This window comes from Moraxella caviae (assembly GCF_002014985.1).
GTDB classification, from domain to species: domain Bacteria; phylum Pseudomonadota; class Gammaproteobacteria; order Pseudomonadales; family Moraxellaceae; genus Moraxella; species Moraxella caviae.
Window position 1 is genome coordinate 1 of sequence record NZ_MUXU01000049.1, and the last position, 57,671, is coordinate 57,671.

The 57,671-nt window shown below is 48.2% G+C and carries 42 protein-coding genes and 2 tRNA genes (1 of these 44 running past the window's edge); 7 read left to right on the forward strand and 37 right to left on the reverse strand.

Annotated elements, in window-relative coordinates; all coding sequences use genetic code 11:
• Positions 1-129: 129 nt before the first annotated feature.
• The 3 genes from B0181_RS07975 to B0181_RS07985 all read left to right on the forward strand — a co-directional run bounded on the left by B0181_RS07975 (position 130) and on the right by B0181_RS07985 (position 3,639).
• Positions 130-1,008, forward strand: coding sequence for an ATP-binding protein (locus tag B0181_RS07975; protein WP_078276985.1), 879 nt, complete (start codon positions 130-132; stop codon positions 1,006-1,008).
• A gap of 267 nt (positions 1,009-1,275) precedes the next feature.
• Positions 1,276-1,926 (forward strand): glycosyltransferase family 2 protein, encoded by a 651-nt coding sequence (locus B0181_RS12375; protein ID WP_242620109.1) that lies wholly within the window; start codon positions 1,276-1,278, stop codon positions 1,924-1,926.
• 162 nt (positions 1,927-2,088) lie between these two features.
• Complete coding sequence (locus tag B0181_RS07985) at positions 2,089-3,639, forward strand: FGGY family carbohydrate kinase (protein WP_078276986.1); 1,551 nt, start codon at positions 2,089-2,091, stop codon at positions 3,637-3,639.
• Positions 3,640-3,886: 247 nt separating this feature from the next.
• On the opposite strand, the gene B0181_RS07990 is transcribed toward B0181_RS07985, so the two are convergent.
• The 3 genes from B0181_RS07990 to B0181_RS08000 form a co-directional block, all read right to left on the reverse strand.
• Positions 3,887-4,624, reverse strand: a complete 738-nt coding sequence (locus B0181_RS07990) for a sulfite exporter TauE/SafE family protein (RefSeq protein WP_078276987.1) — start codon at positions 4,622-4,624, stop codon at positions 3,887-3,889.
• Positions 4,625-4,791: 167 nt separating this feature from the next.
• Entirely contained in the window at positions 4,792-6,081 is a 1,290-nt protein-coding gene (locus B0181_RS07995; protein WP_078276988.1) for an adenylosuccinate synthase, read from the reverse strand.
• 81 nt (positions 6,082-6,162) lie between these two features.
• A complete protein-coding gene (locus B0181_RS08000; RefSeq protein WP_242620119.1) occupies positions 6,163-7,386 on the reverse strand; it encodes an ATP phosphoribosyltransferase regulatory subunit in 1,224 nt (407 codons plus the stop codon).
• A gap of 952 nt (positions 7,387-8,338) precedes the next feature.
• Here B0181_RS08000 and B0181_RS08005 point away from each other — a divergent pair.
• Complete coding sequence (locus B0181_RS08005; RefSeq protein WP_115338241.1) at positions 8,339-9,388, forward strand: magnesium and cobalt transport protein CorA; 1,050 nt, start codon at positions 8,339-8,341, stop codon at positions 9,386-9,388.
• Between the two features lie 255 nt (positions 9,389-9,643).
• On the opposite strand, the gene B0181_RS08010 is transcribed toward B0181_RS08005, so the two are convergent.
• Entirely contained in the window at positions 9,644-10,681 is a 1,038-nt protein-coding gene (locus B0181_RS08010; RefSeq protein ID WP_078276989.1) for a zinc-dependent alcohol dehydrogenase family protein, read from the reverse strand.
• A gap of 276 nt (positions 10,682-10,957) precedes the next feature.
• On the opposite strand from B0181_RS08010, the gene B0181_RS08015 reads away from it, so the two are divergent.
• Both B0181_RS08015 and B0181_RS08020 read left to right on the forward strand, forming a co-directional pair.
• A tRNA-Gly gene (locus tag B0181_RS08015) sits at positions 10,958-11,033 on the forward strand.
• 130 nt (positions 11,034-11,163) lie between these two features.
• A complete protein-coding gene (locus B0181_RS08020; RefSeq protein ID WP_078276990.1) occupies positions 11,164-11,937 on the forward strand; it encodes a glycosyltransferase family 32 protein in 774 nt (257 codons plus the stop codon).
• Positions 11,938-12,123: 186 nt separating this feature from the next.
• Here B0181_RS08020 and B0181_RS08025 read toward each other — a convergent pair whose 3' ends face one another.
• Positions 12,124-13,755: a BCCT family transporter gene (locus B0181_RS08025; RefSeq protein ID WP_078277029.1), complete on the reverse strand. Its 1,632-nt coding sequence runs from the start codon at positions 13,753-13,755 to the stop codon at positions 12,124-12,126.
• Between the two features lie 1,039 nt (positions 13,756-14,794).
• On the opposite strand from B0181_RS08025, the gene ilvD reads away from it, so the two are divergent.
• Complete coding sequence (gene ilvD, locus B0181_RS08030; RefSeq protein ID WP_078276991.1) at positions 14,795-16,696, forward strand: dihydroxy-acid dehydratase; 1,902 nt, start codon at positions 14,795-14,797, stop codon at positions 16,694-16,696.
• A gap of 100 nt (positions 16,697-16,796) precedes the next feature.
• On the opposite strand, the gene B0181_RS08035 is transcribed toward ilvD, so the two are convergent.
• The 32 genes from B0181_RS08035 to glmM form a co-directional block, all read right to left on the reverse strand.
• Positions 16,797-17,711 carry a bestrophin family protein gene (locus B0181_RS08035; RefSeq protein ID WP_078276992.1) on the reverse strand — a complete coding sequence of 305 codons (915 nt, stop codon included), beginning with the start codon at positions 17,709-17,711 and terminating at the stop codon, positions 16,797-16,799.
• A 297-nt stretch (positions 17,712-18,008) separates the two neighbouring features.
• Positions 18,009-18,917, reverse strand: a complete 909-nt coding sequence (locus B0181_RS08040; RefSeq protein WP_078276993.1) for a M23 family metallopeptidase — start codon at positions 18,915-18,917, stop codon at positions 18,009-18,011.
• A gap of 310 nt (positions 18,918-19,227) precedes the next feature.
• Entirely contained in the window at positions 19,228-20,949 is a 1,722-nt protein-coding gene (locus B0181_RS08045; protein ID WP_242620120.1) for a fructose-specific PTS transporter subunit EIIC, read from the reverse strand.
• A 108-nt stretch (positions 20,950-21,057) separates the two neighbouring features.
• Positions 21,058-22,044, reverse strand: a complete 987-nt coding sequence (locus B0181_RS08050; protein ID WP_078276994.1) for a hexose kinase — start codon at positions 22,042-22,044, stop codon at positions 21,058-21,060.
• A 9-nt stretch (positions 22,045-22,053) separates the two neighbouring features.
• Positions 22,054-24,909 carry a phosphoenolpyruvate--protein phosphotransferase gene (ptsP, locus tag B0181_RS08055; RefSeq protein WP_078276995.1) on the reverse strand — a complete coding sequence of 952 codons (2,856 nt, stop codon included), beginning with the start codon at positions 24,907-24,909 and terminating at the stop codon, positions 22,054-22,056.
• A 384-nt stretch (positions 24,910-25,293) separates the two neighbouring features.
• Positions 25,294-25,650 (reverse strand): SirB2 family protein, encoded by a 357-nt coding sequence (locus B0181_RS08060; RefSeq protein ID WP_078276996.1) that lies wholly within the window; start codon positions 25,648-25,650, stop codon positions 25,294-25,296.
• A 70-nt stretch (positions 25,651-25,720) separates the two neighbouring features.
• On the reverse strand, positions 25,721-26,197 hold the full coding sequence (greA, locus tag B0181_RS08065) for a transcription elongation factor GreA (protein WP_078276997.1): 477 nt from the start codon (positions 26,195-26,197) through the stop codon (positions 25,721-25,723).
• Positions 26,198-26,599: 402 nt separating this feature from the next.
• Positions 26,600-29,836: a carbamoyl-phosphate synthase large subunit gene (gene carB / locus B0181_RS08070; protein ID WP_078276998.1), complete on the reverse strand. Its 3,237-nt coding sequence runs from the start codon at positions 29,834-29,836 to the stop codon at positions 26,600-26,602.
• Between the two features lie 105 nt (positions 29,837-29,941).
• Positions 29,942-30,616, reverse strand: a complete 675-nt coding sequence (locus B0181_RS08075) for a Fic family protein (protein WP_207384365.1) — start codon at positions 30,614-30,616, stop codon at positions 29,942-29,944.
• On the reverse strand, positions 30,595-30,924 hold the full coding sequence (locus tag B0181_RS08080) for a hypothetical protein (protein WP_078277000.1): 330 nt from the start codon (positions 30,922-30,924) through the stop codon (positions 30,595-30,597). Before B0181_RS08080 ends, B0181_RS08075 begins: the two co-directional genes overlap by 22 nt.
• A gap of 221 nt (positions 30,925-31,145) precedes the next feature.
• Positions 31,146-32,354, reverse strand: a complete 1,209-nt coding sequence (gene carA / locus B0181_RS08085; RefSeq protein WP_078277001.1) for a glutamine-hydrolyzing carbamoyl-phosphate synthase small subunit — start codon at positions 32,352-32,354, stop codon at positions 31,146-31,148.
• A 381-nt stretch (positions 32,355-32,735) separates the two neighbouring features.
• Complete coding sequence (locus B0181_RS08095; RefSeq protein WP_078277003.1) at positions 32,736-33,812, reverse strand: DUF475 domain-containing protein; 1,077 nt, start codon at positions 33,810-33,812, stop codon at positions 32,736-32,738.
• An 87-nt stretch (positions 33,813-33,899) separates the two neighbouring features.
• Positions 33,900-33,984 (reverse strand) — tRNA-Leu (locus B0181_RS08100).
• 302 nt (positions 33,985-34,286) lie between these two features.
• Complete coding sequence (locus tag B0181_RS08110; RefSeq protein ID WP_207384364.1) at positions 34,287-36,116, reverse strand: Na/Pi cotransporter family protein; 1,830 nt, start codon at positions 36,114-36,116, stop codon at positions 34,287-34,289.
• Between the two features lie 225 nt (positions 36,117-36,341).
• Positions 36,342-37,142, reverse strand: coding sequence for a ferredoxin--NADP reductase (locus tag B0181_RS08115; RefSeq protein ID WP_078277005.1), 801 nt, complete (start codon positions 37,140-37,142; stop codon positions 36,342-36,344).
• A gap of 323 nt (positions 37,143-37,465) precedes the next feature.
• A complete protein-coding gene (locus B0181_RS08120) occupies positions 37,466-38,935 on the reverse strand; it encodes an NADH-quinone oxidoreductase subunit N (protein ID WP_078277006.1) in 1,470 nt (489 codons plus the stop codon).
• On the reverse strand, positions 38,936-40,546 hold the full coding sequence (gene nuoM / locus B0181_RS08125; RefSeq protein WP_078277007.1) for an NADH-quinone oxidoreductase subunit M: 1,611 nt from the start codon (positions 40,544-40,546) through the stop codon (positions 38,936-38,938).
• Between the two features lies 1 nt (position 40,547).
• Entirely contained in the window at positions 40,548-42,419 is a 1,872-nt protein-coding gene (gene nuoL, locus B0181_RS08130; protein WP_078277008.1) for an NADH-quinone oxidoreductase subunit L, read from the reverse strand.
• A gap of 3 nt (positions 42,420-42,422) precedes the next feature.
• Positions 42,423-42,749 carry an NADH-quinone oxidoreductase subunit NuoK gene (gene nuoK / locus B0181_RS08135; protein WP_172462146.1) on the reverse strand — a complete coding sequence of 109 codons (327 nt, stop codon included), beginning with the start codon at positions 42,747-42,749 and terminating at the stop codon, positions 42,423-42,425.
• 65 nt (positions 42,750-42,814) lie between these two features.
• A complete protein-coding gene (gene nuoJ / locus B0181_RS08140; protein ID WP_078277009.1) occupies positions 42,815-43,435 on the reverse strand; it encodes an NADH-quinone oxidoreductase subunit J in 621 nt (206 codons plus the stop codon).
• Positions 43,432-43,980 carry an NADH-quinone oxidoreductase subunit NuoI gene (nuoI, locus tag B0181_RS08145; protein ID WP_078277010.1) on the reverse strand — a complete coding sequence of 183 codons (549 nt, stop codon included), beginning with the start codon at positions 43,978-43,980 and terminating at the stop codon, positions 43,432-43,434. Before nuoI ends, nuoJ begins: the two co-directional genes overlap by 4 nt.
• A 3-nt stretch (positions 43,981-43,983) precedes the next feature.
• Positions 43,984-45,015, reverse strand: coding sequence for an NADH-quinone oxidoreductase subunit NuoH (gene nuoH / locus B0181_RS08150; RefSeq protein ID WP_078277011.1), 1,032 nt, complete (start codon positions 45,013-45,015; stop codon positions 43,984-43,986).
• Positions 45,015-47,966, reverse strand: coding sequence for an NADH-quinone oxidoreductase subunit NuoG (gene nuoG, locus B0181_RS08155; RefSeq protein WP_078277012.1), 2,952 nt, complete (start codon positions 47,964-47,966; stop codon positions 45,015-45,017). Before nuoG ends, nuoH begins: the two co-directional genes overlap by 1 nt.
• Positions 47,966-49,372, reverse strand: a complete 1,407-nt coding sequence (nuoF, locus tag B0181_RS08160) for an NADH-quinone oxidoreductase subunit NuoF (RefSeq protein ID WP_371829204.1) — start codon at positions 49,370-49,372, stop codon at positions 47,966-47,968. The genes nuoG and nuoF overlap by 1 nt, the downstream gene beginning before the upstream one ends.
• Before the next feature lie 5 nt (positions 49,373-49,377).
• Positions 49,378-49,887, reverse strand: coding sequence for an NADH-quinone oxidoreductase subunit NuoE (gene nuoE, locus B0181_RS08165; RefSeq protein WP_078277014.1), 510 nt, complete (start codon positions 49,885-49,887; stop codon positions 49,378-49,380).
• A 202-nt stretch (positions 49,888-50,089) separates the two neighbouring features.
• Positions 50,090-50,734 (reverse strand): LysE family translocator, encoded by a 645-nt coding sequence (locus B0181_RS08170; RefSeq protein WP_078277015.1) that lies wholly within the window; start codon positions 50,732-50,734, stop codon positions 50,090-50,092.
• A 180-nt stretch (positions 50,735-50,914) separates the two neighbouring features.
• The gene (nuoC, locus tag B0181_RS08175; RefSeq protein ID WP_078277016.1) at positions 50,915-52,663 is read right to left on the reverse strand and encodes an NADH-quinone oxidoreductase subunit C/D; all 1,749 of its coding nucleotides are present in this window, start codon (positions 52,661-52,663) and stop codon (positions 50,915-50,917) included.
• A 170-nt stretch (positions 52,664-52,833) separates the two neighbouring features.
• On the reverse strand, positions 52,834-53,229 hold the full coding sequence (locus B0181_RS08180) for a GFA family protein (protein ID WP_078277017.1): 396 nt from the start codon (positions 53,227-53,229) through the stop codon (positions 52,834-52,836).
• Between the two features lie 54 nt (positions 53,230-53,283).
• Positions 53,284-53,952 carry an NADH-quinone oxidoreductase subunit B gene (locus tag B0181_RS08185; protein ID WP_078277018.1) on the reverse strand — a complete coding sequence of 223 codons (669 nt, stop codon included), beginning with the start codon at positions 53,950-53,952 and terminating at the stop codon, positions 53,284-53,286.
• Positions 53,953-54,192: 240 nt separating this feature from the next.
• Positions 54,193-54,828 (reverse strand): NADH-quinone oxidoreductase subunit A, encoded by a 636-nt coding sequence (gene ndhC, locus B0181_RS08190; RefSeq protein WP_078277019.1) that lies wholly within the window; start codon positions 54,826-54,828, stop codon positions 54,193-54,195.
• 391 nt (positions 54,829-55,219) lie between these two features.
• The gene (gene lolA, locus B0181_RS08195; RefSeq protein WP_078277020.1) at positions 55,220-55,894 is read right to left on the reverse strand and encodes an outer membrane lipoprotein periplasmic chaperone LolA; all 675 of its coding nucleotides are present in this window, start codon (positions 55,892-55,894) and stop codon (positions 55,220-55,222) included.
• A gap of 570 nt (positions 55,895-56,464) precedes the next feature.
• A protein-coding gene (gene glmM, locus B0181_RS08205) for a phosphoglucosamine mutase (RefSeq protein ID WP_078277022.1) crosses the window boundary here: on the reverse strand, positions 56,465-57,671 show its 3' portion. 155 nt of this gene lie beyond the right edge of the window; only the last 1,207 of its 1,362 coding nucleotides appear in the window; the start codon falls outside the window, past its right edge; it ends in the stop codon at positions 56,465-56,467.

Genomic DNA, 57,671 nt, shown 5'->3' on the forward strand with positions numbered 1-57,671 from the left:
TAATCTACGTCAGCCCCAAATGTTAAACTTAGCAAACGCACCTTGCCAAAGCGTTGCAATCATCACAAAGCAGCCTTTGCCAAGATAAAATTTAGGACAAATAACCGCACAAATCACGGAAAAAACGCCATGCACACGCTCACTTTACCTGCCGAATTAAGCGCCCTACTCACCGAATTTTTGCGCACGCATACGCCGCGCCCCATCAGCATTGACCCTGATGTGCTGGCGTATCGCTGGGTGGGCGGCGGCGCAGGCGAGCTTGTGCCGATTGACGTCAGTTTTCATGGCACGCTTGATGATTTGCTGGGCATTGACACCCAAAAAGCCAAACTCATCGCCAACACCGAGCAGTTTTTAGCAGGCTTGCCCGCCAATCATGTGCTGATGACAGGCACACGCGGCGCAGGCAAATCATCGCTGATTCGTGCGCTACTACACGCTTATCATGACAAGGGTTTGTGTGTGATTGAAGTGGCGCGCGATGATTTGTTACACCTTGATAAAATCCGCCACGCCCTAAAACAAAGCCACGCACTTGGCAATACGCACCGCTACATCGTGTATTGTGATGATTTGGCGTTTAACGCCCAAGATGAGAATTATCGCACCCTAAAAAGCGTGCTGGACGGCGCATTAGACAGCGAACAAGAACGCCTGCTCGTCTACGCCACAAGCAACCGCCGCCATCTGCTGCCACAGCTGATGAAGGACAATCAAAACATCTACAACGGACAAACGGACGAAGTCAATCCTTATGAAACCATTGACGAAACTGTGTCATTATCAGACCGTTTTGGCTTGTGGCTGTCGTTTTATCCGATGGATCAGCAAACTTTTCTTGACATCGTGCAGCATTATTTGGCGCGCGCCAATGAAAACTTTGACGACACCGCCAAAGCCGAAGCACTCAAGTGGGCAAGCACGCGCGGCGGACGCTCTGGGCGCATTGCTTACCAATTTTCACGGCATTATGTAGGGCAATTAACCTTAGCACGCTTGAAATAATACACAATTTTACATAAATTTTTTTAAAAATCGCTATAATTAGGCTCGGCAAAAATTAAGCTCGGTAAAATCCGTTTAGCGAGCGAATTTTTAAAAGACCCATTTAGCGAACGCAACCATGAACCACGCCAACTCATTTCCTTTAATTGACGTTATCATTCCTGTGCATAACACCGCCGTTACCATCAAACGTGCGGTGGATAGCGTCTTGTCGCAATCTGCGTTGGGCGTGCTGCATTTGATGGCTCAACGGACGACAGCGCAGCGATTTGTGAGCAATACGCCAACACGCATGACAACGTACGCTACCACAGACTGCCACAAAATTCTGGCGTGGCATTTGCACGCAATTTTGGCGCATTGCACGCCACCAGTGAGTTCATCGCCTTTTTGGACGCAGACGACGCTTTTGAGCCAGACGCCTTGGCTGGCGTGAGTGCGTGCTTTTATTTTCGCCCAAGTTTGCACGTCGTTCGCCTGCGCTTGACACCCGTCAATCTAAGCAATCGCTACGCTGCGCACCCAGAATTTGAGCGTGCGTGGAAACACATGGCGATGACTTGCGGTGGTAACATCGCCTTTCGCCGCAGCTTTTTTATGGCGTGTGGCGGCTTTCCGACTGACGAGCTGTTCCGTGAATTTGGCGGTGAAGATGGCGCGCTGGGCATTGCCACCACAAGACTGACACAAATCGGCACGCTATTTGACCACGCTGGCGTGTTGCATTATTGCCGAGACGGTATGCACGCTGAGCGTTTGCTTGATGCGGTATTGTTTGACAAAAAACCCGCCAACATCACCGATGAACATCTTGCCAAAGCCGAGCAAATCACCGAGCGCATTGTCGCCAGAGTGCAAGCCATACAGCTTGCCGAAACGCAAACTGGCGTGCTGTCGCTGAATTTAATTTCTGAATAAATGGTTTTATAAACGTTTTTTCGTGATAATTTAAACCGCTAATCAGCTAAAAATCGTTGGCAATTTGCCAAAAATTTATCAAAAAACCGCCAAAAAATTTCTGACATCTTTTTAGAAAATCTTAAAAATAAACCCAATAAAAGCCACCAAAGGATTTAGCGCATGGCTTATATTCTCACTCTTGATCAAGGCACGACCAGCAGCCGCGCCATCATTTATGACGACAAATTGCACACCGTCAGCATGGCACAAAAACCCATCGCACTTAGCACACCAAAGCCTGATTTCGTTGAGCAAAACGCCAATGAAATTTGGTTTACCACGCTGTTTTGTATACAAGAAGCGCTCAATCGTGCCAATTTAAACGCGCATGACATCAGTGCCATCGCCATCACCAACCAAAGAGAAACCTGCGTATTTTGGGACGCTTTGACAGGTGAGCCGCTTGCGCCTGCCATCGTCTGGCAAGACCGCCGCACCCAAAAATTCTGCCAACAACTTACCAAGACAAATCCAAAACTTGCTGACGCCATACCACGCCTGACAGGGCTTAGGCTTGACCCATATTTTAGCGCCACCAAAATTCACTGGGCGCTTACGCACTTACCCAAAGTCGCACACGCCCATGCACAAGGGCGGCTGCGCTTTGGCACGGTGGACAGCTGGCTGAATTTTAAGCTGACGGGCAATCATACCACCGACATCAGCAACGCATCACGCACCGCTTTGTTTGACATTCACCGCTGTGATTGGTCGGACGAGCTTTTGGCAGGTTTTGGCATTGATAGGCGAATTTTACCGCAAGTTTTGCCGTGCGATGGCGAATTTGGACATACCAAGCGTGCGCTATTTTCCAGTGCAATTCCTGTGGTTGCCATGATGGGCGATCAGCAAGCGGCGCTGTACGGACAAGGCTGCCACGACATCGGACAAGCCAAAAACACTTACGGCACGGGCTGTTTTTTGCTGATGAATGTGGGACAAGCGGACAACGTAGAACAGACAAACACAGGCGCACACTTGCACCACAATGATGAGCAGTCTGTGATTCGCACGATTGCATGGCAACAAAGTACACTTACCAAAGACAATCAATCCCGAGAAAAACCAGCTGCGCACGCCACGCATTACGCCTTAGAAGGCAGCGTATTTATGGCTGGAGCGATTGTCAGTTGGCTAAAGGATAATTTAGGAATACTTCAAAATAGCAGCGACATTGAAGCCTTGGCAAACAGCGTGCCAGACACCGATGGTGTGGTGCTGATTCCTGCCTTCACAGGGCTTGGCGCACCGCATTGGCGCGGTGATTTGAGCGCAAGTCTGACGGGCTTGACACGCAGCCACACCAAAGCGCACATCGCCAAAGCCGCCTTGCACGCCATCGCCCATCAAAGCTATGACGTGCTACACGCCATGCAAGCCCAAAGCCAAAAGCCGCTCACCGAACTGCGTGTGGACGGCGGCGCTGCCAAAAATGATTATCTTATGCAGTTTCAAGCGGACATCTTAGGCGTGCCAGTGCTGCGCGCCAAGGACATTGAAAGCACCGCCAAAGGCGCAGCGATGATGGTAGCACGCAAACTTGGCTGGGCGCAAAACTTTTATTGGCAATGCGAGCGCACCTTTGAGCCAAGCATGAGCAGCGATCAGCGAGAAAGTCTGCTAAATTTATGGCAAACACGTTTGGCGTGGGCGTTGTCTATGCCGTGTTGATGGGTTTTGATGATTTGGTTGTAAATTGAATTGGCGTCAGTGCAGCCCAGTCTATTTTTAAGACAACATCTTGAATTTATTGGGTTTTTAGATTTATAAGCTGGATTAGCGAAGCGCAACCCAGCACTCTAAAACGAATTTTAAATCCACGTCAGGTTTTGTAGCAAGTTTTAAATTTATTAGAATTTGCTTCATTTCACCCACAAATCAATCATCGCACCCTGCCAATTTTCATCACCAAATCACCCTACCATGCAAGCCAGCCCAATTTTAGTAAATTACTGACAATCACCTTAATGGCGATGGCACTCAAAAGCCAAGGTAAAATCCGCTTTAGCACGCCTGCAGAAATGTAGCCACGAATGCGCACGCCTGCCCACGAGCCTGCCACCGCCGCAATCACCATCGCCAGCACCACTTGCCAATATTCCCAAAACACAAAGCCCATCGCCACATACACCGCCACTTTAGCAGCGTGCAGCACTGACATTTGCGCAGCACTCGTGGCGATGACGGTGTCGTTATCATCATGAGTTTGCATAAGCAGCGGCATATTAAGCGGGCCGGGTGAGCCTACAAAAATCCCCAAGCCTGTTTGCAAAAAGCCGATCAAATAAAAATTTTGCATACTTTTTAGCACACGATTGACCGTCTTTGACCATTGAATCAGCAAAATGTACACGCCAATAAACAGCGGAATCATTTCCAATTTGACAAAACGCACCGCCACGCCAAACACCGCCACGCCCACCAGCGAACCTACCAAAAACGGATAGAAATTTCGCCAATCAATCTGCTTACGCCCAAGCCAAGCACGGCTGGCATTACTGGCAAGCTGCGTTGCGCCATGCACAGGAATGATCGCCATGGCAGGCAAAAACAGCGGCATCAAGCCAATCAAAATCATGCCACCGCCCAGCCCAGACACCGCTGTCAGAAGCGATGTCAGAAAATTTAACACCGTCAGCATCACACCATCAAACACAGCTTACTCCCTTTTTACTCTCTTGGTTTTCGTTTTAACTTTTAATTCATTCACTTTTAATTAAATAATAAAACAAAAAAGCCAACATCGCTGCTGGCTTTTTTGGTTGTGCTATATTCTCATCGGCTGATTTTCTGTCAGCCGATTTTTTATCAAATAATAGCACATTACGCTTCGTATGGGTCGCGCAAAACGATGGTTTCGCTGCGGTCAGGGCCTGTTGAGATGATGTCCACAGGGCAGCCCACGATTTCTTCAATGCGCTTGATGTAAATCTTGGCGTTTTCTGGCAAGTCTTCGTATTTGGTGATACCGATGGTGGACTCGCTCCAGCCTTTGAGCGTTTCAAATACTGGCGTTACTTTTTCGTAGTATTCTGCATCATACGCACCGGCACACTCTTCACTTGGCGTTTGGTATTCGGTGCAGATTTTAATCTCTTCAAGACCGTCTAGCACGTCAAGTTTGGTTAGGCAAATGCCGCTCATAGAGTTTAGCACCACCGCACGGCGCAAACTCACCGCATCAAACCAGCCACAGCGGCGCGCACGTCCTGTGGTTGCACCAAATTCATGACCCACTTTTGCCAAGTGCGCACCCACATCGTCAAACAGCTCGGTTGGGAAAGGCCCTGAACCCACGCGCGTGGTATAAGCCTTAGTAATGCCTAGCACATAGTCAAAGTACAAAGGCCCTAAGCCTGTACCAGTCGCCACGCCGCCAGCGGTGGTGTTTGAACTGGTAACGAACGGATAAGTGCCGTGATCGATGTCCAAAAGCGTGCCTTGCGCACCTTCAAACATCAAATTCTCGCCTGCTTGACGGCGACTTTCTAGTGCTTCGGTAACGTCCACCACCAAATCTTTAAGCTCTTTTGCCCAAGTTTGGCACAAGGCAAGCGTCTCATCATAATCCACAGGCGCAACTTTATAATACTGAGTCAGCGCAAAGTTATGATATTCAAGCAAATTTGCCAATTTTTCTGGCAAATCACTACGGAACAAATCTGCCACTTTCAGCGCACGGCGTGCCACTTTATCTTCATAAGCAGGGCCAATGCCACGGCCAGTCGTGCCAATCTTGCCGCTGCCACGCTTGGCTTCGCGCGCCTGATCCAGTGCCACATGATACGGCATAATCAAAGGACACGCGGGCGACACACGCAAACGCTCACGCACAGGCACGCCTTTGTCAATCAAGCCGTTCATCTCTTTTAGTAATGCGTCTGGCGCAAGCACCACGCCATTACCGATAAAGCAAGTTACGCCTTCACGCAAAATGCCAGACGGAATCAAGTGCAGCACGGTTTTTTCACCGCCCACCACCAGCGTATGACCAGCATTATGGCCGCCTTGATAGCGTGCAACTGCGGTGGCTTTTTCGGTCAGCAAATCAACGATTTTACCCTTGCCTTCATCGCCCCATTGACTGCCAAGAACAACGACATTTTTTCCCATAAGAAACTCACCTTAAAACTTAAGCAAAAAATTAAACATAAAACAAAAAAACTATCAATTTAAAATCAAATCTTTAAAAAATCACTCATCACCAACCAGCTGCACCGCCCATTCGCCCACTTCGGCATCAAAATGCAGCACGCCATCAATGTGAACAGGACGATCATCGGCGCACAAAGGCTTAATGACGATACAGCCTTCGTCTTGCAAGGTTTTGATTTGTGCGTGCAAATCGGCAAGTTTGTTGTCATTTGCGTCCATCATATCGGCGAAATCCACGACAATGACGGTGTCTTCTTCTAGCTCCACAAATTCAAGCAAACGATTTAAATCCAAGCTAAATCCAGTCGCTTGACGATTTGCGCCCGCACTAAAGCGTCCACCACGCACCAAAGGCTGCGTTTGGGTGCTTGAGCGTGTCAAATACGCATGAAACACCACGCCTGTGTGATAATGATAACCAGAAAGCTCGGTATAATCCACACTTACGCCCATGCCAGCGTTTTGGATATGGCGTGTCAGCGTGGCGATTTCGTGCGCCGCCTTAAAAATACCAGCGTCCGCCTGCGCCACTGGCGACAGTTTGCGCAAAAGATTATTGGCATCAGGCACGCTGTCTGTGGCAAGCGTGTGCTTGGCAAGTGCCGCAAAATCCGCACCGCCTGCGATACGCTGACACAGCTCGGCAAGCTCTGGCAAGGCTTTTTTGGTATATAAAGCCATCAGTCTTTCAACGTCTGCCGCCGCCAAATCATGCAGCGCACACAGTCTTTCAAACACCGCCACATGACCCACGTCAATGTGCAAATCACTGCGTGCCATGCCAATTTCATCAATCAGCGCACCCAGTAAATCAATAAGCGACAGCTCAGCATTGATGTCATTGACACCAAAAATCTCCGCGCCCAGCTGCAGCGGCGTACGCAAACCAAAAAGCCCAGTCGGCAAAGTACGCAGCACCTGCCCAACATAGCAATAACGGCTCACACCCTGCCCATGCTGTGCGTCAATGCGGGTGATTTGTGGCGTAATGTCGGCACGCACGCCCATGGAGCGGCCGTTTAGCTGATCCACGATTTTAAAAGTTTGGCGCTTTAAATCTTCATCCGCTTCGCCAAGCAAGGTATCAGTGTATTCAATGAGTGGCGGCGAAACCAAGCGATAACCATGTCCTGTCAGCACAAAGAGCAGCGCATCACGCAGACTTTCTTGTTTTTGTGCGTCCTTAAATAAAATATCCGCCACGCCATCAGGCAAAAGCCAGTTGCGCGCCGCTGGCTTAGAATCAAAACTGTGCGACATCATCTTTTCTCTTTGCTTGTGCGATTTGCTTTTTAGATTTAACTTTTGTGAGTTTAACTTTATATAAATTTAACTTGTGCGATTTTGCAATGGGTTTGCCGTTTTTGTTTTGTTGTTTTTAATTATCTGATGATTTTATCAAGTTTTCAGATTTATCAATTTTGCTTTGTTAATTACAGCCTTTAAATTGTTCAGCTTTTAATTTCGCAGCTTTTAAACTGTGCAACTTTCGCTTTTTTGCTTACTATCCATGCCGCCAATTTTATCCATGACAACTTAGCGAAAGTTTGCTTGCGTTATTCATAAATTTGCCATTCATAAATTTGTGTTTTGACTATTCACTTTGACTAATAAGACTTTAACCACCGCCCAGCAAATACCAAACGGCAAACCGCTCCATCAAAACACCGCCCATAGTGTACCACTAATTACCCTATCCGACTAGTGTTCGGCTGGGCTAATTTGTAAAATTTTAGCACTTTTGCCATTTTTGTCAAAATACACCCTTTTATCTGCACAAAGCACGCAAAGACAGATGAAAAATCGCCCAAAACTTGCTATAATGGGGCGATTTTCTTTTTCATTCACTTATCTAATCGGAGATGGTATGCCAAAGCATGACTCGCAGCACGATTCACTCAGCCATCGCCACAGCACGCCTGCCGATGCCAGTGATGTTAATCTGAATGCCGATTTGGATAGTAAGCCAAACACCGTTCAAGATTATTTGGATGCGACCACCAGCGAGCATGACATTCACAGCGGCGCACGCCAAGACGCACTTGCGCAAAACTCGCACGAAGGCAGGGAAGACTTAGAAAAACAAGAGCGTGAAAAGGAAGAACGCGAAAAAGAAGAAAAAGACGAGCGAGACGAAGAGCTTAGTCCGCCAGACACTCAAGACAGCTATATTTACGGTGATGCGGACGCCACGGACGAGGACACCATCGAGACGATGACCGTCTACGACCCAGACGCAGACCGCTTTGAAGACATTGAAGAAAATTCTGGCGATAATGAGACGGTCGTCTGCTATTCATATTCTCGCAAAACTGGCGAACCCGTTGAGCAGCTTGCCTTGGACGAAGTCAGCCGTGCTTTGACAAATACCAGCCAATTCATCTGGCTTGGGCTTTATGACCCCAGCATTGAAACCGTCCAAGAAGTCCAAGACGCTTTTGACTTGCACGAACTTGCACTAGAAGACGCCTTTGCCGACCATCAGCGCCCAAAAGTAGAAAGCTACGGCAACGACACCATTTTCGTGGTGGTGCGTACCGCTAAATTAGAAGACAACCAAATCCGCTACGGCACGACCGCCCTTTTTATGGGCAAAAATTACATCATCAGCATTCGCCGTGGCGCGTCCAACTCTTATGCGCCTGTGCGTGAGCATTATCACCGCCGCCCAGAGCGTTTGCGACTTGGGCCAATTTTTGTGCTGCACGCGATTTTGGACTTTATCGTGGATAACTACTTGCCGATTACCGACCGCTTGGGTAATTATCTGCGCGAACAAGAACGTAACATTTTTTCTTATGAATTTAGTAAATCCACCTTGCGCAGTCTGTACGAATTAAAATCGCAGCTGGTGCATATGCGTGCGGTGATTTTACCTGTACAAGATGTGTGTAATTTTTTCATCAATCATAAGAAAAACGAGCTGCTGCTTGCCTTTCCAGCTGCTGCCAAGCCCTATTTTCGTGACGTGAACGACCATCTGTTACGCTCATTGGATGCGGTAAACGGTCTTAACGAAATGCTGTCTGTGGCGATGGATACCTACATGGCGATGGTTACTATGGGGCAAAACGACGTGGTACGTAAACTTGCCGCTTGGGCGGGTATCGCTGCTTTCCCTACTGCAGTGGCTGGCATTTACGGCATGAACTTTGATTTCATGCCAGAGCTGCATTGGCGATACGGCTATTTCATCATCTTGGGTGCGATTTTCGCCGTGTGTTTGTATTTACATCACAAATTTAAAAAGGCTGGGTGGTTGTAAGGCTTTATTGGCTGTAATGTGGCAATACCGCTTTGAACCGCCTTTGCGCACTTTTTATTAGCCAGATCGCCTTTTAATAAATCCAAACCTTGCGATTTATCTTAATTTCAGTCATTTGATTTTAGCCCAAACCTAAATTTAAGCATAAACCGTCTGCGCAAACATAGGCTTGATGGCATCGTGTTATGTATCGTGTATAGATACATAACACAAAACCAAACACCAATCCATTTTAAACCATCGCATAAAGCCAAATTACAGCACCACCACCGTTACGCCCACATCTTTATTATTTTCCATGCCAATTAAAGCATCAATGGACTGCTCAAGCGTGATGGTTTTGCCAATCAATTTGCTTGGCTCTAGCTTGCCCGCTGCAATCATCGCCATCATGTCAGGATAGCGGTGCGCCTGCATACCATGACTGCCCAAAATCTCAAGCTCACCTGCAATCACACGCCCCATCGGAATGGCAGGCATACTGTCATCGCCAAGCATTAAGCCGACTTGAACGTGCTTGCCGCGCTTTTTTAGGCTGTTGATAGAATTGACACAGGTTACACTTGCGCCCAATGCGTCCAGCGAAGCGTGCGCGCCACCCTTTGTCAGCTCACGGATTGCGCCTGCCACATCAGGCACTTTGGTGGCATTGATGCACACCGCTGCACCCAAAGATTTGGCAAGCGCAAGTTTGTCATCTTGCACATCCACTGCGATCACATTTGCGCCAGCTGCCGCACCAATCATCACCGCAGACAGCCCCACACCGCCACAGCCATGCACCGCCAGCCATTGCCCTGCTTGAATCTTGGCTTGGTCAATCACCGCACGATACGAAGTTACAAAACGACAACCCAAACTCGCCGCCGTTACAAAATCCATCGATTCAGGCAAATGCACCAAATTCAAATCCGCATGATGCACCGCCACATATTCAGCAAACGATCCCCAGTGCGTAAATCCCGGCTGCGACTGATGATCGCACACCTGCTGATGTCCAGCATGACACTCAGGGCAACTGCCACAGCCCGCCACAAAAGGCACGGTAACACGATCGCCCACCTTAAAGCGCTTGACGTCTCGCCCTACCGCTGCCACCACGCCTGCAAATTCATGCCCCGGAACGTGCGGCAATTCAATGTCCGCATCATGCCCCACAAAGCCATGCCAATCACTACGGCACACGCCTGTGGCTTGCACTTTGATGACCACGCCATCATTGCTTGGCGTTGGGTCGGCAACATTCACAATGCTTGGACGCTGATTAAATTGTTCAAATAAAACCGCTTTCATCGCACTTTTCCTTACTCAATAATTCCTTACCCAATCTTTCACTAAAATTTGGTAAAACTTTACTTTAACAAGTCGCCACACACTTGCCAAAATCAGGCAAACTTTCACCATTATGAAATAAACCGCCCTGCTTTGCAATGGCTTTGTCATCACAATTTACACCCAAACGCAAACAATTTTAAAATTTTCGCATTTTTTTAAGAAAAATCATAAAAAACGCTTGACACTGCCAAAAATTACGCTATAATACGCACCCATACAGCGATGGCTGATTAAGCGGGAATAGCTCAGTTGGTAGAGCACGACCTTGCCAAGGTCGGGGTCGCGAGTTCGAATCTCGTTTCCCGCTCCAAATTTTAAAAATACATAACGACCCCAAGCACAAGATGTTTGGGGTTTTGTTTTATCGGCATTGTATTGCCTGATGCGATGGTTTGTAAATTTAAATAATCAATCTAACAGTTATTATTTAGGAAGACAGCATGAATATCTCACAAATTTTTATCGCTGATAATGATGGGCGTGAACTTTCGCCTTATTTAAAAAAGGCGGTAGATTCTGTAAAAAGCCAAATGCCACACACAGTGCATAAAATCTATTTTCATCAGGAATTAAGAGAATGGATTGAACAAACTTACGGTGGCGATATTCGCAAAGCCTTTGATAAATTAGTGCCTTATGCGTTTAAAGCAGATTTGGCACGTTACTTATTACTTTATCATTTTGGTGGTTGGTATTTTGATATTTCTGTGCATGTGCTTAATGGCATCAAAGTGATTGATGAATTGGATTTTCTCACTTTTCTTGATTTTCCGTTTTATTCAAAAGTGTCGTATGCGTGTAATAATGCGATCATTTATTCTAAAAAAGGATCGATTATTTTAGAAGATACGATCAACGATGTGTTAAGAAATATCGCCACTGAAAACTACGGTCAGCACGTTCTTGCACCAACTGGCCCGATTTGTCTGGGCAAAAACGTCGCCAAACACGCTGATGCACTCAACGTCCATACAGGTGTATTTACCGAATTAACGCCAACTTATCCGAATAAAAATCGTGGCTTTGTGTTAGATAACGGCTTATTATTTGCTCTACATAAACAAGGCAATGTGGGCGGCGATTTAACCGCATTGGGGGCAAAAGGGACAAATAATTATGGAGAGCTTTACGAAGCTCGAGCGATTTACGACACCAGCATACAAGTTGCCATACAAACGCTACCGAACCGAACCGAACCGAACCGAACCGAATAAGCATAGCGCAGTTTTTAGCGTCTAAGCAAATAATAAAATGGTGCAAATCGATGGATTTTGCGCCATTTTTTACCTTAAAACAGCATTTGGCGATTAAAATATTGGCAAAATTTATCTTCGCCAATAAAAAACAGCCCATCAGCAGACGGACTGTTTTTTGGCAAACTTATCATTGACAAAGAGCAATCACTCTTCTTTTTCCAATTTTGGTGGGCCGGGCAACAAATGCTCGTCCACAAACTCATTTGCCATATTATGCTCGGCAGACTCTTCGGTCAGGTACCATTGACCCTTACGATACAAGGTCAGACGGTCGCGCTGCAAGCCACGCCACAAGCAATACATCATCACAAAAATCACGATGGCAAATGGAAAGCCTGCCAAAATTGCCGCTGCTTGTAAGGCAGACAAACCGCCCACCACCAGCAAAATCGCCGCAATGACGCCTTCAGACGTTACCCAAAATAGGCGCTGAATTTTTGGTGGATTGGTATTGCCGCCTGCGGTGAGCATATCCACCACAAGACTTGCTGAGTCTGCCGATGTTACAAACCACAGCACAATCATCGCCAAAATCACAAGCGTCAGCCCTTGGGTAAACGGATAGTATTCAATCAGCTTGAAAATCGCACTGCCTGTATCGGCAAGCACCGCCGCACTCAGACCATAATCGCCCGACATTTCCATCTGAATTGCCGCGCCACCAAAGGTGGTGAACCACAAAAACAGCAAAGTCATCGGCACAAACAGCACACCAAAAATGAACTCACGAATCGTACGGCCACGAGAAATGCGCGCGATAAAAATCCCCACAAATGGCGACCAGCTCACCCACCACGCCCAATAAAACAGCGTCCAAGAAGCCTGCCAAGTGCTGTCTGAATAGGCTTCATTCCAAAGACCCAGCGTGATCAGATTGCCCGCATAATTGCCCACATTTTCTACAAAACTGTCAAACACATACTGCGTAGGGCCAGTAACGATCATAAAAATCAGCAGCAAAAGCGTGCCAACGATGGTAATATCGCTTAAAAACTTCACGCCTTTATCAAGCCCTGCCATCACCGAAAAACCAGCGCAAGCGGTGATTGCGGCAATCAAGATGATTTGTAAAGTCAAGCTAGACTCAATACCAAGCAAAGTCTGCAAACCAGTGTCCAGCTGCATCACGCCCAAGCCAAGGGACGTAACCACGCCAAACATCGTACCAAACACCGCCAGCACGTCCACCACATGACCCCAAGTGCCATAGATGCGCTTGCCAATCAGCGGAAACAATGCCGAGCGAATGGACAGCGGTAAGCCACGGCGATAATGAAAATACGCCAATGCCAATGCCACCACCGTATACAGCGCCCACGCGTGCAACCCCCAGTGCAAGAACGAAATGTTCATCGCTTCTTTGGCGGCTGCTACCGTGCTGGCTTCAGCGGTTGGCGGCGCCACAAAATGATACAAAGGCTCAGCCGTACCCCAGTACACCAAACCAATACCAATGCCTGCACTAAACAGCATACCAATCCACGAACCAAAGCTGTACTCTGGCGTTTCGGTCTGTCTGCCCAAGCGAATGTCGCCAAAGCCGCTCATCGCCACATACAGACAAAACACAATCGCCAAATTCACCAAAATGATGAATAAAAAGCCAAAATGCGTGGTGATAAAGCTCTGCGCTGCGCTAAATACTTCGCCAGCCAGCTCGGTAAATGCCGCACCAAACACGATAAATGCGATAATCGCCAACGCAGACGCCACAAACACAGGCTTACTCACCTGCGGAAAAATGGCAAAACGCCCCACTTTCGCCCCGTCTACCATCGTGGCATAATCTTGGGCAAGCTGAGCGTGCTCATCTGGCGTCTCTGGCGTAACGATGGCGGTACGATAAGACAAATCTTCATCAAGCTCAGCTTCATAGCTGATGTTTTGACTGGTGATGTCCACCGCCCCATCATCATGCCAATCGCTCGGCAAGGCGTTGCCATCGGCGTCATTTTGCGCAGTGTCATTTTGCGCGGCGTCTAGCGTGTCTACCGACTGCGCATCTGCTGGCAAATGCTCATGATTTAAATCTTGATTTTCCTTATTCATCACACTTCCTTAGCACACATTCGTGCAATCAACTTCATAACAATACCTTTCACTTTACACTATTTCAAAATTTTAGATGAACTGATGGTTTTGTCATTGATATATAAGTTAATATCATCAATTCAAGCGATATGGCGTAAATTTGGCTGTGGTATTAGCGCAATTTTTGCTGTTATTTTGCGCCAAAATCTTGCCAAAATTTACTCAATTCGCCTTTAAAACTGCATTGTAAAACCGCACTGCGTTCATCACAATGGCTATAACCTTACCAAGTTTGCCGAAATATTGCAAATTATTACTGTTAGTTTTTTGTATCATTCACAAAAAATTCTCTCTTAATTATTTATTGGTTTTTCTTATGAATTGTCGGTAACTGCTTGTTTTTTGTTCACTTTTCCTAGTATTTTACTCAAGAATTTTTTATAAACAGCTTGATAAGTTTTGTTACATTTTTAGTGGCGGGATTTTTTAATATCGCTTAATAACTATGGCAATATATTGATTTTATTTAAATTTTACGCTTGATAAATTCAACGCATCGCCAATATTCACAAGCCATCTGCCAAAAACCAAACACCATCGCAAAGTTTTTATCAGTCATAACCAATTTTTATAGAAAAACAGGTGCGCTGTTACGGTTTTTTGGGTAGAATAGGCGTAAAAAAGAATAGACGCAAAAATAAAGAATAGATGTAAATTTTAACAATTCACACAAACCAAAAAGTGCGCCGCTACTTGCCACGCACTCATCATGACAGGAATTATTATGCCAATTTACCGCTCAAAAACCTCCACCGCAGGTCGTAACATGGCAGGCGCACGCGCACTTTGGCGTGCCACAGGCATGAGTGATGATGATTTTAACAAACCAATCATCGCCATTGCCAACTCGTTCACTCAGTTCGTGCCGGGACATGTGCATTTAAAAGACATGGGACAGCTGGTGGCGCGTGAGATTGAAAAAGCTGGCGGCGTTGCCAAAGAATTTAACACCATCGCTGTAGATGACGGCATTGCCATGGGACACGGCGGTATGCTGTACAGCTTGCCAAGCCGTGATTTGATTGCCGACAGCGTTGAATACATGGTAAACGCCCACTGCGCAGACGCTTTGGTGTGCATTTCAAACTGCGACAAAATCACCCCCGGTATGCTGATGGCAGCGCTGCGCCTAAACATTCCAACCATTTTTGTGTCTGGCGGCCCGATGGAAGCTGGTAAAGTCTTGGCAAGCACGCTGGGCGATGGGCATACCGTACACGAAACCATCACCAGCGATGACGGACAAAAAATCCGCAAACTTGACCTTGTGGACGCGATGATTGACGCAGCCGATGATTTAATCAGCGATGACGACGTGGCAAATGTGGAGCGTTCAGCTTGCCCAACGTGCGGCTCATGCTCTGGTATGTTCACCGCCAACTCCATGAACTGCCTAACCGAAGCCTTGGGGCTTTCTTTGCCTGCCAACGGCTCGCTGCTTGCCACGCACGCCAAACGCAAAGAGTTGTTCTTGCAAGCAGGTCGCACCATCGTTGAGATTACCAAGCGCTACTACGAGCAAGACGATGCGTCTGTATTGCCACGCTCCATCGCTACCAAAGCCGCCTTTGAAAACGCCATGAGCCTTGATATTGCCATGGGTGGCAGCACCAACACCATCTTGCACCTTTTGGCAGCGGCAAGCGAAGCAGGTGTGGACTTTAAAATGGCGGACATTGACCGCTTATCTCGCAGCGTGCCCTGTCTATCTAAGGTCGCCCCTGCCACACAAAAATACCACATGGAAGATGTGCATCGTGCTGGCGGCGTGATGGCGATTTTGGCAGAACTTGACCGCGCTGGACTGCTTAGCACCAACGTACCAACCGTTCACGCGCCGACTTTGGCGGACGCGCTTGCCAAATGGGACGTGATGAATCCTGACAACACAGACGCGCGTGAGCTGTACATCGCAGCCCCCGGCGGCGTTCGCACCACGCAGGCATTTAGCCAAAACAAAGTGTGGGGTAATCTTGATTTAAACCGTGAATCTGGCTGTATTCGCAGCAAAGAATTCGCCTACAGCCAAGATGGCGGCTTGGCGGTACTGTTTGGCAACATCGCTGAGCGTGGCTGCGTGGTAAAAACCGCAGGCGTGGACGAGAGCATTTTGACCTTCACAGGGCGTGCGCGCGTGTTTGAAAGCCAAGACGCAGCGGTAGAAGCGATTTTGGCGGATAAGATTGTCGCAGGCGACATCGTCATCATTCGCTATGAAGGCCCAAAAGGCGGCCCCGGCATGCAAGAAATGCTGTACCCAACCAGCTACCTTAAATCAAAAGGTCTTGGCAAAGAATGTGCGCTTTTGACGGACGGTCGTTTCTCAGGCGGTACGTCAGGCTTATCCATCGGACACGCCAGCCCAGAAGCTGCCGAAGGTGGCGCAATTGGCTTGGTGGAAGAATTTGACACCATCAAAATTGACATTCCAAATCGCAGCATTCACCTTGATGTGAGCGATGAAGAACTTGCCAAACGCCGTGAAGCGATGAATGCACGCGGCAAAAACGCATGGAAACCTGTGGCTCGTGAACGCTATGTCAGCCAAGCCCTGCGTGCCTATGCCGCAATGGCAACCAGCGCTGATACAGGTGCGGTGCGTGATGTGTCGCAAGTGGAACGCTAATCTAAGGCGTCAAAAAACCAGCTCATTTGGGCTGGTTTTTTGTTTGTGTGCTATTTAAAATATACACGATTGCAATGGTAAGTGGCTATCCAAAACCCCATCAAGTACAATTATAATACTCATTCGCCACAAGCTCAGGCGGCATGGGCTTATCCATCAGCGCCAAAGTCTCACGCTCAATCATGCGCACGATGGTGTCCAGTGGCAAATCATTATCCGACAAACCAAACGGCTCTTCCAGCTCATAGCTCAGCTCATCTAGTCCAAGCAGCAAATACGACAAAAACCCCACCAGCAGCGGCGTCCACAACCCCATCACCGACTGCAAACTAAACGGCAACAGCCAACAAAAGCCAAACACCGCACGATGCAAAAGCACCGAATACGGAAACGGCAAAGGCGTGCTGGCAATGCGATCGCAGCCTGCTTGGATATTACCCATCTCCACGATATGACTTTGAATACTGGTGTAAATGATGTCGCTAATCATGCCTTGCTTATATGCACCAATCAGACGTTTTTGAATGCGCTCAAGCACAAATTGCGGTGCGTTGATGTGCGCATTGAGTTTGGTGATTTCATCATTGGTGGGCGTGCGATAATAAGAAAACTGCACCGCTTGACACGGCTGCTTACGCAATCTGTCACGCAATAGACTCACAAACATCAGCATATCAACAAGCAGTACTTCACGCTCATGCGCTGGCAAAAAATGCGTATCGCGCGTAAAATGGCGTGTGTTGGCAATCAGCGCACCCCATAATTTACGCCCTTCCCACCAGCGGTCATAGCACGCGGTGTTACGAAACCCCAAAAAGATGGACAAAATCACACCAAAGATCGCAAAGCCCATCGCTGGCACGCTGTTGATGTGAATGTCCACAAAGTGCATGAGCGCCCACACGCCTGTAGAAATCGCCATCAGCAGCAGCACAATCGGCAGCACCTTTGGCAAAATCGTGCCGCGCCACACAAATAAAAGTTTTAGTCCGTTGGATTTATCGCGTACAATCATGGGTTGGTTGTTGCAGGTTTGGTGGTTTTGGTAAATGTTTAGAATAAGAATTTATGGTTTGAAATGTTGGGTTGTGCCATCGCCAATCAACAACTCTTGGATTAAAGAACGATGGTAAGTTAGGTTAAGCCAAGCGAAAACTCAACAAATCTAAGAATTTAACTTAAAATCGTTGGGTTTTCGCTTAGCTACACCAAATCACGGCTTGCAATTCAAATGAAATTGCCAGCCCCAAACTTTATCACGATGGTTTTACACAAAAAAATAAAGCAGACTTTTGCCTGCTTTATTAAAAATTTATTTAAGCACCATCAAAGGATCAACATAAGCGCTGTTTTTGGCAACACGAAATTCCAGCAAGCTTGCGCCGTTAGATTGGCGTTTCATTTTGGCGATTTGCTGACCTGCACGCACCGAATCACCCGAACGCACGCTGGCGTCCTTGATGTGAATGTAACTGGTAACAAAGCCGTCCGAATGCTGAATCATCACCATTGAGCCTTGTACGTTATTGCCGTCTGCGTGAATGACCGTCCCTGCACGGCTGGCAAGCACCGCTTCGTTATCCGTACCGCTAAACCACATACCTTCGCTAGACACCGTTTGTCCATTGATGGTTACCGTACCAAAACGGCGCACCACCGGCACGTTTTTCGCCACAGGATAGCTAAACTGCATGACCCCAGCACTGCCGATGATTGGCGTATTGGTGCTGGCTGCCGCTGGCGCAGGTGCAACAGGTGCAGGCTGGCTTGGTGTAGGATTGCGTGTGGCTTGGGTGTTTGTCTGCGTGCGTGTGTTTGTGCTTTGGCGTGGCGGCTGGCTTTGGGTGCGAGTATTTTGTACACGCCCCACGTTGTTATTTGCGCTGCCTTGCCACAAAGTCAGCCACTGCCCTGTATAGATGGTGTAATTACCGTCAAGGTTGTTCATGCGCCCAAGTTCACGCCAATTTAGCCCATAACGCTCGGCAATCTTACTCACCGTGTCGCCTTGTTTTACCAAATAGCGATTTGGCACGCCGCGGTTATTGGTCAGCACCTTTTCGCTGGCGCTTGCGCCGCTTTGATAGGTTGGCTTACTGGCACAGCCTGCCAGCACGATTGCCGCCGCACACGCCGCCACAAGCCATTTGCCAGAAAATTTGCCCTTGTTAGGCTGATGAATTGCTTGATCAAAATGCGGCTGCGTTTGCTGAACCATCATTGCACCACTCCGTTATTGTTGTTGTGTTTTTAAAAGTATATTTGATTTAAAAGTGTGTTGAAGTTTTCAATTTTAAACATTGCGCCAATTTGCTCTGGCAAGTTTGATTTTTATCATTTGCCAAATATTTTGTCAGCATGGATAAATGCGTTCACTGTTTATATCAAACACTCAATATCAAAAAGCCACAGTGAACACTAATGCTGCGAACTTGGTATTGTAACACAGCTGTCAAAATCACAAAACCCACCGAGTGCCGATGGGTCGTGATTGAAAAATAAAGTTACAATTTTTCAAAGCGATGGTAAATTTAGGCTTGCACTTCGCTCTTTTTAATCAGCGCATAAATCACGCCTGTTACCACAGAACCGATGGCGATTGCCGCCAAATACATAAGCGGCTGCGACACAAACGGAATCACGAACAATCCGCCATGCGGTGCTTGCAGCTCAATGCTAAGTCCCATGGAAATCGCCCCAGCCAAGCCGCCGCCAATCAAAGACGCAATAATCACGCGTGCAGGGTCTGCCGCCACAAATGGCAACGCCCCTTCAGAAATAAAGCACAAACCCAGCGCAAACGATGCCTTGCCAGCATTGCGCTGATTTTCATTAAATTTACGGCGTGCCAGCCAAGTCGCAATCGCCATACCGATTGGCGGCACCATACCCGCTGCCATCGCTGCGGCAATCGGCGTATACACCCCAGACGCAATCATACCCACCGAGAAAGTATAAGCCGCCTTATTCACAGGGCCGCCCATGTCGGTGCACATCATCGCACCCAAAATCAAGCCCAAAATGATGGCATTGACTTCGCCCATGGATTTTAGCCAGTCGGTCAAAGCCGTCATCAGTGCTGCCACTGGCGGATTGATGGCGTACACCATCAAAAGCCCCACAATCAGCGAACCAAGCAGCGGTAAAATCAAAATCGGCTTAAGCGATGTCAGGCTGGCGGGCAATTTAATCGCACTGTTTAGCCATTTGACGGTATAACCTGCCAAAAAACCTGCGATGATACCGCCCAAAATCCCTGCGCCTGCGCTGTTGGCAAGCATACCGCCAATCAAACCCACCGCAAGACCGGGACGGTCAGCGATAGAAAACGCCACATAGCCAGAAAATACCGCAATCATCAGCGCAAAAGCCGCGCCACCGCCAATGTCCATCAGCGCCTTTGGTAAGCCAAACGCCAAATTCTCATCTTTAAAGGCTTCAATGCCAAACATGAACGACAGCGCAATCAGTAGACCGCCAGCCACCACCAGCGGCAACATATGCGACACGCCTGTCATCAAATGCTTGTACACACCCTTTTTTTCGTCCGCTGGCGCGCTTTGTGCTGCCGTGCCTGCGCCTTGATACACGCTTGCTTCGGCAAATGCCTTGGTGAACTCTTGCTCGGTTTTTTTCAAAGCAAGCTGCGTGGAAGTGCGGTACATTTTTTTGCCAGCAAATTTGGATAAATCCACGTCAATATCCGCCGCCACAAAGACCAAATCTGCCGCCGCCACTTCATCAGGCGTGATTTCATTGCCTGCGCCCACTTGTCCGCGCGTCTCGACTTTGACCGTCCAGCCTTGTTTTTTGGCGTAATTTTCAATCGCTTCTGCCGACATAAAAGTGTGCGCCACGCCCGTTGGGCAAGCGGTTACCGCCACGATGTTTTTCACCGCACTTTGCGCTGCTTGGCTTGGCAGAGTTTGCGTTTGCGCCTTATTTAAAAGCTCGCTGACGTACTCGGCATTGGCAAGCTCGTCCAGCTGCACGGCATCTTTTTGTAAATACAAAGTATTTGCGCTGCTTGACTTGGCAGTATCGCCAATCACAATGCGCACGGTGTTTGGCTCGCTGCCTGCTTGGTCAAGCTTAGCAATGCTTAGCATTTGGGCGGATTTGCCATGGCGATTTAGGCTGGCTGTCAATGCCTTTGCCACAAGTAGTGCCTGCGCAGATGGCGATTCACTACCCACCAAAAAACGCTCAGCACAAGATAAATCCACACAAGAAAAATCGGTTTGAGTTGTCATAATCGTCTGATTTTATTAAAATTTTATTAAATTACACACTCATAAATTTAGGTGTGATTGACTTTATATATCATCGGTAAATTCATGCGTTTTGCAAGCGTCTGCAAATCACACGTCCACCTGCAAAACTTCAACCTGCGCCAAAAGCGTGCGCAATCTGTCATCATCTGCCGCTTTAAAGCCAATGATACTCACCGCATGAGCCGCTAGTGCCGTAGCCTGCGCCAAAACTTGGGTTGGCGCAAGATTGCCAAGTAAGCCAAACATCATGCCTGCCACCAGCGTATCACCTGCACCCACCGTGCTTTTGACCGTCATTTTAGGCGGCGTAGCCTGATAAGCGTGCAGTCCATCTGGCGTTTTTTGTAGCCAATGCACGCCTTTTGCGCCCATAGAAATCACCACATTTTGAATGTTTGCGCCTGCTTCATCAAGTAATTTTGCCTGCTCATCAAGCGTACGGCATGGCTTGCCAAACACTTCAAACAGCTCATCATCGTTCGGCTTAATCAGCCACAAAGGCAAGCCAAGTGCCACTTTTAGGGCTTCGCCGCTGACGTCCACCACAAGGCGTGAGTTGACCGCCAGCAGATTTTCTAGCAAATCTTTAAAATCATTAAGCGCAAAGCCTTTTGGCAAACTGCCCGCCACCAGCACCGCATCCGCTTGGCTGGCAAGTGCGCACAAATGCTGACTTAGGCGTGCTGTGTCATCGGCACTGATTTGAAAACCTGCGCCATTGACATCAGTCGTACGCACGCCTGTGCCAGCACCGTCCACCAGTTTAATGTTCGTCCGTGTTGCGCCTGCCACACGCATAAATTCATCGCCAAGTGCGCCAAGTTTGGGATTTTTGGTGCGCTCGGTGGCTCTGTCGGCAAACAACTGGCGAAACAAGGCGTCATTCTCCGCCCCCAAAAATCCAGCCGCCAGCGCATCAGCGCCCAAGTCCGCCAAAATCTGCGCACTGTTTAGTCCTTTGCCTGCCGCATCCGTCTGCTGCGTATGCGCGCGGTTCACTTCGCCCAAATTCAGCACGTCCAAAGACACCGTCAAGTCAATGGCAGGATTGAGCGTTACGCATAAAACTTTCATACTCACCCCTTATCCTGCCAGCGCACGCACTTCTTTGGCGGTACGGCAACGCAGCGCACGCTCCGCCAAGGCTTGACACTCGGTAAAATCAAGCTCACGAATCTGCGCTTTTGTCAGCGCAATGCTCGCCGCCGACATACTCAGCTCGTCCACGCCAAGCCCCAATAAAATCGGCACGGCTTTTTCGTCCGCAGCCAGCTCACCGCACACACCCACCCATTTGCCATGGGCGTGTGCCGCTTGCACAGTTTGGTGAATAAGATTCAGCACGCTTGGGTGCAAGCCGTCCGCGTCTTTTGACAGCACAGGATGTCCACGGTCAATCGCCAGCACATACTGCGTCAAATCGTTCGTTCCCACGCTAAAAAAGTCCACATCAGCGGCAAAAGCGTGCGCCATCACCGCAGCGCTTGGCACTTCAATCATCATACCCACTTGCACATTTTCGTGCGGCTCATTTGCCAGTACGTCGTCCAAGATGGCTTTGGCAGCTTGCCATTCTTCAAAACGCCCAATCATCGGAAACATAATGCGCACGTCTCTGCCCTTGGCGGCACGCACCAACGCCGTCAGCTGATCTTTTAAAAGATTTGGGTATTGCAAGGTCAAACGCACGCCACGCACGCCCAAAAATGGGTTATCTTCGCTTGGCATGGGCAAATACGGCAGCGGCTTATCACCGCCAATATCCAGCGTACGTACCACCAAAGGACGGCCGTCCAGCGCATCAAAAACTTGTTCATAATCGGCAATTTGCGTGGCGATGTCTGGAATTTGCGAATGCGCCATAAACACAAGCTCAGTGCGCAAAAGCCCTACCGCTTCTGCACCTTGCGCCACCACATCGGCAGCGTCTTTGACATTACCAAGGTTTGCCGCCACTTCCACCTGATGATTATCAAGCGTCTTAGCGGGTGATAATGCGTGCTGATGGGCAATGCGTTTACGCTCGGTGCGCTGCGCCTGCTCATGCTGGCAACGCTCAATCATCGCACTATCAGGACTCATCACAAACCAGCCAGCACCGCCATCAATCAGCACTTTTTCGCCTTGGGCAATCTCAAGCACGCCTTTGCCAGCACCCACCAGCGCAGGAATACCAAGCGCTCTTGCCACGATGGCACTGTGCGAACTTGCGCCGCCACCAGCCGTCAAAATCCCTGCCACATACGCAGGATCAAGTCTTGCCACGTCAGACGGCAAAAGATCATCTTTAATCAGCACATAAGGCGAATCAGGCGCAGCTGGCACGTCTTGCCCTGTCAATTTGGCAAGCACTTTTTGCCCCACGTCTCGCAAATCTGCCGCACGCTCCGCCAGCAAGCGGTTTGATAGCACCGATTGCGCCTTAGCAAGCGATTCAATGTGTGCATGCCACGCTGCAGGCGCAGACAAGCCATCATCAATGCCGTCTTTTGCACCATAAGAAATCTCTTCGTCATCAAGCAGGGCAATGTGTGCGGTGAAAATCTGCGCCACAGACGCACTTTTTGCACTGCTGACGATGGCGTGCAAGTCGGTTTTGACAGCGGCAATGGCGTCTTGTAAGGCGGTGAATTGCTCGGCTGGATTATTTGCCGTCATCGGATATTTAAAGCGCATTTCACGCACGACATAAGCTTCGCCCACCGCAAGCCCTGCGGACGCTGGCACGGCCGCTGTTTGCTCGCCTGCTTGAATGCTGGCAACTGGTGCGCTAAGCATGGTTTGCGCTGCGTTTTTATTGGCGGTGTTTGACTTATTCTCAGCAGTGATTGGCGTTACTTCTTCACCCAAGCCATCTGCCACAGCCGCCACCAGTGCGTCCAAATGCGCCACTGCGTCTGTGTTTGGCTCAGCGATGAAATTTAGCGTCTGTCCACGCTCAGCACCCAACGCCAAAAGCCTTGTTAAGCTCTTGGCAGACACATACGCACCATTTTCAAGCGCCACTTTAATCTCGCCATTCGCCTTTTTGGCAAGCTCAGATAAGAAAGTCGCTGGACGTGCGTGCAAGCCGTGTGCATTTAGCACCAGCGCACTTTTGCCTTGCCAATTTGGAATCAGCTCAGCGTGTAAAATTTGCGCAAGCTCAGCACTTGTCGGAGTAGATTTCGCCAACGCCTGCGCAAATTCATCGCTTAACAAGCCGTCCAAACTTGCCGACAATGCCGCTTCATCGGTATTTTTGCCATCAGCAATCACCGCCAAAGCACGCACACCATCAGCAAAAGGCTGTTTTGCCACGCCCAGCGCCAGCGCCGCCTTGTCAGCATTTGCCACAGTCGCCACATACAGCGCCTGAGAAATGCGGTTTAGCGTCAGCGGCAAGCCCAGCACGTCTTGGGTGAATACACCCTGCTGTTTTAGGCGTGCCACCGCGTGCTGATAAAGGGTGTCAGTATCGGCAGCGGCAATGTCTGTGGCAATCAGGGCTTCATGCGCCAAAAACGATTTTGGCTCGCCTTCAATCAGCTCAATGATGGCATCAGGCGTGGTCGCAGTTTTGATTTTTTCTGCCACATCGGCATCAAGCGCACGCGTCAGCTTTTTAAGCACCTGCAAATGCTCATCGGATTTGGCTGCAATCACCGCCGCCAAATACACCACATCGCCTGCGTCCGTCCACACCACACCATCAGCAAAATGCACCAAGCGCACACCTGTGCGTAAAATTGCCGCACGAGAATCAGGCGTGCCATGCGGAATGGCAATGCCTTGCCCCAAATAAGTCGCCGCTTGCGCTTCACGGTCTTGTAGTCCTTGAATATAATCGGGTGTGGTCAGCCCATCTTCTGCCAGCACCTGCGCCAAAACGCTCAGCGCTTCTTGTTTATTGGCGGCACGCATATTCATGCGCACATCTTGCGTGGTAAGGGTCAGCATAACGCTCCTTAAATCAGCCCGTATACCACCAGACTTATGTCTGGCAGTTTTTGGTAAGTCAAATCACTTTGGCTTTGGGTTAATCTGCGTGGTTGGCAACATCTCATCATTTACCAAACCAACCAACAGTACGCCAAACCAAATGAAAAGTTATGTGATGAATTTAATTTTCAAAAATGCTTCATTTTACCATTTTTTAAGCCAATCTTTTTCATAATTTTATGACAAATTTGTAATCATCAAACGATAAATGCTGACGCCCAATAAAAAACGACAAGCCGTTGTCAGTTTGTCGTTTTGGGTTTTAAACTTGTTAAGTTTTTGGCTTAGATTTTGGTTTAAAATAAATTAACCAGCCATTTTAGCCGTTCAATGAAACCACCATCACAATAAACCCAGCGGCTTTTTCACCGCCAACACCAAAATCGCCACATAAGCGATGGTGGCAAGCAGCATACCGAATTTGGCTTGCGCTGGCGTGGTGCTTGGGCGTGCCGCCTTGGCAGTGGCAGACACCGCCACGATGAACAGCACCAATTTCGCCCACGCCCACGGCGCCATAAACTGATACCACACGGTAAACATATACAGCCCGCTCACCAGCAACAGCGCATAACAAACGTGCATTGCTCTGCGCAGCATCGGCGAAGGATTGGCTTTTTCACCCACAAATACCACGATGGCTTGGTACAAAAACAGCCCCAAAGTCAGCGCCACCATCAGCAAATGAAAATGCTTCATATTTTTGCCTTTTTACTCATTCTTGTTTGGCGGTATTTTCAAGCAAACACCGCCATTATCAAAGTATTGCTTATTGATAAAGCACTTCTAAGATTTCAAAAGCCACCAAGCCGCTTGGCGTTTGGATTTGCGCTTCATCGCCTTCTGATTTGCCAATCAAACCACGCGCGATTGGCGAATTGACCGAAATTTTATTCAGTTTAAAATCCGCTTCGTCATCGCCCACGATTTGATAACGGCGCTCTTCGCCATCGTCCACGTTTTCTAGCACCACAGTTACACCAAACACCACACGCCCATCTTGCGGCAAAGTGGTTGGATCAATCACCTGTGCGCCGCCAAGTTTCGCTTCAATATCACGAATGCGTGCTTCACACAGACCTTGCTGCTCACGCGCCGCATGGTATTCGGCATTTTCTTTTAAATCGCCATGCTCACGCGCTTCGGCGATGGCGTTGGTGATGCGTGGACGCTCGATGGTTTTTAGTTGTTTTAGTTCCGCTTCAAGTGCGGCGTGCCCCTGTGGGGTCATAGGATAACGCTGCATAACAACTCCTAAGTTTTTTCATCTGTATTTATCAATTTAATCAAGCAAGATCGCACTTTATACAATCAAAATCCCAAACGTTCATTAACGCCAAATCCACCAAAGTGCAATTTAAAACCAAATCGAGAAGTTTAATTAAAAACCAATCAAAAAGTTAAATTGCAAACATAGCTAAAAACACCACGCCATCTGGAGTGGTGTTTTGATAAATGTGTATTTGGCACGCGCGATTTGTGATTGCTTTGATGGCAATTTTGCGCTGATTGGTGAGCGTGCGCACAGCACAAACGCCACCAATCAATACATTTGGCTAACTATATCAGCTTTATGCCAAAATTGCAACACATCAAACGTTTTACAAAGCGTTTTAAAACGTTGCAAATCTGCCAATCAGCTTGACAATCAGCTTGCCAAGTCTTGCAGCTTATACACATCAAACGGCAATTTCACTTCGTACGCCTTGCATACCGCTTGCGCTGCGCTCATAGTCGTTACATAGAACACTTTGCCTTGCAAGGCGCTGCGGCGAATAGAGAACGAATCTTCTTGCGCTTGCTTGCCTTCGGTGGTGTTAATCACCATGGCAATCTCGCCATTTTTAATGCTGTCTACGATGTGCGGACGGCCTTCGGTTACTTTATTGACACGCTCGCACGCCACACCAGCGTCCGCCAGCACTTTTTGGGTGCCGCCAGTCGCCACCAAATTAAAGCCATAGTTCAGCAGTGATTTCGCCACATCAACGACGTATTTTTTATCGCTATCACGCACCGATAGGAAAACTTTTTTCACTTCGCCTTCGGTTGGCAAGCCCGGCAAACGCTCATTTGAGCCGATGACCGCTTTATAAAACGCTTCGCCAAAGCTCTTGCCCACGCCCATCACTTCGCCTGTAGATTTCATCTCTGGGCTTAGGATTGGGTCAACACCCGGGAACTTAGCAAATGGGAATACCGCTTCTTTTACCGAATAATGTGCAGGCACGATTTCACGAGTAAAGCCTTGCTCAGCAAGCGATTTGCCCGCCATGCAGCGTGCTGCCACTTTTGCCAACGATGTGCCGATACACTTAGAAACGAACGGCACAGTACGGCTGGCGCGTGGGTTCACTTCTAGGATGTAAACGGTGTTGTCTTTGATGGCGTACTGTACGTTCATCAAGCCCACCACGCCAAGCTCTTTTGCCATGGCGATGGTTTGTGCGCGGATTTGGTCTTGGATTTCGGCAGACAGCGAGTACGGCGGCAAAGAACAGCCAGAGTCGCCAGAGTGTACGCCCGCTTGCTCAATGTGCTGCATGATACCGCCAATCACCACTTCTTTACCGTCTGACACGCAGTCCACATCCACTTCAATCGCATCATCAAGGAAGCGATCCAGCAGCACTGGCGCTTCATTAGACGCTTGTACGGCAGTTTTTAGGTAGTGGCTTAGCTCATCTTCATTGTACACGATTTCCATCGCACGGCCGCCAAGCACATAAGATGGACGCACCACCAGCGGATAACCCACTTCTTTGGCACGCTCAATACCTTCTTCCATGCTGGTTGCCAAGGCGTTTGGCGGCTGATTTAGGCTCAGCTGATGCAGCATTTGCTGGAAGCGCTCACGGTCTTCAGCACGGTCAATCGCATCTGGTGTTGTACCGATGATTGGCACGCCTGCTTTTTCTAGGGCGCGCGCAAGTTTTAGTGGCGTTTGTCCGCCGTATTGCACAATCACGCCTTTTGGTTTTTCGGTGCGCACGATTTCAAGCACATCTTCTAAAGTAACTGGCTCAAAATACAAGCGGTCTGACGTGTCGTAATCGGTAGAAACCGTCTCAGGGTTGCAGTTTACCATGATGGTTTCAAAGCCATCTTCACGCATGGCAAGCGCCGCATGAACACAGCAGTAGTCAAACTCAATGCCTTGACCGATACGGTTTGGGCCACCGCCAATTACCATGATTTTATCTTTGTCGGTTGGGCGTGCTTCACATTCGTCATCGTAGGCTGAATACATGTACGCTGTAGAAGTTTCAAACTCCGCCGCACAAGTATCCACGCGCTTATACACAGGATACACGCCCAAATCCCAGCGTTTTTGGCGTACGTCATCTTGATTCACGCCAAGCAGTGCCGCCATGCGCAAATCGCTCATGCCTTTACGCTTATAACGGCGCAATACTTCAGCGCTCAGCTCGTTTAGCTTGCTGGTTTTGATTTCATTTTCACTGTTTACAATGTCTTCAATCTGCACCAAGAACCACTTATCAATCTTGGTAAGATTAAACACATCATCAAGACTAAAGCCATGACGGAACGCTTCAGCCAGATAGAACACACGCTCAGGCGTTGGAATGCTTAAGCGATTGGTGATTTCGCTCTTAATGGCGTCAGCGGTTTTACCCTCCAAATCCATCACTTCATCAAAGCCAGTCGCCCCAGTTTCAAGACCACGCAAGGCTTTTTGCATAGATTCTTGGAAGTTACGGCCAATCGCCATCACCTCGCCCACCGATTTCATCTGCGTGGTCAGCGTGTTTTCCGCTTGTGGGAATTTTTCAAAGTTGAAGCGTGGAATTTTGGTAACTACATAGTCAATGCTTGGTTCAAAAGACGCTGGCGTTTTGCCGCCTGTGATGTCATTTTTTAGCTCATCAAGCGTGTAGCCCACCGCCAATTTCGCAGCGATTTTGGCAATCGGAAAACCTGTCGCTTTAGAAGCCAGTGCAGACGAACGGCTCACGCGTGGGTTCATTTCAATCACCACCATGCGTCCGTTGTCAGGGTTGATACCAAATTGTACGTTTGAACCGCCCGTTTCTACGCCAATCTCACGCAAAACCGCGATAGACGCATTGCGCATGAGCTGGTATTCTTTGTCGGTCAAGGTTTGTGCAGGCGCAACGGTGATGCTATCGCCTGTGTGTACACCCATTGGGTCAAAGTTTTCAATCGAGCAGACGATGATGCAGTTGTCGTTTTTATCACGCACCACTTCCATCTCGTACTCTTTCCAGCCAATCAGACTTTCGTCAATCAACAGCTGGTGCGTCGGCGACAAATCAAAACCACGCTCACAAATTTCAATAAATTCTTCACGATTATAGGCGATACCGCCACCAGAACCGCCCATCGTAAAAGACGGACGGATAATCACAGGAAAACCAAAGCGGCTTTGAATTTCTAGCGCTTCTTCCATCGTCTCGGCAACGTCCGCGCGTGGACATTCTAAGCCGATTTTTTTCATCGCCTTATCAAACAGCTCACGGTCTTCTGCTTTTTCAATAGCTTCTTTGGTCGCACCAATCAGCTCACAGCCGTATTTGGCAAGCACGCCATTTTTATCCAAATCAAGCGCACAGTTTAGCGCCGTTTGACCGCCCATCGTTGGCAAAATCGCATCAGGGCGTTCTTTTTCAATGATGCGCTCCACCGTCTGCCAAGTAATCGGCTCGATGTAAGTGGCGTCCGCCATCACAGGGTCGGTCATGATAGTGGCTGGATTTGAGTTCACCAAAATAACACGGTAGCCCTCTTCACGCAGCGCCTTACACGCCTGCGCCCCAGAGTAGTCAAATTCACACGCCTGCCCAATGACAATCGGGCCTGCACCAATGATAAGAATGGATTTTATGTCTGTACGTTTTGGCATGGGTTACTCGCTTGTTTGGTTTAATCTGTTGGGTTTGTTTGTTACTTTATAATCTTAAATTTAATGGGTTGGTCTGGCTAGGCATGCGTAAGCAAATCAAGACAATCAATTTATGCCGTAAATGCAATTTTCATACGTCCACGCCACAATCTTGTCATCATCGCCTGTTTCGTAAAATGCCGATAACAGCTCATTCCACGTCTCAAGCTGGCTTTCGTTAATATTTAAAATGCCTGCGCCTGCTTTGATGAGTTGATAATTAGCACAAATGATTGCCGTGCGCTTATTACCGTCCCAAAACAGCTGCTGCCTTGCCATATAATACAGCGTTTTGATGGCACGCTTAGTATGGGAAAGTGGCAATTCATCAATGGCTTGCAGTGCTTGCTGAGCTTCGTCTTTGTTCGGAATGCTTGGCACATAACTGACACCGCTAATGCCTACGTTGCCTGTACGCAGCTCGCCCCAAGCAAGGCTTTCGTTATACGCCACAAAACCGTTGATTTTACACGCAAAATCCAAATCAAAAGGCGCATCAGAACGCAGCGCAAATTGCCATGCGTTTTTTAGGTTTAACACCACCTGTATGTCATGAGTTGAAACACCGCTGACACTCATACCATCAACAATCGTCTTGGTTTGGGGGAATGTGGTATTCACCCTTTCAAGCCGTGACATACTGTGAATGACTTCTACGATGTTTTTGCGAGCCAAAAAGCGGTTTTGCTCAAGGGTTAAGTGAAACTTATCCTGCATTTTTAAGCCACTCGCAATTCCCAAAAATCTCTCCACATTCTAAACAATGCTTTATCAACAAAGCTTGCGACTTTGTCTTTTATACCTTCTTGTTGCTGCTGATTTGAGCGGGTAAAGTATCGCCACACTAAATAATCATAAAGCCGCTGCCTATCAGATGGATTGGATAGACACACAGCCAGCCCTTGCTCAAGGCGTGCATGATTGACCACCGCCTTTAGATTGTTGAGACTTTTCATTTTAGTTTTATCATGAAAATCTTCACAATCTTTTGCTCTCAACTCCCAAAATGGCTCGCTTTTTAAATGATAAAAAGGCATTGCCAAATTCATGCGATGAGCTGACTTGACGTATTGGCGCCACGTCCGCTCAAACGTATGTTCTAATTACGGTGTAATTTTCAGTATGGCGCTGTTATAATGACCTGTCTCAAACAACTTAATCACGCTCATCAATAAAATAGGTTTGTGCGGTGCGTATCCCATCTTGGCAGAATAAGCACAATTAAGCTGATTGAAAAATTCAATATAGGTCGCTACACCCATACTCTTTATCACCCCTTCGCCCTTGCCATCTCATCAGCAAAGCGGTCAAACAACACCGAGCAATCATGCGGGCCCGGGCTTGCTTCTGGGTGCCCTTGGAAGCTAAATGCCGAACGCCCCACCAGCTCAATGCCTTGGTTTGAGCCGTCAAATAGCGAACGATGCGTTGGCTTAACGTGGCTTGGCAGGCTCGCTTCGTCCACCGCAAAGCCGTGGTTTTGGCTGGTAATCATCACCGTGCCATCTGCCAGATTTTGCACAGGGTGGTTAGCACCATGATGACCAAATTTCATCTTGATGGTTTTTGCGCCGCTTGCCAATGCCAGCAACTGATGCCCTAGGCAAATGCCAAATACAGGGATTTTCGTGTCGTTTAGAATGCTTTTAATGGCGTCAATGGCGTAGGTGCATGGCTCAGGGTCGCCCGGGCCGTTTGATAGGAAAATGCCGTCTGGGTTGTGTTTTAGCACTTCTGAAACAGGCGTGGTCGCAGGCACAACCGTAACATGACAGCCACGATCCACCAGCATACGCAAGATGTTGGTTTTTACGCCAAAGTCATACGCCACGATGTTAAAGCGTTTTTCAATGTCTTTGCCAAGCTCAGCAAAGCGGCCGCCAGTTTCGCTCAGTTTGCCGTTTTTACCATCGTGATTTAGCTGCCAAGAGCCTTGTGTCCACTCAAAGCCGTCTTTATCGCAGCATTCTTTTGCCAAATCCAAACCTTTCATAGATGGTGCGGCTTTGGCAAGTTCAATGGCACGCGCTTCGTCTAGGTTGCCGTTTTCGTCAGCGTTCATGATGCAGCCATTTTGTGCGCCAGTATTGCGCAAAAGATTGGTCAGTTTGCGTGTGTCAATATCGGCAATCGCCACCACGTCATGCTTGGTCAGATATTCGCCAAGCGACATTTCGGCACGAAAATTACTGTGCAGTAGCGGCAAATCACGAATAATCAGACCGTTTGCCCACACTTTGTGCATACGTCCAGACTCGCTGTCTTCGCCATTGCAGCCTGTGTTACCGATGTGCGGATAAGTGAGCGTTACCATTTGGTTGGCGTAGCTTGGGTCAGTCAGGATTTCTTGGTAGCCTGTCATGGCGGTGTTAAACACCACTTCGCCCGTGCTAGCCCCCAGCTTGCCAATGCTCACACCCTTAAAAACCGTACCATCTGCCAAGGCTAAAATCGCCGCTGTCTGCTTTGACGTTGTCATTCACACGCTCCGAAATTTGATAAAATTCTTGCTTTGCGGTCAAATTTTAGGCAAATTTTTTTAGGGTTTTCCCCTAAAATTTGACCACAAAAAAGCAAGCACCGAAAAGAAAACTTAATGCAGTAATTACTGAAGTTAAGTCGTCTTTTTCATGGTTGCTCGCTTTGATATAGATTTCGCCTATTATATATAATTGCACAAAAAAATACCAGTGATTTTCATCAAATCTGCTGGTATTTTTTTCAATTTTGTGAAAATTGGTGAGATTTTGCAACGTTGTGTTGGCAAGTTGTACCAAAAATGCTTACAAAACCGCTTTTAACCGCTCACCAATTTCACTCATTTTAGGCTAAATTTACGCTTAGTGTTGCTGCGCTTGGGTTACTGTGCTTGGCGTTTGTTATATTGTACCGAATTATACACCGACAGCGCAATGAACGCCACGCCAATCAAGCCTGTGATAATCTCTGGCACATGAAATTTGGTAGACAGCAGCATGATAATCGCCAGCGCACCAATCGCATAATGCGCACCGTGTTCTAAGTACACAAACTCGCTTAGCGTACCTTTGTCCACCAAATAAATGGTCATAGAACGCACAAACATCGCACCGATGGCAAGACCAATCATGATGATAATCACGTCATTGGTGATGGCAAACGCACCAATCACCCCATCAAAACTAAAAGACGCGTCCAGCACTTCTAGGTATAAAAAGCCTGCCACACCACCTTTTAAAATCGTTGGTGATACGCCTGCGGTGTTGGTGATTGGCTTACCGTTTGCGTCCAGCACTTCTTCGTCATCGTCATCGCTTTCACCTTCAAGCAATGCCGACACCACGCTGACGCCCAAATACACCAAAATCCCCCAAATGCCCGCCACCAGCACCACGCCTTGCTTGGCTTCATCAACCCAAGTCATTGACAACATCAACACAAGCAGCGCCACAAACACGCTCATTGCGTCCACCTTGCTAAAACGCACCAAGCGCGCTTCTAGCCAAGTAAACCAATGCACGTCCTTATCACCAAACATGAATTTTAGGAACACCAAAAGCAAGAACATACCACCAAAGGCAGAAATTTCCGCATGGTGTGCATTCAAATGCTCGGCATATTGCGTAGGATTGGTGAGCGCTAGGTTGATGACTTCCATCATGCCAAGATTTGCCGTAACCGCCACGATGACGATTGGGAATACCAAACGCATACCAAAAACAGCAATCAAAATCCCCACCGTCAAAAAGATTTTTTTCCAAAAAGCATTCCAGCCTTTTAAAATGGACGCATTCACCACCGCATTATCAAAGGACAGTGAAATTTCCATGATGGCAAGAATCGCCGTTACGCCAAGTGCCATCAGCATTGCCGACACGCCGCCGTGAGAATAGCCCCACCACGCCGCACCGATTAGGCAGATGATGGTAAAAATAATATCAAATAAAAAATGTCGCATGGTATCACGCAGAATGATTTTGAGTTGTCATAAAAAGCAAACATAAAAAAACCAACGACCGCTAAGTCATTGGCTCTTTTTTAAATATGGTGGGGACGGAGAGACTCGAACTCTCACACCTCGCGGCGCCAGAACCTAAATCTGGTGCGTCTACCAATTTCGCCACGTCCCCAAGTTTTTTAGCTCAACCTGCAATCTTAATTGCTGTGCGGTTGATGGGGTGCATTATACACCCTTTTTAAAATTTGGCAAGCGTTTTTTGTAAAAATTTTAAAATTTTTCGTCATTTTCGCAAAATTTTGCCAAAATTGGGTAAATTTTACAAAAACTTGGGTGAAATTTAGGAAAATTGGCGAAATTTGATGGCTTGTCAGCACATCAAACCCGCCAAATCGCCCTGCCATTCTTTTTTCTGATGATTGTTTCACCTAATAGTTTTTGCCCAGCTATTTTTCAGTCAGTCATTTCGTCCAATTATTTCGCCTTATAGCAAAACATCTCGCCTGCGCTTGTCAGCATCTCAAAAATAGACAAATCAATGCGGCGTGCATAGTTGATGTCGTTCATCAAAGACGAAACGTGTAAGTTGTCCAATTCATCATCACGCAATCTTTGTAGCAAGCGATGGCGCATGGCTTCAGTGCGTTCAATATGCGTGCTAAATTCATCAATGTGCTTATGCCAATTATTTGAATCCAGTGCCAAATTACCCGCCTGCGACAAATACGCCAGCGACCCAAAGGTATGCGCACGCAATTCGCTGTATTCGCCATACACCACGCTCGCTTCATCAGCCAGCGCATGACTCATGTTCTTTTGCAAATGCTTGCCGTCTTTGACCATACCCATCATGGCAAACGCCACCATGTGAATGGCGGTCAGCTCATCGCTGCGGCTGTCGGCTTCGTCCACGTCCATTTTACTGGTGAAATCCAAAATCTCGCCATACAAAGGCTTGATTTGCCATTCGTACAACGCCTGCACATCAAGCTCCAGCGGCAGTTTTGGCTTGGGCAAGGTGTCGGTTTTTTGGTGCAAGGCGCTCGTTGGCACAAAAATGGCGTGGCACATCACTTCCATGCTCAGCGTGGATAAATGGCGAATTTCTTTTGACACCGCACGCATGGCAATGTCGCTTGACAGCAGCGCATTGGCGTCTAAGTGGCGTGGCAACACCGCTTGTGAGCCATCAGGCAGCAAGGCAATGTTACTTTTGTCTGGCAAAATACGCACCAAAAGCGCCGCCAATCGCTCTTGCCAACGCCAAAACGCCATCACACCCACGATATTAAACAGCGAATGAAACAGCGCAAGCTGCATCAGCACCGACATATTCGTCATCTTGGCAATCCACGCCACCAGCGCGGTAAACGGCAGCCACAGCACAAAAGACAGTAATGCTGTAACCGCATTAAAAAACAAATGCACCAGCGCCAAACGCTGCCCAGAACGCTCGCTGCCAATCATGCCCATGATGGCGGTCGTGGCAGACGAACCAAGATTTGAACCCACGGCAATGGCAAAGCCTTGCGTGATGGTGATTTGCGAACTTGCCAACGCCGCCAACGTCAAAATCAGCGTGGCGTGCGATGATTGCAACACGCAAGTAAGTAAAAATCCCACGCCTGCAAAAATCAAAACTTGCGTTGCGCCATCAAATTGCAAAGACGCAAAATCAATCTGCTCACCAAAACCACCAAAACCCGCCTTGATGGCGTCAATACCCAGAAAAATCAGCGCCACACCAATCAAAATGCGCCCAATCGCCTTGGCTTGACCGCCAAAAAATCCCACCAGCACGCCAAACACCAGCATAGGAATGGCAATCGGACTTAAGCTCACGCTCTGCCCTGCCAAAGCCAGTAGCCAAATGCCTGTGGTCGCCCCCAAATTCGTACCAAAAATGATGGCAATGCCGCCAGCCAGCGTAATCATGCCCGTGCTTAAAAAGGCGATGGTCAAAAGCGACACCAGCGTACTGGACTGCAGCACAAAAGTTGAGCCAATGCCAAACAAAAATCCCTTAAACGGCGTGGCGGTACTTTTACTCATCAACCGCTCAAGCGTACCGCCTGCCGCGCTGTGCAGCCCCTCTTCAATGCACTGCATACCAAACAAAAACAGCGCCAAGCCATAACACAGCGCAAGCCACGCCTCGCTGTACCAAAACGAAAAGCCCAGCCCAATGGCGAACAGTGGCAAAACCAGATAATTTAAATAGCGTTTGGTGTGATTGGCAAAATTCATGGCAGGCTCAAAATGCGCCTTTTGCGTCAAATCGGCAAGCGGGCGCAACGTTGTCATCAAATTGTCATAAAAAGACAATTATCATATCACGTTTGCTTTTTTGTACAAGCCATCATTGTAAATTATGCTCAAATCAACGTCGCTTGACTGTCGTTAATTATCATTTAATTGTCGTTTCATTACCCTAATTTTATCTACAAACAAAAAACGCCTTTGCGAATACAAAGGCGTTTTATAAAAGCGAAAACATTTGCTAAAAATATGTTTGTAACAACTTATCAATCACCAATAATTTTCCACGGCGATGTTGCCCACGCTACGGCGATTCATGGTTAAGCCTTTGTTTTTTAAGGCTTCTTTGGTGTCGTTTACCATATCAGGATTACCACACAGCATGACGTGCGATGTCGCTGGATTAAGCGTCAAACCTGCCGCACGCTCAAGCGCACCATCAGCAATCAGCGCAGGCAAACGTGCACCCAAGCAATTTTCCACCGCTTCACGAGTAACGATTGGCACGAATTTAAACTTGGCAGGATTATCCACGAGCATACCAAAATCCTTGGCAAGCGCATTGATTTTATCCAAATAAGCCAGCTCCGCCTGCGTGCGTGCGCTGTATGCCAGCACGATGGAATCGTAATTTTGCCATGCGCTCAAATCCTGCAAAATGGACAAAAACGGCGCAAGTCCTGTCCCTGTAGCAAGCAGCCACAAATCCTGCGGCGCTGGCTCTTGATAGCGAGACAATGTCAAAAAGCCAAACGGCTCAGGGTTTAAATACAGCACATCGCCCACTTGCAAATGCTGCAGCTGACTGGTGAACGCCCCATCAGGCACCACCACCGAAAAAAACTCCAAAAACTCATCATAAGGCGACGACACCACCGAATAGGCACGAAAAATCCGCTCATCGGCAGCGTTTGGCGTGGCGGCAAGCTCGCTGGGATTGACACCCAAGCGCACAAATTGCCCTGCTTCAAAGCGAAATCCGTCAGGACGCGTGGTACGAAAACTAAATAGCGTTGGCGAATGTACGGTTTTTGACAGCACAGTGATGGAATAAGCGTTAGCGTCTGACATGAGATTTCTCGGTTTGAGTTGGATTGGTTAAGTTAGTGAAGGCGTTTTATTTTAGTGAATGGCTTTCGCTGGTTTAAAACTTTCATTTATATATAAAGCCAGCCACCCAAAATGCAAGTCTTTTGATGAAAGTTTCGCAAGTGGCATGATTGATGATGGTAAGATTTGGCGATTGGTGAATTGGGTTTAAATTGAATTGAGCTTAAATTAAATTGATAGCTTGCAAAATCAAACAACTTTTCTCACAAATTTGCTCACAAACCAACGAAAAACGCTTGGCAATTTTACCAAGCGTTTTATCATTTTTTGCAAAACAGCTGACGCTAAGCAATGCTTGCCAAACCTGCCAGCGCAATCAGCCCATTTGGCAGCACGCCAAATAGCACAATCAGCACCGTTACCACAAACAGCATGATGCCGCCAGCCTTAATGCCCCATTGGTCGTGTGCGTCAAATTCTAGGTGCGCTTTTGGTTTTTGGTACAGCTGCACCAGCACACGCAAATAATACGCCAAGCCAATCGCACTGCCCAAAATAATCAACAGCGCCGCCCAAAAACGCATACCCTGCACTGAAGTCAAAATCACCACAAACTTAGTCATAAAGCCAGCGGTCAGCGGAATGCCCGCCAAAGACAGCAGCATCACGGTCAAAATCCCCGTCAGCACAGGTCTGCGCCAAAACAGCCCTTGATAAAAGCGCAAATCGTCCGCTTCGCCGCTCACAGACGTATGCCCACGCTCACGGTACGGGCTGGACATCAGCGTAATCACGCCAAACGCACCGATAGAAGTCAGCGCATACACCGCCATGTACATACTTGCCACGCCAGTGCTGGCTGCACCCACCGACAAAAGCGGCACCAGCGCATAGCCAATGTGCGCCACCGATGAAAAAGCAAGCAGGCGTTTTAGGTTGGTTTGGCGCAGTGCCAAGACGTTACCCAGCACGATAGACGCCACAACCACCACAATCAGCACCGCATTAAATGCCGTCAGCGCAGGAATGGCGCTCGTTGCCAAAAAGCGCAAAGCCAGCGCCATCATGGCAACCTTACTCACGCTTGCCAAAAATGCCGCCACTGGTGCAGGCGCACCTTCGTACACATCAGACACCCACGCATGAAATGGCGCAGCAGACAGCTTAAAGGCAATGGCGGCAAACATCATCACCGCACCTAAGACAAACAATGGCGTGATTTGCCCTGAGCCTAAAATGCGTGCAAAATCAGCAAATTGCAGCGTGCCTACGTCCGCAAAAATAAACGCCATGCCCATCAGCAAAGTTGCCGAAGCAGCCGCCGACAGCACCAGATATTTTAGTCCAGCTTCCAGCGAACGACTGCGCAAAAAGGTATAAGCAAGCATGCCATACATCGGCACCGACAGCAGCTCAAGCGCCATAAAAAACGCCGCCAAATGCTGTGCGCTGGTCATCAAAAGTGCGCCCAAAGTGGCAATCAGCATGAGCAAATACAGCTCGTCTTTATTGTCCTTAAGCGTACCAAAATAGCCATAAGACAGCGTACAGCACGCCAATGCCGCAATCAGCACGACAATCATATTAAACAGCGCAAAGCCATCTACCACAAACAGCGGATTTGGCACGACAGGCACATTGCCCAAAAACAGCAGCAAACTTGCCAATAAAGCAGCGTTTAAGCCAATCACTGACAGCGTTGCCGTCCAAAAATGCGAGCGCTTAGTGGCGATGGCAAGCATCACCACAAGTGCTGTGATTGCCACCACGACCATCGGTGCAAGTGGCAAGTAAACCAACAACCAAGAATTCATTTACTGACCCCCTGCAAGATGTGAATGCGTTTGGTGAGCGTGTGCGTGTTCGGCAACGATGGGCGCATGATAAGACGACTCAATCCACGCCATCGCGTCATGCGACACATCAAGCGCAGGCTGCGGATACAGCCCCAGCCAAACAAGCCCTACCGCCAAAGACACGAGCAACACCAGCTCACGCTTGCCCAAATCGTGCAATCTGCCGCCGTTTTGCTCCGCCAAGGCTTTACTTGTGTTTTCGCCAAACAGCGCTTGATAAATCAAAATCAGCGAATACAAACCACCAAAAACCAAACTTGCCGCCGCAAGCACGGTAAACACAGGAAACTTAGCAAAAGCGCCCAGCATGATTAGGATTTCGCCAATGAAGTTGCCCGTGCCGGGAATGCCCAAAAGTGCCGCGCAAAAGAACATAAGCAGCGGTGCAAAATAGCGAAACTGCCCCCACATACCGCCCATTTTTGTCAAATCGCGCGTGTGTAGACGCTCGTACATCTGCCCTGCCATGATAAACAGCGCCGCACTGGATAAACCATGCGCCAGCATTTGAATCATCAAACCTTGCAGCGACACCAAATTGCCTGCATAAATCGCCAGCAGCACAAAGCCCATGTGCGACACCGAAGTATAAGCAAGTAGGCGTTTCATGTCGGTTTGGGCAAATGCCAAAAACGCACCGTAGAAAATACCAATCGCCCCAAGCGTCATGGCAATAGGCGCAAATTCTGCGGACGCATTTGGAAATAATGGCAATACAAAACGCAGCAAACCAAACGCCGCCGTTTTAATCAAAATACCTGCCAAGTCCACCGAACCTGCCGTTGGTGCTTGGGCGTGCGCATCTGGCAGCCAGCCGTGCAATGGAAATACGGGCAATTTGACCGCAAAACCAATAAAAAAGCACAGCATGACGATAAATTCCCAGCCGCCAAGATCTGTTCCCAAAAGATGGTGATAATTAAAACTCAGCACGCCTGATTGCACATAATTCATCAGTACCAGCACCAAAATGCCAATCAGCATGATAAGTCCTGACGCTTGGGTGTAGATAAAAAACTTGGTCGCAGCGTATTCTTTGGTTCTGCCACCTTCGGCATTATGCCCCCACAGCGCAATCAAAAAGTAGATTGGCAAAAGCATCAGTTCCCAAAAGAAAAAGAACAAGAACAAATCAATCGCTAAAAATACACCGATCACGCCGCCCAGCGACCACAGCAGATTTAGGTGGAAAAATCCCACACGGCGTTGAATTTCGCCCCATGAGCAAGCCACCGCCATGATACCCAAAAATGCCGTCAATGCAATCATCAAAAGCGACAAACCGTCCATCGCCAGATGAAATTCAATGCCCAACAAAGGAATCCACGGCACGCTAAATTCAGCCGCCCAAGGCACATTATCCGCGCCAGCATTTTGGGTGGCCAGCCAAGTATTAAACTCATTGCCCTGCCACAGCACCAAAGTCAGCGCAAAAGTAGCAATCATGCCCAAAAGCGCAATCCAGCGTGGCAAACGATCGTCCGCCTTTTCAATCAGCCAACACAAAAAGCCTGTAATAAAAGGTATGGCAATCAGTGTCGGCAATATCCAGTTTTGTTCCATCATCATCTTATCCCACCATCACCATTGCCAAGATTAAAATCAATGCCAAGCCCACGCCAAAACTGATGGCGTGCGTGCGCAAAAGCCCAGTTTGCGTCTTGGCAAAAAGTTTATTTGCCGCCAAAGCAACTACCCCAAACACACCCATGAGTAAATCCACAGGGTCTTTTTTGAGCGCTTTTGTCAGCATGATGAACGGTTTTACGAACAAAAAATCATACAAAGCATCAAAGCCAAGCCCATGATGGCACCAATGCGTCATCGCTGCGCCCACTTTGGTGTTGGTGAAACTTGCCACCAAACGGCCACCATTGATGGCGTACAAGAAAATTCCCACAAGCAAGCCTGCCGCCATAAACGCCATGGCGATGTACTCTGCCGTGTGCTTGGCTTCGGCATTGCCTGCAAGCTCTAATAATTGACCTGCGCCAAGTGGCAATACGCCATCTAAAGGCGGTGTGATGAGCGCGCCAACGCCCGTTGACAGCACCAAAAGCACCACCAAAGGCAGCCAATAAGACACGCCAGAAAGTTTTTCGGCATGGGTTTTTTCTTCGCCAAAAAAGGTCAGCCAAATCAAGCGAAAAGTATAAACAGACGTAATGAACGCGCCCACCACGCCAGCCCAAAACAGCGTCATAAAGCCAGCGGCATAACTTTCCCACAAAATCGCTTCTTTGGAATAAAAACCCACCGTTACGAACGGCAATGCCACCAAGGCACCGCCACCTACCACAAAGCAGGCGAACACCAGCGGAATTTTCTTATAAAGTCCGCCCATTTTTAGGATATTTTGCTCATGATGCACAGAAATAATCACCGCACCAGACGCCAAGAACAGCAAGGCTTTAAAAAATGCGTGCGTCATCAAATGGAAAATCGCCAACTGCCAGCCGCCCACGCCCAGCGCAATGAACATATAGCCCAGCTGGCTCATGGTGGAATAGGCAAGCACACGCTTGATGTCGGTTTGTGCCAATGCGCAAAATCCTGCCACCAGCATAGACAGCGCACCAACGCCACCCACCCAATACACCAGCACGCTTGGCGTCAGCTCAAACAAAGGATACATGCGCGCAATCAAATACACGCCAGCCGTTACCATCGTGGCGGCGTGAATCAATGCCGATACTGGCGTAGGCCCTGCCATTGCATCGGCAAGCCAAGTGTGCAACGGAATTTGCGCTGATTTACCCCACGCGCCCGCCACCAGCATCATGGCGCTTAGCACAGCGGTTGGATTATTTAGGCTAAATACTTCTGGCAAACGTGCGTTAATCTCGCTGATGTTTAGCGTGCCAAATTCACGGAACAGCAAAAACAGCCCAATCGCCAAAAACACATCGCCTACACGCGTTACGGTAAATGCCTTGATGGCAGCGCGTCCGTTGGCACGGTTTTGATAATAAAAACCAATCAACAAATACGAGCAAATGCCCACGCCTTCCCAGCCAAGGTACAAAAGCAGCAAATTATCCGCCTGCACCAGCAAAAGCATACTCGCCACAAACAGATTTAGATAGCTAAAAAAGCGTGCAAAACCTGCTTCACCACGCATATACCAAGACGCAAACAAGTGAATCAAAAAGCCCACGCCTGTAATAATGCCTGTCATCGTCAGCGTCAAGCCATCAAACGCCAAACCAAAATTTGGCGCAAACTCGCCCACTTTAAGCCACGTCCACAGATTGATATGCACAAGCTCGCCAGCGTGATTACTCAAATAAGCCTTTGAGGCGATGGCGGCTGCCACTGCTGACAGCAGCATACTGCCCACACCAATGATGGCGGCTGCCTTTTCAGACAGCTTGTCTCGCAAGGTTGCCAGCAGCAAAAATCCAATCAACGGACAAATAAACGTAAAAATTATCAGGTTCATCTTCTATCCTTTGAGTCGATTGGCTTGATTGACATCAAGATTTCTAAAGCGGTGGTAAAATTGGAGCAAAATCGCAAGACCAATCGCCGCTTCTGCCGCCGCCAATGTCAAAATAAAAATAAACATAATCTGCCCATCAGGCACGCCCCACAGACTGCCGCCAATCACAAAGGCGAGTGCCGCTGCGTTCATCATAATCTCAAGACTCATGAGCATAAATAGCACGTTGCGTCTTGCCATCACGCCCACAAGCCCAATCACAAATAAGATGGCAGCAAGCGTCAAAGCGTGCGCAGCAGGAATGCCCAGCGAAGTCAGCTGACCTGTCATCTGCGCGCCCGCCTGCCCCACTTGTGCAGACGCATTGGTCAAAATATCATGGTGCAAATTTGCCATCACACACCCCCTTTGTGAGAATCGCTAAACACAGGCGCGTCTGGCTGATGGTTTGGCGCATTCATGCCGTCTTTGCTGTCTTGATAATGGCTAAAATTCTCATCATCAAGCGCTTTTTTGCCCAGATGATACGCCGCCACCAACGCCCCAAGCAGCAAAAACGCCGCCACTTCCACAAGCAGCACATACTGCGTAAACAGCTGCGTACCCACAGCTTTTACGCCAATGCTGCGATCAGGCAAGGTGGCATAAGTGTCCGAACCTACGATAAAACCAATCAACACCGCCGCCACGATAAGCAAAAGACAGCATGGCGTCGCCCATGCGCTTGCCGTCAGCCAAGATTTTTCTTCGGTGGTGTCCGTGCCTAAATTTAACATCATAATCACAAACACAAACAGCACCAAAATCGCCCCTGCATAGACGATAATCTCAAGCACGCCAGCAAAAGGCGCACCGATGATAAAGAAAATCCCTGCCACCGCCAAAAGACTGGTGATGAGCGACAATATGGCGTGTACTGGGTTTGCCTGCGTAACCGTGCGCAGGCTCGCCCAAATCGCAACCAACGCCAGCGCATAAAAGCCAATACTCTCAGGATTTGCAAATAACGACATCATGGCAACAAACTCCTTACATCAACTGGCGTATCTTCACGCTCGTGCGAACCTTTAGGCTTGCCATCGGTTGCCATGCCTGTGATGCGATAATAGTTATAATCAGGGTATTTGCCTGTGCCACTGATGAGCAGATGTTCTTTTTCGTACACCAAATTTTGGCGATCGTACTCTCCCAGCTCAAAATCAGGGGTCAGCTGAATGGCGGTGGTTGGGCAGGCTTCTTCGCACATGCCACAAAACACACAGCGGCTAAAATTGATACGGAAAAATTCAGGATACCAGCGCCCGTCTTCACGCTCGCCCTTTTGTAAGCTGATACAGCCCACAGGACACGCCACCGCACAAAGGTTGCACGCCACGCAGCGTTCATCACCGTCAGGGTCGCGCGTCAGCACAATGCGCCCACGAAAACGTGGCGGTACTGGCACAGGTTGTTCTGGGTATAAAATCGTGTCTCTTTTGCGCGTGGCATGGCTATTTACCATCCACATACTGCGTGCGATGGTAAAAATGCCCACGGCGGTATTTTTTAAGGTTGCAAACATTTTTTATCCCTGTAAAAACAAAATCACAAAAGCCGTAACAAGCAAGTTCACCAAAGTTACAGGCAAACACACTTTCCAACCAAAGTTCATCACTTGGTCATAACGTGGACGCATGAGCGAACCACGCGCCAAAACAAACAGCGTCATAAAAAACAAGGTCTTGATTAAAAACCAAAAAACAGGCGGTACAAACGGAATGTCAAGATTAAACGGTGCCAACCAACCACCAAAAAACAGGCAAGTCATCAAGGCAGAAATCACAATCACATTGACGTATTCACCAATGAAAAACATACCAAATTTCATGCCTGAATATTCCACATGATAACCTTCGGCAAGCTCTTGTTCGGCTTCTGGCTGGTCAAACGGATGTCTGTGCGTTACCGCCACGCCTGCCACCACAAACGTCAAAAAGCCAAAAAACTGCGGAATCACGTTCCAGACGGTCGCCTGCGCTTCGACAATCTCACGCAAATTAAACGAACCTGCCATCGCCACCACACCCATGAGCGATAAGCCTAAAAACACTTCGTAGCTGATGGTTTGTGCCGATGAACGCAGCGCGCCCAGCAGTGAAAATTTATTGGCAGAAGCCCAGCCGCCAAACATCACCGCATACACCGCAAGCCCTGCCATGGCAAAGAAAAACAAAATGCCAATGTCCCAATCCGCCACATATAAATTTGGCGACAGCGGAATCACCGCAAAACTTGCCAAAGCGGTAAACATGGCGATGGCAGGCGCAAGTACAAAGATTTTTTTGTCGGCAAAATTTGGCGTCCAGTCTTCTTTAAAGAAGATTTTTAGCATATCTGCCACAAGCTGCAATGAGCCTTGCCAGCCCACACGGTTTGGGCCGTAGCGGTCTTGCCACAGCGCCAGCATACGTCTTTCGTAGACAATCATTAGGGCAGCAGTCAGCACCACGCCCAAAAAAATCACCAGCGTCTGCGCCACCAAATACAGCACCGACCACCATTCAAAAGACAGTCCACCCAAAAATGCAGGCACATCAGGAATAATACGCACACTCATCAGACACGCTCCACAGGTTGTTTAGGGGAAGTTTCGTTGGTGTTTAAAGTTTTGGGGCTGTAAACTTGAGGGCTAAACAGCGGATTGGCTTTTGTTGTCAAGCCGTCCATGCTTACCACATGGGCAGGACGATACACCGCTGCATCGGTTACTTTTTTGACGACATAAGGCAAAGACGGCACAAGCGGCACTTGCCCTGCCAAATAGCCCACGCAGCCATCAGGCAATGGCTCGTACGCCGCCACTGGCAAGACAAATTCACCAAACGCCCCAGAAACCGTAAGCAAATCACCTTCTTTGATTTGCCATTTTTCCAAATATTCAGGCGCAACCAGCCAGCTGACGGTGTCAATGCGCGGCTGCACCACAGGCGCGCGGCTGCTCAGTGCGTCCGCTCCAAATAAGCGATGCACCGGCACAAGGCGAATGGTATGCCCAAAAATGCTGGTATTGACAGGGTCTTGGATTTGGGTGCGCTGCGATGCGTACTGCGTTTGTAATTTTGGCAAATCATCAAACAAACGTACGCCCACCTCACCGCCTTTTAAGCGGCCGCCCACTTTGTCTTGAAGTTTATTCCACGCCTGTGGTGAGTTCCAGCCTGCGCTCCACGCAAATGGAATATTGGCGCTATTAACCTTATCGCCCACATAGCCTTCCATAGAAAAAGTAAGCGGTGTGTCTAAATCCTTAGGCTGCATGGGTTCGTGGATAGAAATCTTGGCACGCATGGACGTTCGCCCTGATGAGCGGCGTGGACTTCTGGCGATTTTTAGCCCCGCCACACGATAATCCGCTTCTGGACTGACCGCCAAAATGCCTTGCAATTCTGGGTGCGCCTGCGCTAAATCCGCCACCACATCATCAAAATGCACGTCTGTGCTGCCATTGCCCAAGATGGCATACAGCCAACGCCATGCGTCTTTTAGCTCGCTGCTTGGCTCGTAGTATTTTTTGTCATATGCCGCAAAATAACGCCCTGCTCGCCCTTCGGCTGACACAAGCGTGCCATCGCTTTCAGCAAATGAACCCACAGGCAGCACAAAGCGCGCCTTGTCATGCCACGCATAATGCTGATGGTCAAGGGCGATAAGCGTTTTTTGATACAGTTTGTCTTGTAAATACACAGGCAAATTCGCCAAATCCTGCTCAAGTACAAACGCCACATCAAACTCACTGGCAAGCACCGTTTCAAGCGATTTTGCGCCCAACAAATGCACACCCACGCTATTTGCTGCAGGCAATGCCAAATACACGCCTGCACACAGCGCATACTCATCATTATAAGCAAGCGGTTTTGCGTCTTCGGCAAGGTTTGCGTTATGCTCATCAATGCGCACTTTTTCAAGCGCAGCGTGATTGGCACGTTTTTTGGCAAGCTCTTGGCTGATAAAGCCCACCGCTTCTAGCACCGCTTTTGAACCAAGCGAAGTACCAGAGACAATCAAAGGCTTATCCGCCGCCAACAAATCTTTGGCGATGGCATAGGCAAGCTCGCCCATCTCGTCATCGCCATCAAAGTGCGGTCTTGTCAAATCCGCACCCATCTGTGCGATGGTCTCACCCACCAAAAAGCCAAGCCGTGCAATGTCTTCAATGCTTGCCACGGCGGCGGTTTTGGCGATGTCGGTGAGTTTGGTGTCCACCACATCTACCACATAAATCGGGCTGTAATTTTCTTGCCCAATGCGCTTGACGGGTTCGGCAAGCCAATGCTCGGTGCGCAGCGCTGTCGCCATTTGCTTGGCTTTATTTTTGGCAGCTTGACGCACAGACAACGCCACGCGCGCAGCCGTCTGCGTGATGTCTTCGCCCAAAACCAGCACCGCGTCCGCATTTTCAATTTGGGCAAGCGATACATTATGCACGCTCTCAGAGCGCAGCACATTCACCGCCTTTGCCACCAAATCGGCATGATGATTACTCTCTACGGCAAAATTATCCGCACCGACCAATTCTTGCAAGGCAAAATTACTTTCAAGACTTGCCATTGCCGAACCAATGCCGATGACTTTTTTATCTTTAATCGTGCGTAAAATCTCATCAAGCGCACCGCTTGCGTCCCAATCTTTTTTGCCCGTTGGCAAATTTTCATAAGCACGCACAGGACGATCGGCACGATTGACGTAGCCATAACCAAAACGTCCACGGTCGCAAATAAAATAGCCGTTCACGTCAGGATTATAGCGGTTTTCAATGCGGCGCAGCTCACCATAGCGCTCGCCTGCTGAGATACTGCAGCCCACCGAACAGCCATGGCAAATGCTTGGCGCGTACTGCATATCCCATTTGCGGTTGTAGCGGTCGGAGTGGGTTTTGTCGGTGAACACGCCTGTTGGGCAAACTTCGGTCAAGTTGCCGCTAAATTCGCTTTGTAATTGTCCGTCCGTTTCACGCCCAAAATACACACGGTTATTAGACGCATACACGCCAAAATCACTGCCGCCTGCATAGTCTTTATAAAAACGCACGCAGCGATAGCAAGCGATACAGCGGTTCATTTCGTGGTTGATGAACTCGCCTAAGTCTTGATTATGGTGCGTGCGCTTGACAAAGCGATAACGGCGCGTGCGATGTCCTGACATATAAGTCATGTCTTGCAAGTGGCAATGTCCGCCTTCTTCGCAAGTTGGGCAATCGTGCGGGTGGTTGGTCATGATGTACTCAACGATGCGCTTACGAAAATCTCGTGCTTCGTCATCGTCCACCGAAATGTACATATCATTGGTTGGTGCAACCATACAGCTCATCACCAGCCGACCACGCCCTGCCTTATAATCTTCTTCGCTCATGTACTGCTTGACGGCACATTGGCGGCACGAACCCACCGAACCCAGTGCAGGGTGATAACAAAAATACGGCACATCAATGCCCAGCGACAAACAAGCGGCAAGCAGATTGTCCGAGCCATCAACTTCATAGCTTTTGCCGTCTATATGAATGGTTGCCATCACGCATCTCCCTTAGTTTGGTTGCTGTTTTGGCTGATTTTGGCTTCAAATTCAGGGCGGAAATACTTAATCGCACTCATCAAAGGCTCCATCGCCCCCGGTGCGTGCGCACAAAAAGTCTTGCCAATCCACAAATCGCGCGTCAGCTCAGACAGCTTGTCAATGTCGCCATCTTGCCCATTGCCGTTGTCTATTGCGTCTAAAATTTTTACGCCCCACGGCAAGCCATCACGGCAGGGCGTACACCAACCACAGCTTTCACGCTGAAAAAATTGCTGTAAATTTTTGGATAAGCTCACCATGTCTTGAGTTTCGTCCACCACCATCATCAGACACGTCCCAAGTCGTGAGCCTGCTTTCATAATTGGGTCAAAATCCATCACCAAATCAAGGTGTTCATCGCTTGCGGTGAGAAAATCGGTACTGGCACCACCCGGCAGCCACGCTTTTAGCGTCAAGCCGTCTTGCATACCGCCAGCCAGCTCAATCAGCTCACGCGCGGTATAGCCAAACGGCACTTCCCACAGCCCTGCGTCCTTGACACGCCCAGACACGCCCATGATTTTGGTGCCGGGCGTTTCGCTCTTGCCCTTAGCTTTTGGCAAATCCAAATACCAATCCACACCGTTAATCATAATCGCTGACATATTGTTCAGCGTTTCTACGTTATTCACCACCGTTGGGCGACCCCACGCACCAGAAACCTGCGGAAATGGTGGCTTGGTGCGTGGGTTGGCACGGCGACCTTCTAGGCAGTTAATCAGTGCCGTCTCTTCACCACAAATATAGCGCCCTGCGCCTGTGTGAACGTGCAAATCAAAGCTAAAATCCGTTCCCAAAATATTATCGCCAAGCAAATTATTGGCAAGCAGCTCGTCAATGGCGTTTTGCAAGCGTTCGGCAGCCAAAATGTACTCGCCACGGATAAAAATGTAGCCAGCACTTGCGCCAATGGCATAAGCAGAAATCAGCATACCTTCAATCAGCTGAAACGGCAAACGCTCCATGAGCAAGCGGTCTTTGAACGTCCCCGGCTCCATTTCATCGGCATTACACACCAAATAACGCACGCCACCATCAGGCGGTGTCATGAACGTCCATTTTAGCCCTGCGTTAAAACCAGCGCCGCCACGCCCACGCACGTTGGCAGCCTTAATCATCTCGCCCACTTCTTTTGGTGTCTTAGACAGGGCGATTTTTAGCCCATCAAAGCCCTTTAACGCCAAATAATCCGCCAGTTTTAGCACCGCATCATGATGAAACAGTCGCCACGTCAAAGGGTGTGTTTTATGCGTGGGCGCTTGCCCTTCTGCCAAACCCACGCCCCAAATCGGCACACGCTGGCGGTTTAGCTGGCTGGGAGCAAGTCCGTTTTTACGAGCGGTGATTTGCTCTTGTACACTCATTTTGTTCATGCGTATTGCTCCAATAACTCTGGCACTTCATGCGGCGTAACAGGGCCGTAAGTGTCTTCATCAATCAAAACGCTCGCCCCTTTGTCGCAATTACCAAGACAACAAATCGGCAGCAGCGTAAAGCGTCCGTCTGCCGTAGTTTGCCCAAATTCAATGCCAAGCTCACGTTTAAAGCTGTCCGCCAGTGCTTCGTAGCCGTTCAGATAGCAGGCGATGCTGTCGCAAATCAAAATCACATGACGACCGACTTTTTGGCGGTAAATGCGGTTAAAAAATGTCGCCACGCCTTCCACGTCTGCCACAGGAATGCCAAGCATACAAGCGATGGCGGATACTTGAGCATCGTCCACCCAGCCGTTGCGTTTTTGTACGAGTTTTAATGCGTCAAGCACGGCAGCCCTTGCTTGCGGATAATGATGAATGTATTCGTTAATGCCTGCGATTTCGTCTGCGGTCAAAATGGCGTGTACGTCCACTTTGGGGGTTTTGTCGGTTAGGATTTTCATAATGTTACCATGTGTTTGTAACTTGCGACTGCTGGTTGTTTTTATCAATTTCTAAAATAAGAAAACGGTGAGTTTGCTTATTTTAGAAATTTGTTGATTTAAAAATTGGGTTATTTTATAAATTGGTTTAATTCGTAAGTTGGGTTAGCAAAGCGCAACCCAACGTTTTTTAAGGCGATTACTGTCAATGTCGGCTTTTCGCTTAGCTCAACCCACCCATCAATTCCAAAACGGTTTTATAAACGCCATACACCGCCACCAACAATAAAATCACGCCTGATAATTTACTCGCTGCATTGACCAGTTTGGCGTTGGTCATTTTAGAAAAGGCGTAGCTGTATAGGCTTAAAATGCCATAATCTAAAATCACCCAAATTACCACCAAAATCAGCATGGCAAGCGTCAGACTGTCCGCCACACCCAAAAACGCAGGAAAAAATGCGATGAAAAACAGCACGTCTTTTGGGTTGCTGATACCCACCAAAAAGCCGTTTTTGAAGTGGGCGATGGCGTGTTTGGCGGCAGGTTTTGGCGTGTCTTGTGCTTTTAAGGCGTTTAAATCAATGCTGTCTTTTAAAATCTGCACGGCAAAATACGCCAAATACAGCAAACCAAATAGCGTCAAATACAAAAGCCACGTTTCGCTTAGCGCAAATAAGCCTTGTATCACCAAAAACGATGTGCCAATCAGCGCCAGTGAAGCGGCGTTTGTGCCTGCCACCGTCAAAAACCCTGCCACAAAGCCATGCCGACTGGCAGTGTTCGCCACCATCACTGTAACAGGGCCGGGCGTTCCCAAAAACAGCACGATGGTGGTGATGTAGGCGAAAATTAAGGGGTAGTTCATGCCATGTTTTCCATCGTTTTTTGGGTTATTGGCTGGGTTTATCGCTCATAAGCTAAGTTGATGGCTTGTAAGTCAGGTTGGGGTTAACGCAACTCAACGACTTGCAAAAAAACCTCTATTTCAAACGTTGGGTTTTGCAAGCTTAGCCCAACCTACACCCTGCAATCAAAAAAGACACCTTTAACGATCACAATCCGCCATCACAATATCAATACTCGCCAAATAAATAATCGCGTCCGACACCAAAGAGCCGTTAATCACCGATGGCATTTGTTGCAAGTGCGCAAAAGTTGGCGTGCGAATGCGTGTACGATAACTCATGGTAGATTTATCGGAAGTTACATAATAGCTGTTCAACCCTTTTACGCCCTCCACCATGCACGCACTCTCGCCTGCTGGCATGACAGGCCCCCACGAGACTGAGACGAAGTGGTTAATCAAAGTCTCAATGTCATGCAAGGTTTTATCTTTTGGTGGTGGCACGGCAAGCGGATGTTCTGCCTTGTACGCACCTGACGGCATATTATTTAAACACTGCTCAATGATACGCAAAGACTGGCGAATTTCTTCAATTTTCACCAAACAACGGTCGTAGGCATCGCCGTTATAAAACACTGGCACTTCAAAATCAAAGTTTTCATAGCCCAAATACGGACGCGCCTTACGCAAATCAAAATCAATGCCCGTGGCACGAAGTCCCGCCCCAGTTACGCCCCACGCAAGCGCATGGCGTGCGTCATATTGGGCGACATTTTGCGTGCGTCCTTTTAGCACGGTGTTGGTCATCGTGGCTTTATAATATTCATCAATGCGTTTTGGCATCCAGTCAAGGAAATCTCGCACCAATTTTTCCCAGCCATTTGGCAAATCGTGTGCCGTACCGCCAATGCGGAACCATGCAGGGTGCATACGATAACCCGTTACCGCTTCAATCACGTCATACGCCTTTTGGCGGTCGGCAAACATATAAAATACAGGGGTCATGCCGCCAGCGTCTTGGATAAACGTTCCCCAATACAAAAGGTTATTAGTAATGCGGAAAAACTCGCTCATCATGATGCGAATGGTGTTCGCTCTGTCTGGCACGGTAATGCCAGCCAACTTTTCCACCGCCATGATATAAGGCAGCTCATTCATCACGCCGCCCAGATAGTCAATGCGGTCGGTATAAGGAATGAACGAATGCCACGTCTGACGCTCCGCCATTTTCTCTGCGCCGCGGTGGTGATAGCCAATGTCAGGAATACAGTCAATGATTTCTTCACCATCAAGCTGCAACACCAAACGAAACGCCCCGTGCGCTGATGGGTGGTTGGGGCCGATGTTTAGAAACATAAAATCTTCATCACGCCCAGAACGCTTCATACCCCATTCTTCTGGCACGAAACGTAAGTTTTCCTGCTCAAATTCTTGCTTGGCGGCATTTAGAAAATATGGCGTAAATTCGGTGGCGCGCGCGTGGTATTCTTTGCGCAGCGGATGCCCTTCCCAGTATTTAGGGAGCAAAATGCGTGTCAAATGCGGATGCCCGTCAAACACCACGCCAAACATATCCCACACTTCACGCTCATACCAGTTGGCATTTGGGTAAATCTTGGTGGCGGACGGTATGCTTTCGCCTTCTTTTAGTGCCACTTTCACACGAATGTCCGAATTTCGCTCAAGGCTCATCAAATGATAAAACACCGTAAAATCGCTGTCAGGTAAGCCATAACGGTGCTTACGCAAACGCTCGTCCATGGCAGATAAATCCACAAGCATCACAAACGGCTGTGGCAACGTCCGCAAGGTCAAAAGCACGTCCAGCACATCGGCACGAGACACCCAAATGGTCGGAATGCCATCAGCCGTTTTTTGTTCGGTGAAGGCGTGGTTTTTTTGGCTTAGGATTTCTAAAATCGTAAAATCGTGATTGTGATGAATACTCATAGCTTCCAACTTATCAGATGGTTGTCATCTTATGATGATTGCGTGATAAAATGTTTAAAAATTTATTCTGATAAAAATACATTTTTAAACATTTTAATCATTATTTTATTAAGATTTTATTAAGATGGTAAAGTGCTTTTATTAAGCACCTTACCTTTAATCAAATACAATTATTGCCCCGTTACCATCGCAATAAATTCAGCTTCGGTTAATTTTGGTGTATCATTGGCAAGCTCATAATAACACGCCTTTTTATCAATAAAAATTTGTGATTTTAATTCAAATTTCACATCATCAAATAATCCTGCTGACAGATAATAATTGTCCGTGCCTAATTGATGAAAATACAAATGCGTGCCACACGTTTTACAAAAATTGCGAGTTCCCCATTCCACTAATTGAAAACTGGCAATATTATCAGCATTGTCGGTTTTGATGCCTTGTACCATCGTTGTAAACCCTGCTGAACCGCCCCAAGTACGGCAATTATTGCAATGGCAAGCGTGCAATTCTTGATTATCCGCTGTTTCAATGGTAACGGCTTTACATAAACATTGACCTTTCATATTTCCCCTTAAACCATATTGTATTAATCTTTTAATTAACATTTAATATAAAGATCAAAACGCATCATCAGGACTACGCAAATTCTGCACCGCAATACGTTCGGCATTTTTACGGTCTCGCTCAGCGGTCATAATTGGCTGATAAATGCCTTGGTCAAGATGAATGCCAAGCGGACGGCGTTCGTGGGTGATGGATTCTTGTAGGAGCATCAACGCCTGAATCACCGCTTCGGGGCGTGGCGGACACCCCGGAATATACACGTCCACAGGCAAAATCTTGTCCACGCCCTGCACCACCGAATAAATATCGTACATACCGCCCGAGTTGGCACACGCCCCCATGCTGATGACCCATTTGGGTTCTAGCATTTGTTCGTACAGACGCAAAATGACAGGTGCCATCTTCACAAAGCACGTCCCCGCCACAATCATCACGTCCGCCTGACGGGGAGACGCACGAATCACTTCCGCCCCAAAGCGAGACAAGTCATGCACCGCCGTCAAAGTCGTGGCGTACTCCACATAACAACAACTTGTGCCGAAGTTAAACGGCCACAGCGAATTTTTTCGCCCCCAGTTGGCGGCGGCGTGGACAAGGTTGTCAAGTCGCCCCAAAAAGACGTTTTTTTCAACTTCGGCTTGGGTGATGTCGTCAATCACTTGGCGAGTTTGGTGTGGGTATTGGCTTGCGCTTTGATCGGCTTTGGTAAGTGTGTATTTCATGGCTGTATTGGTTATCAATTAAATGGTTTTAACGGCTTGTATGATTTGGTTTTTTAAATTTTTACTAAATTTTTCAATCACTTGCCCAAACATCGCTTTAATCATGAATAAAACTACTGATGTCAAGGCATGGCTAAAAGTGAAACTTTGTCTGTGTTTACAATCATGGAATGCAAACAAAACCAACCGACAAAAACACAAAAAACGCCACAGCGGCAGCCGTAACGTTTTTTATCATTTTCACCTGTTGGTTTTGTTTAGGTTTTTGGTGTTGTCATAAGATTCGTCCTGAAAATCGCGCGTGGTAACACGTCCTGTGCTGTTGATGTGGTCGATGTTTGCCATGTGCGCTTGGTTTTTGGCAACATCGTTTGATACGTTGATGCGTCCTGATGATTGGGCGGGAACTTTGCCTGTTGGGTCGGTGTGCAAATCATCAATCGTGGTGAATGCAGTGATACTCGCCAAATCAAAATCGGCAGGCTTGGTATAAATGCGTGCTTTTTTCTTGCGTTTGTCGGCAGGCGCCCAATTCATCGCCCCAAGGCGCATTTCGTAAACCAAGCCCACAAATAAAATGGCAATAAAAATCGCCGCTGCAATAAAGCCAAACCAGCTCACTTCACGCACGCTCACCGAATAAGCGTACAAATACAGCGCCTCAAGGTCAAAAATCACAAAGAAAATCGCCACCAAATAAAACTTAGCGGACAAACGAATGCGCGCCGAACCTGCCGACACCACCCCAGCTTCAAAGTTTTCTTGCTTTTGCGAACCGCTTGAGCGCCCACCTAACAAGCGTGGTACGGTAAGCATGAACACCACCAAACCTAAGGCGGCAAGCAAGTATAAAGCGGCTGACAAATTGGCTGACATAATCCCTCGTATGATTTGGCTGTTGTGCGCTTAATCTTGCTATTATAGCACATTTTTACTTTTTGCAAGTGCCGCAAGATTGATTTTTGCGGATTTTGTCGTGCTTTTGTGTAAAATTTTATGTTTAGTGATATTGCGCGCCGTTTTTGTATGCGCCAAGCGCTGCGCTTTTTTAAGGCTTGATAAACCGCTTTGTAAAATTTGCTGCCGATTGATAACTTTTTGGCATATTTCTTAATTTTCTTATCAGTTTGAATGAAAACCAAACCGCCTTGCCAACCACTCAAAAAAAACAAAACCCAGCTTGTTTATGATGATAAACTTGCTGGGTTTTGGCTTTGAAGGCAAATCGCCCTCACTTATGAATAAAGTCAGTTATTTTGGGCAATAATTATTGCTCAATCACGTCTGTGCCTGCTGGCGGCGTGAAGCTAAATTTTGACGCAGAGATTTTTTTGTTCATCTCAATGCCGCTAAAGCGAATTGACGTGGTTTGACCAATGTTGTCATTTAACACCATCATCACAGGCTTGCCGCCATTAAAGCTGATGGACAGGTTTTTAAAGGCGGCGTTACTAGATTTTGGGGTCAGCACATAGTAGTTTTTGCCTGCATCTGGTTGGCTGATGTTAAAATTGCGCTCAATTTGCTTAGGGTCGCCAGACAGCAGCAGCGCTGGCGTATCGCCCACTTGATTGCTCACAGATTGCTTGGTTGCTTGCGCCAAATCTTTGTCATAAATCCACAGCGTGTTGCCATTTGCCACAATCAACTGCTCGGCTGGCGATTTACTTTCCCAGCGGAATTGATTTGGGCGTGCCACCGCCATAGAACCGCTGAATTTGGTGGTTTTGCCGCCTGCTTTGGTAGTTTGGCTAAAATTTGCCGACATAGATTTGGTGTTGCTCAGCAGCTTATTTAGATTTTTTGTCGCCACTTGCGTGCTGGCTGGCGCAGCTTGTGCCACCGTGCTGTATGCCATTGGTGCGATGACGGCAGCGGCGCTCGCCACGCCAAGTACGGTGCGCAATGCCACAGCTTTAAAAGTTGAACGTTGTGTTGTCATGGTTATCTCCTTGACGAATTATGTTTGCGGCTTTAGGCTTATAAAAGCATAAACCATCAAGCGCACAAACCATTTAATGTGAATGGTAATTTTACAATCAGTTTTACGGTTTTAAAGCGCATTTATTTGCGTTTTTTAATTTTTTTCCTAAAACCGTTTAACTTGAGCGCATTTTGCCAGTTTTTTATCTTACAATCTACTGATGATTTGCAACCGATGCCACTAAAATGTTACAGCGCAGCGAAAATCTTTGCACAACGTGGCAAATGTAACTAAATATTGCAAATCAGCGGTAAATCGCCACGGTTAGCAAAATTCGTTAGCAAAATTTGCAACACCGCCAAACCACAAAATACAGCAAAAATTAAAAACCACGTCTGATTTTGGCAAATAATTCGCTAAATCTTGGCAAATAATCCATCAAATCTTGGCAGGCAATCTGGTAAATCTTGGCGAATAATCTGGTAAATCAGCCACCAAATCAGCCAATCATGCTGCCAAATCGCTTGACATCATCAGCACAAAACAAAACCACCGCCAAAGTTTGCGGTGGTTCGTAAGCATTTAAAATCAAGCAAGCACGCGGCGCACATCATCAGCAATGCGCTCAGCAAGCGATTGGCACAGCGCAGCGTCTTCGCACTCCACCATCACACGAATCACAGGCTCAGTGCCAGATTTGCGAATCAATAAACGCCCTTTATCAGCAAGCTCATTTTCCGCCTGCTTAAAGATTTCTACCAGCTCAGGGCTGTCGTACGGATCACTCATTTGTGATAGGCGCACGTTAATCAGCGTTTGTGGGTATGGCGTGTAGCCACTAATTAGCTCAGATAGCGGCTTGCCAGTCTCCGCCATGCACATCAACACTTGCAAACCTGCCACAATCGCATCGCCCGTACGGCTCTTATCTAGGCACAAAATATGCCCCGATGGCTCGCCGCCCACCGTCCAGCCTTTGGCTTCAAGGTCTTGCATGACGTAGCGGTCGCCCACTTTGGCACGATGAAAACCCACGCCATCTTTTTTCAAGGCGATTTCCAGTGCCACATTACTCATCAGCGTACCCACCACGCCAGCAGGTTTTAGGTGCTTGGCAAGCGCATACAAAATCGCATCACCATCTACAATCACGCCTTTTTCGTCCACCATGATGATGCGATCGCCATCACCGTCCAGCGCCAAACCAACGTGCGCCCCATGCTCCAGCACGGCTTTTTGTAGCGTTTCTGGGTGCGTTGAGCCGCAGTTTTCGTTGATGTTAATGCCGTCTGGCGTATTATGAATGGCGATGACATTTGCGCCAAGCTCACGCAGCACACGCGGCGCAACACTATAACCTGCGCCATTAGCACAGTCCACCACGATTTTTAGGTGGTCAAGGCTTAGATGGTAAGGAAAGCTGCCTTTACAATATTCAATGTAGCGGCCTTTGGCGTCGTCCACACGGTAGCTTTTGCCGATGGCGTGCGCCTTGATGTCCGCCAAGCGTGATAGGCGTGCGTCTGTATTACCTACCAAAGCGTCCAGCTCTACATTGATGGCGTCTTGTAATTCGTCAGAGATTTTTTTGCCTTCGTGCGAGAAAAATTTCACGCCATTGTCTTGGTATGGATTATGCGACGCAGAAATCACCACACCCATATCCGCATGGAAACTTTTCACCAAATGCGCAATCGCAGGCGTTGGCAAAGAACCCAGCATATACACGTCCACGCCAGCGGCGTTAAAGCCTGCCTGTAATGCCGCTTCAATCACATAGCCAGACAGGCGCGTG

Coding starts and splice junctions, on each gene's coding strand:
- B0181_RS07975 (WP_078276985.1), top strand. CDS start 130: ATGCACACGCTCACTTTACCTGCCGAATTAAGCGCCCTACTCACCGAA.
- B0181_RS07985 (WP_078276986.1), top strand. CDS start 2,089: ATGGCTTATATTCTCACTCTTGATCAAGGCACGACCAGCAGCCGCGCC.
- B0181_RS07995 (WP_078276988.1), bottom strand. CDS start 6,081: ATGGGAAAAAATGTCGTTGTTCTTGGCAGTCAATGGGGCGATGAAGGC.
- B0181_RS08000 (WP_242620119.1), bottom strand. CDS start 7,386: ATGATGTCGCACAGTTTTGATTCTAAGCCAGCGGCGCGCAACTGGCTT.
- B0181_RS08005 (WP_115338241.1), top strand. CDS start 8,339: ATGACCGTCTACGACCCAGACGCAGACCGCTTTGAAGACATTGAAGAA.
- B0181_RS08010 (WP_078276989.1), bottom strand. CDS start 10,681: ATGAAAGCGGTTTTATTTGAACAATTTAATCAGCGTCCAAGCATTGTG.
- B0181_RS08020 (WP_078276990.1), top strand. CDS start 11,164: ATGAATATCTCACAAATTTTTATCGCTGATAATGATGGGCGTGAACTT.
- B0181_RS08025 (WP_078277029.1), bottom strand. CDS start 13,755: ATGGTAGACGGGGCGAAAGTGGGGCGTTTTGCCATTTTTCCGCAGGTG.
- ilvD (WP_078276991.1), top strand. CDS start 14,795: ATGCCAATTTACCGCTCAAAAACCTCCACCGCAGGTCGTAACATGGCA.
- B0181_RS08035 (WP_078276992.1), bottom strand. CDS start 17,711: ATGATTGTACGCGATAAATCCAACGGACTAAAACTTTTATTTGTGTGG.
- B0181_RS08040 (WP_078276993.1), bottom strand. CDS start 18,917: ATGATGGTTCAGCAAACGCAGCCGCATTTTGATCAAGCAATTCATCAG.
- B0181_RS08045 (WP_242620120.1), bottom strand. CDS start 20,949: ATGACAACTCAAACCGATTTTTCTTGTGTGGATTTATCTTGTGCTGAG.
- B0181_RS08050 (WP_078276994.1), bottom strand. CDS start 22,044: ATGAAAGTTTTATGCGTAACGCTCAATCCTGCCATTGACTTGACGGTG.
- ptsP (WP_078276995.1), bottom strand. CDS start 24,909: ATGCTGACCCTTACCACGCAAGATGTGCGCATGAATATGCGTGCCGCC.
- B0181_RS08060 (WP_078276996.1), bottom strand. CDS start 25,650: ATGAAGCATTTTCATTTGCTGATGGTGGCGCTGACTTTGGGGCTGTTT.
- greA (WP_078276997.1), bottom strand. CDS start 26,197: ATGCAGCGTTATCCTATGACCCCACAGGGGCACGCCGCACTTGAAGCG.
- carB (WP_078276998.1), bottom strand. CDS start 29,836: ATGCCAAAACGTACAGACATAAAATCCATTCTTATCATTGGTGCAGGC.
- B0181_RS08080 (WP_078277000.1), bottom strand. CDS start 30,924: ATGAATTTGGCAATGCCTTTTTATCATTTAAAAAGCGAGCCATTTTGG.
- carA (WP_078277001.1), bottom strand. CDS start 32,354: ATGACAACGTCAAAGCAGACAGCGGCGATTTTAGCCTTGGCAGATGGT.
- B0181_RS08095 (WP_078277003.1), bottom strand. CDS start 33,812: ATGCGACATTTTTTATTTGATATTATTTTTACCATCATCTGCCTAATC.
- B0181_RS08110 (WP_207384364.1), bottom strand. CDS start 36,116: ATGACAACGTTGCGCCCGCTTGCCGATTTGACGCAAAAGGCGCATTTT.
- B0181_RS08115 (WP_078277005.1), bottom strand. CDS start 37,142: ATGTCAGACGCTAACGCTTATTCCATCACTGTGCTGTCAAAAACCGTA.
- B0181_RS08120 (WP_078277006.1), bottom strand. CDS start 38,935: ATGAATTCTTGGTTGTTGGTTTACTTGCCACTTGCACCGATGGTCGTG.
- nuoM (WP_078277007.1), bottom strand. CDS start 40,546: ATGATGATGGAACAAAACTGGATATTGCCGACACTGATTGCCATACCT.
- nuoL (WP_078277008.1), bottom strand. CDS start 42,419: ATGAACCTGATAATTTTTACGTTTATTTGTCCGTTGATTGGATTTTTG.
- nuoK (WP_172462146.1), bottom strand. CDS start 42,749: ATGACAGGTCAGCTGACTTCGCTGGGCATTCCTGCTGCGCACGCTTTG.
- nuoJ (WP_078277009.1), bottom strand. CDS start 43,435: ATGATGTCGTTATTTGCAAATCCTGAGAGTATTGGCTTTTATGCGCTG.
- nuoI (WP_078277010.1), bottom strand. CDS start 43,980: ATGTTTGCAACCTTAAAAAATACCGCCGTGGGCATTTTTACCATCGCA.
- nuoH (WP_078277011.1), bottom strand. CDS start 45,015: ATGAGTGTGCGTATTATTCCTGATGTGCCTGCATTTTTGGGTGGACTG.
- nuoG (WP_078277012.1), bottom strand. CDS start 47,966: ATGGCAACCATTCATATAGACGGCAAAAGCTATGAAGTTGATGGCTCG.
- nuoF (WP_371829204.1), bottom strand. CDS start 49,372: ATGAGTGTACAAGAGCAAATCACCGCTCGTAAAAACGGACTTGCTCCC.
- nuoE (WP_078277014.1), bottom strand. CDS start 49,887: ATGAAAATCCTAACCGACAAAACCCCCAAAGTGGACGTACACGCCATT.
- B0181_RS08170 (WP_078277015.1), bottom strand. CDS start 50,734: ATGAACTACCCCTTAATTTTCGCCTACATCACCACCATCGTGCTGTTT.
- nuoC (WP_078277016.1), bottom strand. CDS start 52,663: ATGAGTATTCATCACAATCACGATTTTACGATTTTAGAAATCCTAAGC.
- B0181_RS08180 (WP_078277017.1), bottom strand. CDS start 53,229: ATGAAAGGTCAATGTTTATGTAAAGCCGTTACCATTGAAACAGCGGAT.
- B0181_RS08185 (WP_078277018.1), bottom strand. CDS start 53,952: ATGAAATACACACTTACCAAAGCCGATCAAAGCGCAAGCCAATACCCA.
- ndhC (WP_078277019.1), bottom strand. CDS start 54,828: ATGTCAGCCAATTTGTCAGCCGCTTTATACTTGCTTGCCGCCTTAGGT.
- lolA (WP_078277020.1), bottom strand. CDS start 55,894: ATGACAACACAACGTTCAACTTTTAAAGCTGTGGCATTGCGCACCGTA.